Below are 56,573 nucleotides of genomic sequence, written 5' to 3'. Positions count from 1 at the left end.
CGCTCCGCTGCGGACAAGCTCTGCCCGTACCCGCCGCCCAGAGGCCCGGCTCGCGGTGGCGGGCGGCAGGATCAGGACCGCGTGACCGCCGGGTGCGAGGTGGGCGAGGGAGTGCTGGATCCAGGCCAGCTCCGACTCGGCGCGGGCGGGCACGCCGTACGCCCAGCGGGGGTCGTACGCCAGCTCGTCGTGTCCCCAGTCACGGTCGCCGTACGGCGGGTTGCACAGCACGGCATCGGCGACGAGGTCGGGGAAGGCATCGGCGCGGAGACTGTCACCGGTGCGCACGGTGACCGTGGCTTCCAGTGCTGTCAGCAGCAGGTTCACCGCGGTGCGCTGCGCTTGTACAGGCACTGTGTCTTGCCCGTACAGCTTGCTCGCGCCCCGGTCGGCGGCGGCCGCGAGGAGGGTGCCACTGCCGCAGGCCGGGTCGAGGACGCCGGCCGGACCGCCAGGGATCAGGCGTGCGGCGAGGTCCGCGAGCGGGCCGGGCGTCTGATACGTCCCGCTCGTGGCGCTGTCCTCCAACTCCCGCTCCGCGAGCACGCCCAGCGCAGCCCATGGCCCCTCGTCGCGGACGCATGTGAGCAGGGCGCGCAGCACGGCCGCCTCGGCAGCCGTGTAGTGAACGGCTTCCGGGCTCGGTACGACGTCGGCCAGATCAGCTGCCGCGTCGGTCGCCCGAGCGACCAGATCGGCCTCCGGCAGTTCCGTGAGCGCCTTGAGCTCGTCCGCTGAGCGACGCGCTGCCGCCAGGACGAGGAGCAACAGGTCTGCCGTAGCGCCGCCGCTCTGCCCTTGGACGCGAAAGCGGAGCAGTGTGCGCAGCTCCTCCGATGGGCTCGCCGCGGAAGCGTGGCCTCGCGCGGCGAGCCAGGCGCGTACCGCCTTCAGGTCGTACAGAGGGCTGCTGTCCGTGCCGCCGGAGGAGGTCGGGAAGTCGTCGTGCCGACGGCGCCAGTTGCTGACGGTGGCGCGCGTGACTCCGGCGATGCGGGAGATCTCGGCGGCTGTCACCTGTGCGGACGACTGGGGCATGGCGGGCTCCTGGGCCTCTCGGCAGCGAACAGTAAACAACTTACAGCACTCGTCAAATCAGTCAACGTGGTTGACAGTGTTTTCACGGACATGCTTCTCTGGAGTTGCTTCCGGTGGTGAGCTTGGTGCCGTCGCAGAAGTTGCTCGATCGTCATGCCTTGCCGTCGGTGTCATCCACGGGCGCCGCCGAACGGCCCGGACCAGGGCATTCCAACGTGATCAAGAGACCCGGGAGGGGACCCCATGCGCCTCACGATGCCGACCACCGCCATCGAAGGAACCCAGCTCACCGTCATGCCGTTCCGCGAAGACGCGGTCATCGGAACCATGTCCGTTCCGGCCCTCGTCCAGCTCGTGCCGTCGCCGCGGGCCGAGGAGGACCCGAAGAAACTCAAGGCCGCCTCGGGGCTCGTCCGGCGCCACGCCGAGCTGCGATCCACGGTGCAGCGGACCTTGAAGTCCTCGCAGAAGGGAAAGAACGTCGGGCCGTACGCCGAGTACATCGCCGACGGCCTCAAGGGGGAGCTCGGCGCCGCCTGGTCCACTCCGCCGATCACCCTGTGGCACGCCGGACCGCTCGCTGCCGTCAGCGACGAACTCGTACCGGCCAGCGGCCTGCGTACGCTCACTGTCGCTCCCGGCACGATGGTCATCGCCATCGACGGCGAGACCCAGGCCACCGCCTGGCACGACCTCTACGACGATCCCGAGACGTACGGCCTCACTCACGCCGAACTCGCGCAGGTACGGATCCCGTTCGAGCTGTACGTCGACCTCGCCCCGGCCGACGCGCGGCAGATCTTCTACGACCGCAACGTCCAGGGCGTCGCCGTCGCCAAGAACCTCGCCATGTCGATGGACCAGCGGGACTTCGGCACCCGGCTCGCTCATCTCGTCGCCGACTCCGTGAAGTTCGAGATCGACGGGAAGCGCGTACCTTTCGGCCGGCTGGTGAATGCCAGCAAGCGGCAGGTCTCGCGGAGCGACCGCGAGCTCATCACGCTCTCGGCGTTGCGGGCGCTGGTCGTAGCCACCGTTTACGGGCGGGGTGGCCTGTCGCGTTCCGCCGAGACCGTCCACGAGGACGAACTGCCCACGGGTATGCGGCCCGAGCAGGTGGAAGCGGTCGTCGTACCGCTGCTCGCACGGCTGATCTCTGACCGCGAGGAGCACTTCACGGACCGCAGCGCTCTCACGGCGCCCGCTGTCCTCGCCGGCGTGGGGATCGCCGCCCACCAGGTCCTGCCATGGAGCGACCCAGCCTCCGCCCTCGACGCCGACCAGCTCGACGGGCTGCTCGCCGGCATCCGGTGGGAGCGCGAGGCGGCGTACTGGGACGGCGTCGCCGCCAAGGCCGGTGCGTCCGGGCGCCTCAACTTCAGCGGCGGCGTCAAGGACTCCGGCGGCCGGGTGGCCGACGCCATCCTCTACCCGGCCACGGAGGCCGGGCGGAAGATCCGCGGGCTGCGGTCTTGATCGATACGCGAGCAGGCATCTCCGAACCCGATCGAGCCGCACGGAAAGTACTTCGAGACAAACCGCCGTCCAGAATGGGGGAGGGCGGGCTGAGCGGTCGTCGGGTATCGCTCCGCGGAGGCTGCATGCGTAGCCGTCACTCAGTGTTTCTGCCGGTAGTTGATGACGTATCCCTACAGTGGCGGGATTGCCCTGCCTTACGATCAGGACGATCACCGTGAGCGGACTGCCGGGGGGAATCGGCCGTGCACGGACCAAGGGGGGAGGACAGCGCGAATGACGACGGAACCCAAGGCCACAGTGGACCTTGAGGAGCTGAAGCGTGCGGAACTCGAGCGCCGCGAGCAGCGTCGCTTGGCCCGCGAGCGCGGTGCCGTTGCGCCGCTGCACGCACGGCGCCGAGACACCCACAGCCGGACTGCTCCGGGTATCGAAGGAGCGACCCCCGTCACGGGCGCAGTCGCCTCAGAACCACGCGAGGAGCACGTGCCGGTGCAGCTGCCGGCGCGAGTCACCCACGTGCTGCGACGAGTGGCGGACGAGATCGGAGACACCGGCAGCCTCGACGATGCGTTGACGCGAGCTGCTTGGGCCACGGATCCCTTGGCAGCCACTGCTTCCGTTGCCGTCGAAATGCTGTGCCAGGCACCGCCCTTGTCCGCCTTGGGGCATCTCATCGATCTGGCCGCCGGAGGCCTGCCCGTCCTCACCGAGGACGAGCGCCTGCGCGCCGAGGCGGTCTGCTCCGGCCGACTCCCTGCGCCCGAGACGCAGCCCGACGCGATCGACGCCTGGCAACTGCACTTGGAGGCCGTCGAAGCACACGGCCGCGCCGTGCTCTCGACTGCCGCTTGGCAACGGCTTGTTGAACGGGTGCCGCTCCCTGTCGTGGACGATCTCATCGACCGAGGCGCTCTGCAGCGTCACACAGCGCCGCAGACCTGGCCAGAACAGAGCGACCGCGTACGGTACGTGACAGCACGTCTGGACCCCGCCGAACTCAGTGACGCCGACGTCGAAGCTCTGGAGTGGCGCGACGAGCAGTGTCGCCGGATCCTTCGGGCGGGCGGCACCGTGGGCGCCGCCCACGGTCGGTACGAAGAGTGGAGCCTCAGGTCTGCCCTGCTCGGCGGCGACGTCTCGGTCCTGGACCGCATCGAACCGTCCGCGGAACGGGAACTTCCCCTGGACCTGGCCGACCTCGTGCAGTCCCTGCGCGGCGTTCGGCAAGGTGGCCCCGTGGACGGTCGGCTGGGACATGACCGGGCACTGTTCGGTCTGCTGGAGGACTCCGTTCCCGACGACCGTCTGATGTCGGGCAGCACGGCGTTCCACTACTGGGCCGGGACACGGCGCATGTACCGGCTCCTGGACGACCTGCACTGGGCCATGGCCTGCGAGCCCGAGCAGACGGAGGACGTGGGGCGCGCGACCCACCAGCAGGCCGCGGCTCTGCGCAACCCGGGCACCCGGGGGGCAGCCGGAACGGCTGACCGAGAGGCACGAGCCGTGCAGGCGTATCTGTACTTCCTGAACGCTCGTCCCGGCGACCGGGACCGGCTCGATCGGGGCATCGGCCTCTTGGAAGACGTACTGAAGCGGGGCGGTGCCCGGCGTGGCGGTGTGGAGGGGCGACAGCGGCGTCGCATGAAGGACCTGAGCGAACTTCTGCAGTCCCTGAGGCTCAAGTCGAAACCGCGCGACATCCTCAACCCCTATTTCGCCCTCTGTGTCGAACACGGTTCGACGGAGTGGGGGCAGGGGTGGCGCGATCTGCGCAGACAGGTCGCGGTGGAACAACTCGAATACGTCAACGGTGCCAAGGACCGGATCCGACGTATCGAGACGGCGCGACGTCTCGGCGACGACGCGGAGAAGCTGTACGAACTGCCGCTCAACGAGCGGTTCCTGTGGGTGCCGGACGACCGGAGTGAGCTACTCCAGCCTGGCCCACGGCCGTTGGACCGCCGGACCGGTGCCGGCACCGAACAGGAGAAGTCGTGGACCGCCACCGAGGCGGCCCGGGAGATCATCGGCCGCTGTGCCGGAACACTGAGGAACGACCACTGATGCCCCCGAAGAAGAAGTCCCAGAAGCCGCCGGTTGAGCCGCGGATCATCAAAGAGTTCGAGGGGGTGCGCAGCAAGCCACGCAGAGGCGGCAGTCGCCCGACTCGGCCTCGTGGCGAGGAAGCGCAGCCGCAGCGTCGGGACCAGAGCGCTCCGCGTCGCACGAACCGGGGAGGACGGGCTGACAGCGGTGGTCCCGAGAGGACGAACCAGGACAGGCCTCAGGAGTCCGTGGCAGCTGGGCCTTTGGTCGACCCTCGCTCGGATCCGGAAGTCATGTTCCGGATTCTGAGCGACAAGATCGGGGCCAAAGTCGACCGTGCGGCCATGAAGGCTGGTGCGAGTGCGGCTCAGGAAGTCAGCAGGAGACTGACCGCCGAGCTGGACGCGGCCATCGCGGGAGCCCAGTCCACCGCCGGCAAGATGGGCGCCCTCGTGCAGCAGGCCGTACAGGCAGCGGTGGACGAGGCACTGCGTACCGCCGTACTCAACGCGACTCGTGTGCACGAGGAACACCTGGCGCAGCTGGCGTTGATCGACCGCACGGTCCAGACGACACGTGACCTCTCTGCGGTGGAGCTGCGTGTCGAGGAGGAGATGCGGCGCTCCGGACTGACGAGGATCAACGCTGCCGACCCCGATGTCTTCAACCTGGTCAACCCGGCCGAACACGAGGGCAGCACCGCCTACGAGGTCGTGGCCCCGGCGTACGCGGACAGCACCGGGAGGGTCGTCCACCGGGGTGAGATGCGACGGTTGCCGTTGAGGCCCTCCGGGTCGGCTGACGCCGGGGAGGGGAACCGATGACGTTCGGCATCGACTTCGGAACGAGCAACTCCGTTGTGGCCCGGTGGACCGGCAGCGGAACCGAAGTGATCCGGGTGGACAGCGCAGCACTGCCCGCCGATTGGAACAGGCCGGGTTTCGACGAACTCTTTCCGTCTGTCGTAGCCCTGCGGGACATCCAGCGGACCCTTTGCTTCGGCTGGTCGGCCAAGTGCGATACGGCGCAACCCCAGGACGCGGTCAAGCGCATGCTCGCCTCTCGGCCCAGGGCCGCGGACGAAGGCGATGCTCTGCCTGTCGGAGCGATGCCGGAGGAGCACGAAGTCTGGCTGGGTGACGAGCCGTTCCGCAGTACGGCCGTCGCCGCAGCGATCTTCGAGCAGATGAGAACGGGGGTGCGGCGCAACCTCCGTGAGATGAACGAAGCGGTTGTCACCGTGCCGGCCAATGCCACGGGCGCCGCCCGGTACCGCACGAGAGCTGCGGCACGACTCGCCGGTATCAAGGTGAAGGCGCTGATCAATGAACCGACCGCCGCTGCGATCAGCTATGCCCACGACTTTCCCGGGGAGGGACGCTTCCTGGTATTCGACTGGGGTGGCGGCACGATCGACGTCACGATCCTCGAGCACTATGACGGCATCTTCGACGAGATGGCTTCGCGTGGCATCACCGCGTTGGGAGGCCTCGAGTTCGACGAGGAGCTGGTCAAGCTGGCCCTGTCCAAACTCGGCAGTCACCCGGCGAAACTGAGCCGTCTGGAGGCGCGCCGCTGGCGGCGCCATGTCGAGCTGACGAAGATCGTGTTGTCCCAGCCCGGGACGGACCAGGTGCTGTTCGAACCGCTGGGCGGCCACTCTCCCGTCGTCATCCATCGGGAGGAGTTCGAGCGAGCCGTTGCGCCTCTGGTACGACGTGCGCTGGTTCCCTTGGCGGAATGTCTTCAGGATGTAGGCCTGACAGCCGACGATCTGGACGCCGTACTGATGATCGGCGGCACGTCGCAGATCCCTCTGGTACGACGCGAGGTCGAGCGGGTCCTCGGGAGAGAGGTCGTTGACGCGCGCCTGTGCAAACCCATGACCGCCGTAGCCAGGGGCGCCGCCATTACCGCTGCGGAGATCGATGGTCTCGTTCCGGAAACCACGATTTCCGTGGCCACGAGCCACGATCTGGGCCTGTCGTTCGACGCGGGCGGCAGGCGTGGCTTCGCCACCCTGATTCCCCGCTACTCGACTCTGCCGGCTCGAGGTACGCGCAGTGCCATGCCTGCCGTCCGAGGAGCCTCCAAAGTGGTTCTGGAGATCGTCGAGGGTGACGGGAAGCGCGCCGCGGACGACGATCGGACGTTTCCGCTCGCCCGGCTGGAGTTGCCTGTGCTGCAGCCCCAGGCCGATCCGTCGAACAACGTCTTCGACGTCGACTACCACTACGACCGCAGTGGGATTCTGAAGGTACACGCCAAGGCCAGACACACCGGCACGGTCATCCTCGACGAGGAACTGGACTGCTTTGGCCCGGACGGCACGCCCATCGCTCAGGGGCTTGACCGAGAGTTGGAGCGACTGCTCAGGCGTATCGAGGAACCGGCGGCGCAGGCCACGATGCCCTCCCCACCTCCAGCCGAGGTGTCCGCTCATGAGCTGCTGCTTGAGTCCGATGAGCTCGACGACGATGCGACTCCGACCTTGGTGGTCGACGGACGGGGCATCATGACCGCCGGGCGCACGGCTGCTTCCCCTCGCCCTCCCAGCATGCGATTGCTCGGCTCGGCACTCGCGGAGGTCAGGCGTCGATACCCCAATCGTCGCGTCGTGACCGTGATCGGAAACGACCTGGTCGACGCCGTGGATTACGAGGAGCAGCACATCGTGGATCAGGCGGTGGCGGAGGGGCTCATCGTGACTGTTCCTTCGTCCTCGACGCAAGCGGTCCTGATCGTGGCGCAACAGCTGGACGCTGTGGTGGTGTCAATGGAAGATCTGACACGGCTGCGTGCCCCGCATCCTTGGGTGACGGAGAAGGGGCGGTTCGTGAAGCTCGCTCGCGTGGAGCGCAATTGGGTGTTCGTTTAGGCCACCGTTTGTGTACTGAGTCTGTGGGCGCCCCCGATGCCCGCGACTGGAGGCTGGACTGTGGGCATCGGGGGCGTGAGCCGAGTGGAGAACCTTGGGTCCGTTCCTCGCTCAGCAGTCCCGGAACTCCGGCGACTGATTCAGCACCTGCGACCGCACCGACGTGAACCGCCCGTACGTCTCACCGTCGCGGGACTCCGGCCGGAACGCCGCCACCCGGTGGCAGTTCTGGAAGGCGAGCGCCACCCCGAAGTGGCGCTCCAGGCTGCCGCGGATCGCGTCGCTGGCCAGGGCGCGCAGCAGCTGGCCGCGCTCCCGCTCGGACGGGGGAGGGGTCTGGTTGTCGGTGAATTCCGCCTGTCCGCCCTTCAGTTCGGCCGCGAGGGAGGCGACGAGGCCGTAGGCGTACGGCAGGGAGGTGCGGACGGTGTCCACGAAGTCCTCCTCGCGGATGTCACCGTGCTCGGCCTCGGCGAGAAGCTGGGGGGAGACGTCGAGAGACATGTGCTGGGATTCCTGTCCGGTTGTCGTGGGGTGAGGGGGCGGGCGAGGGGTCAGGCGAGGGCGGCGGGGCCCGGTACGAAGTCCGGGTCCACCTGTGCGGCGAGGTCGAGGCCGGTCGCCTTGTCCGCCCAGGCCCGCGCGTTGCGCAGGTGGAACTCGACGGCGTGACGGTGCTGCGTCGCCCAGTCCCTGGGGTGGGCGTCGACGGCCTCCTGCAGGATGGTCAGGGCGTGCCGGTTGTGCGGCTCGAGCGTGTCCAAGCCGCCCTCGGTACGGCCCTGTTCGGCCGAGCGCACCCAGGGGGAGTGCACCAGGTGCGTCAGGAGGTCGTCGCCGACGTGTTCCTTGAGGAACAGCAGGTCGTCCTCGCCGGTCACCTTGTTGCCGACCACGGCGACACGGATCCCGAACTCCCGGGCGTGGTCCCGGTACTGGCGGTACACCGAGACGCCCTTGCGGGTGGGTTCGGCCACCAGGAAGGTCATGTCGAAGCGGGTGAACAGGCCGGAGGCGAACGCGTCCGCGCCGGCCGTCATGTCGACGACGACGTACTCGCCGGGGCCGTCGACCAGGTGGTTGAGGTAGAGCTCCACGCCGCCGAGCTTGGAGTGGTAGCAGGCCACCCCGAGGTCGCTCTCGTCGAACTCGCCGGTCGCCATCATCGGCACCTCGCCCACCCGCCGGACGTGCCGCGCGTGCAGCTCGTCGTCGCCGAGCAGGCGCAGCAGGCGTGAGCCGGTGCCGGGCGGGGTCGTCTTGGTCATGGCCTCGCGGGAGGGGATGCGCGGGTTGGTGCCGCGCAGCAGCTCCTTGATCTTGTCGAGGTGAGCCCCGAGCGGAGGGGCGCCCAGGGGGCCGTCGTCCTGGCCGAGCGCCTCGGCCAGGTGCTGGTTGATGTCACCGTCGATGGCGAGGACCGGCGCGCCGGAGCCTGCCAGATGCCGGGTGAAGAGCGCCGACAGGGTGGTCTTGCCGCTGCCGCCCTTGCCGACGAACGCGATCCGCACTACCGCTCCACCTTTTTGAAAATGGATGTCATGTCGGTAGGTTGTAGGTGCGACTCGGGGGTGTCAAATCACGCCGCCGTCCGGGGCCGGCGGCAGGGGGCGTTGATCACCCTTCCCGCTTAATGCATATGATGTGCAAGTGCGTAACTACAGCATCAGGGCGGCCGGCCCGGACGACCTCGATGGTGCGCGAGCCGTCATGCTCGACACCGTCTACCGCGACTTCGGCACCGGGTACGTGCCCCGCTGGCACGCCGACATCGTCGACCCGGCCGCCGCCTACCTCGCCCCCGCCCGCCACACCCTGCTGGTCGCCGTCGACCCGGGCGACGCGGCCGTCGTGGCCACCGCCGCCCTCGACTCCCGCGGCCCGGCCCACCCGCCGAACCCCCGCCACCTCGCCGAGAGCTACCCCTGCGGCGAGACGGCGCAACTGCGCCGGGTGTACGTGCGCCCCGGGCACCGCAGGCGCGGCCTCGCCCGCCGCCTCGTCGACGACCTGCTCGCCTTCGCGGCCGCCGACGGCGGCTACCGTGCCGTCTACCTGCACACCGACCCGGCAGTGCCGGGCGCCGAGCCCTTCTGGCGGTCCCTCGGCAAGGTCGTCCACGACGAGCGCGAGGATCCCGGCGGCGGCAACGGCGTCGTCCACTTCGAGATCCCGCTGGGGCGGTGACCGCATGCGACGCCGCCACATACTCGGTTCCCTGCTGCTCGCCCCCCTCCTCACCGCCTGCTTCGCCTCCGGCGGCGGCAGCGACTCGCCGGGCGACGCGAAGGAAGGATCCCGGCTGCGGGTCGCCCTCGCCTTCCCGCCCGCCGAGAACCTCTCGCCGTACGGCGCCGACGCCACCATCCTCAGCCGCCTCGGTGTCACCGAGGGCCTCACCGCCCTCGACGCCAACGGCGCCGCCGCCCCCGCGCTCGCCCAGTCCTGGCGCCGCGAGAACGACCGCACCTGGGTGTTCACCCTGCGCGAGGCCACCTTCCAGGACGGCTCCGAGGTGACCCCCTCCGCCGTCGCCGCCGCCCTCACCCACGCCACCGAGGCCAAGCCCGCGCCCGCCGCCCTCTCCGGCGTCACGCTCACCGCCAGGGCCGGGAGCGGTGGCGCCGTACGCGTCACCACCGCCGCCCCCGACCCCGTCCTGCCCCTGCGCCTGGCCGGCCCGGGCCTCGCCGTCCTCTCCCCGAAGGCCTACGACGCCAACGGCCGCGTCGACCCGGTCGGCACCGCCACCGGACCCTTCGAACTGACCAAGGTCACCGGATCCACCTCGGCCGCCCTCGACCGGTACGACGACTACTGGGCCGGCCGCGCCCAGGCCTCCGGCGTCGACGTCCGCTTCATCGCCGACGGCACCGCCCGCGCCGGCGCCCTGCGCACCGGCGAGATCGACATCGCCGAGGCGGTCCCCGTCGCACAGGCCGCCACCCTGGACGAGGCCACCCGCAAGGAGACGGCCACCACCCGCACCACGAGCCTGCTCCTCAACTCCGGGACGGGTCCCTTCGAGGACGCCGGACTGCGCGCCGCCGCCCGCCGGGCCGTCGACACCTCCGCACTCGCCGACGGCGTCTACGAGGGGTACGCCGACCCCGGCGCCGGCATCTACGGACCCGCCGTGACCTGGGCCGAGGGCAAACGGCAGCAGCCCGCCGGACGCGCGAAGGCCGGCGACCCCGACGGCACGAAGATCACCCTCGCCACGTACGACAACCGGCCCGAACTGCCCGAAGTCGCCCAGGTGCTGAAGCAGCAGCTGGAGAAGGCCGGCTTCACCGTCACCCTGGAGGTGCGCGAGTACTCCCGCCTGGAGAGCGACGCGCTGGACGGCAGGTTCGACGCCTTCGTCCTCGCCCGCAACACCCTCGTCGACACCGGCGACCCCCTCGCGGTCCTCGCCGGCGACTACACCTGCGACGGCGGCTACAACATCGCGCAACTCTGCGACAAGGCCGTCGACCGGGCCGTCGCCCAGGCCGAGGGCGTCGCCGACACCGCACAACGCCAGAGCGCCGCCATGGCCGCCGAGGCCGCGGTCCTCGGCACCGACGCCGTCGTCCCGCTGGTCCACCAGCGCGTCATCACCGGTGTCGCCGACTCGGTCGGCGGCGTACTCCTCGACCCGTACGAGCGCACCCTCGTCGGCACCGGAACGCGGCGCTGAACCGTGCGACGCCACGTGGCCGCCCTCGTGTGGCGCGCCGCACTCGCGGCCGTCCTCGTCTGCGGCATCGGCCTGCTGCCCTGGCTGACACGGACCGACCCCGCGCTGACCGTCCTCAAGGCACGCTCGGCCGACCGCGACCCCACACCCCGGGTACTCGCGGACATCCGTTCCCAACTAGGCCTGGAACATGGCCCGTTGAGTCTGCTGGGACAGTGGCTCGGCGGGCTGTGGCGCGGGGACGCCGGACGGTCCTGGCTCTCCGGCGACGAGGTCACCCCCGCCGTGCTCCAGGCCCTGGGCGCATCCCTGCTGCTGATGGCGGTGGCCCTCGCGGTCGCCGCCCTCACCGCCGCCCTGATCTGCGCCCGCACCCTGTGGCTCGGCGCCCACCGACGCCTCGACGGCCGCCGCGCGGGAGGCGGCGGCTCGGCGGCACTCGCCGCGCTGCCCGAGTTCCTCACCGCATCCGTCCTCGCCACCGTCGTCGGCGTACAACTGGGCTGGCTGCCCGCCCTCGGCTGGTACGGACCCCAGTGGACGGTGCTGCCCGCCCTCGCCCTCGGCCTGCCCGCCGGCGCCGTCATCGGGCGGCTCCTCGACGACCTGCTGCCCGGCGCCTTCGCCGAACCCTGGGCCCTGGCGGCCGCCGCCCGCGGACTGCCGGGGCGCGGCATCGCCCGTCAGGCGGTCCGCCGCTGCCTGCCCGGACTGCTCCCCAACCTGGGCCTGTTCGTGGTCGGCCTGACAGGCGGTGCCGTCGCCGTGGAACAGATCTTCGACATCCCCGGCCTCGGCCGCACCACCCTCCAGGCCGCCCTCGCCCAGGACCTGCCCGTCCTGCAGGCCGGCACGCTGGCCATGGTCCTGCTGGCGGCGGCGACGGCCGCCCTCGCCGCCCTCGCGACCCGGCGCCTCGTCGGCCCGGCCCTGCGCGACGGCGCGCTGCCCTCACTCCACCGGCCATCGCCGCCCGTCCGCAGGATCCTGCCTTTTGCATACGGTGGACTGCTGACCGTCGTCATCGCGCTCGGCCTGCCCCGTGACCCGCTCACCCTGGACACCGGCGAACGTCTCCGACCGCCCTCCCGGACCCACCCCTTCGGCACCGACGCCCTCGGCCGGGACGTCCTCGCCCGGGTCGCCCACGGCGCCGTCGACACCCTGCTGCTCACCCTCGCGATCGGCGCGGCCGCGCTGCTCACCGGCGTGCTGCTCGGACTGGTGCCCCGGCTCTCGGGACCGCTCGTCGACACCGTCAACGCCGTCCCGCCCGTCCTCCTCGCGCTCCTGGTCACCGCCATCGCCGGCAGCGGGTCCGCCACACCCGCCCTCGCCGTGGGCGCCGTCGCCTGGGCACCCCTCGCCGCACACACCGCCGCGCTGCTGCGCCAGGAACGCGCCGCCCTCCACGTGACGGCCACCCGCGGCCTCGGCGCCGACCGCTGGTACCTCCTGCGCCACGAACTCCTGCCCGCCGCGCTCCCGCCCGTGACCCGCCACGCCCTGCTCCGCCTGCCCGGCATCGCCCTCGCCCTCGCCTCCCTCGCCTTCCTCGGCCTCGGCGCCCAGCCACCCGCCCCGGAGTGGGGCCTGCTCCTCGCCGAGAACCAGCCCTACGCCGAGCGCGCCCCCTGGGCGGTCCTCGCCCCGGCCGCCGTACTCGCCCTGCTCGGGGCGCTCGCGGTGACCTCGGCCGGCGGAGTGCGGCTGCCGAGGCGCACCCGGCCTCGTCCACCCCAGCCGCCGGCCGAGAAGCCGTCACCCGCGAAGGAATGGGTGGGAACCCGATGACCTCACTGCTGACGGGACGGCGACGCAAGACGCCCGGGGCACCCGGAGGCACCCGCCTCTCGCCCCTGCTGCGCCTGCTGATCCTCACCCAACTCGCCTTCAACGTCGGCTTCTTCGCCGTGCTGCCCTTCCTCTCCGAACACCTCGGACAGGCCATGGGCATGGCCGGCTGGCTCGTCGGCCTGGTGCTGGGCCTGCGGACCTTCAGCCAGCAGGGGCTGTTCGTGGTGGGTGGGGCGCTGGCCGACCGGTACGGCATCAGGCCGGTGGTGCTCGCGGGCTGTGTCCTGCGGATCGCGGGATTCGTCTGGCTCGGACTCGCCGGACAGACCTGGGCCGTCATCGGCGCCGTCCTGCTCATCGGGTTCGCCGCCGCCCTGTTCTCACCGGCGGTGGAGTCCGAGGTCGCCCGGCAGGCGGTGGCCTGGGAGGCGGCGGGCGGCGGCTCCCGTACCCGCGTCCTGGCCCTGTTCACGGTGGCCGGACAGGCGGGCGCGTTCGTCGGCCCGCTCCTGGGCGCACTGCTGCTGTCGGTGGACTTCCGCACGGTGTGCCTGGCCGGAGCCGGAATCTTCGTCCTCGTCCTCGCCGGCCACGCGTGGCTGCTGCCGCAGCACATCCCCGGCCGCGAACGCGTCCACGCCCGGGGCGGACTGGGGGCGTTGCTCCACAACCGCCGCTTCCTCGCGCTGTGCTGCGCGTACGGCGCCTACCTGCTCGCCTACAACCAGCTCTACCTCGCCCTCCCCGACGAGGTGCAGCGCGCGGCCGGCTCCCAGGCCCCGCTCGCCTGGCTGTTCGCCCTGTCGTCCCTGCTGGTCGTGACCGCCCAACTGCCCGTCACCCGCTGGGTGGGAGACCGCCTCGCCCTGCGCCGCTCCATGGCGACCGGACTGCTGCTGATCGCGGCCGGCTTCACGGTGGTGGCGCTCGCCCGGCCGGCGGCCTGGACCGGCACCCCGGGTCTGCTGCCCGCCGCCGGCTTCGTCGTCCTGCTCACCTTCGGGCAGATGCTCGTCGCCCCCGTCGCCCGGGCCTGGGTCCCCGACCTCGCCGGGGAAGGCCGACTCGGCCTGTACACGGGAGCGTTGTCCTCGGTGTCCGGCCTGATCGTCCTCGTCGGCAGCGCGGCGACGGGGATGCTGCTGGACAGCGGACTGCCGGCCGCGGTGCCGTGGCTGGTGCTGGCGGTCGTACCGGCTGCGGCGATCGGGCTGTTGCCGCGCAGATAGGGTCCGCGGGTCCGCGGGTCCGCCGCAGGGAAATCCAGGACATCCGGGTGGTGACGGACGACGTGATCGTCGGCGACCGAACGCCGTCGACGGTATACCGCATGCCGTACGGCTACTGCCGACGGTATACCGGATACCGCAGATTCAGGACGCCACCGGCTCCGGCCGCGCCACCAATTCCAGCATCTCCGCCACGGCGACCGTCTGCGAGCGCGAGGTCCGCCACAGCCACAGGATGTCCCGGCCGAACGACCACACCAGCAGCGCCAGCGCCGTCGCGACGACCGCGAACGTCCCGGCGTACGGCAGGAGGCCGGAGGCGGCGAGCAGGAGGAGGACGCCCTGGAGCGCGGCGACCGTCTTGCGGGCCGTGCTCGGGGGGAGCGGGGCGTTGAGCCAGGGCAGGGCGCGGGCCGCGGCGACGAAGGCGTAGCGCATGACGCCGATCAGGAGGACCCACGGGCCGAGGGCCATCGCGACGTACACGCTGAGCACCAGGATCAGGAACGCGTCGACCTCCATGTCGAAGCGGGCGCCCAGGGGCGTCGAGGTGCCCGTACGGCGGGCGACCTTGCCGTCCACGCCGTCGAGGATCAGTGCCACCGCCGTGAGGCCGACGAACAGCGTCACCGGCGGTGAGCTTTCGAAGGAGTCCGCGACCAGTGCGGTCACCGCGCCGACCAGGGTCGCCCGCCCGAGGGTGACCCGGTTGGCCGGGCCGAACGAGCGCAGGCGGGAGCGGTGCAGGGCTCGGGAGAGGACCGCCCAGGTGGCGATGGCGAAGGCGAGGCCGGTGAGCCAGCCCGCCGGCCCCATGCCGATCGCCGTGCCGAGCAGGGCCAGCAGCAGGATCTGCAGGCCCGCTCCCACCGCGGTCTCCTGCTGGACCAGCCTTGCGTCGTAAGTGTTGTTCAGGGCCACCGCACATTCCTCCGGCCAGGTGACAGAGTGGATCAAGGCCGCGTACTGTGCGCGACCTGTGCACACCTCGGTACGTGAACAGCTTCCCGATCGTTCAGGAGGATGCCGATGAAGCGCGCCGCACGTGCGTTCTGGCTCAGCTCCCCGGGCCGTGGCGAGATACGGGAGACGGCCCTGCCGGACCCCGCCGGGGACGAAGTCGTCGTCCGCTCGCTGTACTCCGGGGTCAGCCGGGGCACGGAGACCCTCGTGTTCCGGGGAGGGGTGCCCGAGAGCCAGTACGCGGCCATGCGGGCACCGTTCCAGGAGGGCGACTTCCCCGGGCCGGTGAAGTACGGCTACCTCAATGTGGGTCTGGTGGAGGAGGGGCCGGCGGACCTCGTCGGGCGGACCGTCTTCTGTCTGTATCCGCATCAGACGCGGTACGTCGTCCCGGTGGACGCGGTGACGGTCGTACCGCCGTCCGTGCCCGCCGAACGGGCTGTCCTCGCCGGCACCGTCGAGACCGCCGTGAACGCCCTGTGGGACGCGGCGCCGCTGGTCGGTGACCGGATCGCGGTGGTCGGCGGCGGCATGGTGGGCAGTTCGGTGGCCGCCCTGCTGGCCCGCTTCCCCGGCGTCCGCGTCCAGTTGGTGGACGCCGATCCGGCCCGCGCCAAGACCGCCGAGGCCCTCGGCGTCGACTTCGCCTCGCCCCAGGACGCGCTCGGCGACTGCGACCTCGTCGTGCACGCCAGTGCCACCGAGCAAGGTCTCGCCCGCTCCCTGGAGTTGCTGACCGCCGAGGGCACCGTCCTCGAACTGAGCTGGTACGGCGACCGGCAGGTCAGCCTCCCGCTCGGCGAGGCCTTCCACTCCCGGCGGCTGGTCATCCGCAGCAGCCAGGTCGGCTCCGTGTCACCCGCCCGCCGCTCCAGCCGGACGTACGCCGACCGGCTCGCCGTCGCCCTGGATCTGCTCGCGGACCCGGCGCTCGACGCCCTCGTCACGGGGGAGAGCGGCTTCGGTCAACTGCCGGACGTGCTGCCGCGCCTGGCCTCCGGCGAGATCCCGGCCCTGTGCCACCGGGTCCGCTACGACGAGGACGAGTGAACGGGCGGCACACGGGTTCCCTCCCGTACGCCCTGCCTCAGGCGCAAGAGCGCCTGACCTGAGAAAAGAGTGGAAGGAGGCTGAACAACGGGGGGTGAGGAGCCGTACTACACGGCATCCCCCGGCAGGGATCAGCGGGGGACAAGACGCGCCGCACCTGGAGGGTCGTCCGTTGTTCAGCATCACCGTCCGCGATCACATCATGATCGCCCACAGCTTCCGCGGCGAGGTCTTCGGACCCGCGCAGCGCCTGCACGGAGCGACGTTCCTGGTGGACGCCACGTTCCGGCGCGAGCAGCTGGACGACGACAACATCGTCGTCGACATCGGACTCGCCACACAGGAACTGGGCGCCGTAGTCAGCGAGCTGAACTACCGGAACCTCGACAACGAGCCCGACTTCGCCGGAGTCAACACCTCCACGGAGTTCCTGGCCAAGGTCATCGCGGACCGGCTCGCCGAGCGGATCCACAAGGGCGCGCTCGGCGAGGGCGCCAAGGGCCTGGCGGGTCTCACCGTCGCGCTGCACGAGTCGCATGTCGCCTGGGCGAGTTACGAGCGTGCCCTGTGACCGACACGACGATGGAGCGGTCGACGGCCGCCACCACGGCGCTCGACTACGTGCCCGTGCAGCACTCCGCTCTCAAGAACGCGGAGATCATTCCGATGTCCCTGCGCTCCGTGCACTTCGTCCTGCCGGGCGGCGTGGACGACCCGACCGCGCCCAGCGGCGGCAACGCCTACGACCGGCGCGTGAGCCTGGACCTGCACGGCTTCGGCTGGCAGGTGCACCAGCACGCGGTGCCCGGCGAGTGGCCCCGCCCGGGAGCGGCGGCCCGTGCGCAACTCGCGCAGACTCTGCGGGACCTGCCGGACGGGGCCGTCGTCCTCCTGGACGGGCTGGTCGCCTGCGGTGTCCCGGAGATCGTCGTCCCCGAGACGGAGCGGCTGAGCCTGGCCGTCCTCGTCCACCTCCCGCTCGGTGACGAGACGGGACTGGACCCGGCGGTGGCGGCGGAACTGGACGCGCGGGAACGCACCGTCCTGCGGGCCGTCCCCGCCGTCATCGCCACCAGCGACTGGGCGGTCCGCCGCCTCGTCTCCCACCACGGCCTGGCCCCCGACCGGGTCCATGTCGCCGCCCCCGGCGCCGACATCGCCCCCCTCGCCTCCGGCACCGACGGCGTGTCCCGGCTGCTGTGCGTCGCCGCCGTGACCCCGCGCAAGGGTCAGCACCGGCTGGTGGAGGCACTGGCAGGGGTGACCGACCTGCCGTGGAGCTGCGTCTGCGTCGGCGGACTCGCGCAGGACCCGCAGTACGTCGCCGGCCTCAGAATGCTGATCCAGAAGTACGGCCTCCAGGACCGCCTGCACCTGGCGGGCCCGCAGTCCGGCGCCGAACTCGACGCCAGCTACAACGCGGCCGACCTCATGGTCCTCACCTCCTACGCCGAGACGTACGGCATGGCGGTCACCGAGGCCCTCGCGCGGGGCATCCCCGTGCTGGCCACGGACGTCGGCGGTCTGCCCGAGGCGGTCGGCCGCGCTCCCGACGGCGGTGTGCCCGGCATCCTCGTCCCGCCGGAGGACCCGGCCGCCCTCGCCTCGGAACTGCGCGGCTGGTTCGGCGAGGCGGACGTACGACGCCGGCTGAAGGCGGCTGCCCGGGGCCGGCGGTCCGCCCTGGGCGGCTGGGCGGCGACGGCCCGCAGCCTGGCCGTCGTTCTGGGACGACTGCCCGGCGAACCCAGGAGGGTGGCATGAGGAGGACGGCAATGACACAGCAGGCGGGGATGATTCCGACGCAGCTCGGCCCCGAGGAGGCCGTCGAGTCGAGGGATTTCGTGGCCGCCGGTCCTGGAGGAACGTCAATGGAAGTCCCTGCCCCTGCCCCTGCCCCTGCCCCTGCCCCCGTCACCGGATCCGGGGAGGGCCCCGGCGAGGCCGGACACGTCATCGCCGGCGCGGGCCCCACCCTGCGCCCCGGTGAGCGTCCCACCGTGCGGCTGCGGGACGCCGGGCCCGACGACCCGCCGCGGTACGCCCCCGAGTGGCTGGAGCTGCGGGAGGGCGCCGACGCCGCCGCGCGGGCGGCCGAGCTGATCGATCCGCTGCGGATCCGGCTCGCGAACCTGCCGGGCAGGGCCGGGACCGTCGTCCACGACCTGGGCTGCGGTACCGGCTCGATGGGCCGCTGGCTGGCCCCGCGCCTGGACGGCGCCCAGCACTGGATCCTGCACGACCGCGACCCCTACCTCCTGCACTTCGCCGCCGTGGCCTCCCCGCGGGCCGGCGCCGACGGCAGCCGCGTCTCGGCCGAGACCCGCCGCGGGGACGTCGGCCTGCTCACCCCGGACGCCCTCGCCGGCGCCTCCCTGGTGACGGCGTCCGCGCTGCTCGACGTCCTCACCCGCGAGGAGATCGACACCCTCGCCGACGCCTGCACCGGAGCGGGCTGCCCGGCCCTGCTGACGCTGTCCGTGGCCGGCCGCGTGGACCTCAGCCCGTCCCACCCGCTCGACGCGGAGATCGCCGACGCGTTCAACGACCACCAGCGCCAGGGCGGCCTGCTCGGCCCGGACGCCGTCACCGCGGCGTGCGAGGCGTTCTCCGAGCGCGGCGCGACGGTACGGCTGCACCCGAGCCCGTGGCGCCTGGGCCCGGCCGAGGCGGAGCTGACCGCCCAGTGGCTGCGCGGCTGGGTCGGCGCGGCCGTGGAACAGCGCCCCGAACTGCGCGAACGCGCCGACCGCTATCTGCAGGAACGCCTGGTGGCCTGCGCGGCGGGCGAGTTGCGGGTCGTGGTCCACCACACCGACCTGCTGGCACTGTCCCGGCCGACGGGCGGAGCGTCATGAGTGTGGAGACGGTACGGACTTGGGCCGGGCTGCCCGGCATCGAGCCGCGGGCGCGGCACACGGACGTGGTCGTGGCGCCCGCCCTGGCCGGCGGCACGCCGGCGGCTCCCACGGGTGCGGCCGTCTCCGAGGACCGTATCGGCGTGATCGTGTCGGCACCCCGGCCCGGCGCCGCCCGCGCCTTGTTCTCCCGGTTCTCCCGGTTCTTCCGCTTCGACTCCCGGGCCCTGCGCACCCACTTCGGGACCGTGGCGGGCGTGGCCATCCTCTCCGTGCTTCTCTGGCGCCTCGGTACCGGCGTCTTCCTGGACGGCCTGCGCCGGATCGACGGCGTGACGCTGCTCGTGGCGCTCGGGATCGGCCTCGTCACCACCGTGTTCAGCGCCTGGCGCTGGCAGTTGGTGGCCCGTGGTCTGCGCATCCGGCTGCCGCTCGGCCCGGCCGTCGCCGACTATTACCGTGCGCTGTTTCTGAACGCCGCCCTGCCCGGCGGCGTCCTGGGGGACGTCCACCGGGCGGTACGGCACGGGCAGAGCACCGGTGACCTGGGCCGCGGGGTCCGCTCGGTCGTCATCGAACGGGCCGCGGGACAGGTCGTCCTGGCCGTCGTCGGCGTCGCCGTGCTGCTGACGATGCCGTCGCCGGTCATGGCAGAGGTCCGGCACTTCGCGCCCCTGATCGCGTTCGCCGCGCTGGGCGCCCTCGCCGTCGTCCTGGCCCTGCGGCCGAACCGGGCCCCCTCACGCCGGGAACGGGCGCTGCGCACGAGCTTCGGCGAGGCCCGCGAAGGGCTGCTGTCGCGCCGCAACGGGCCCGGTGTCGCGCTCTCCTCCGCCGTCGTCCTGGCGGGCCACCTCGGGATGTTCGTCGTCGCCGCCCGCGTCGCCGGATCCGCCGCCTCGGCCGCCGTACTGCTGCCGCTCGCGGTCCTCGCCCTGCTCGCCATGAGCCTCCCGCTCAACGTCGGCGGCTGGGGCCCCCGGGAGGGCGTCACCGCCTGGGCGTTCGGCGCCGCCGGACTGGGCGCGAGCAACGGCCTCGCGGTCGCGGTCGTGTACGGGGTGCTGAGCTTCGTGGCGAGCCTGCCGGGCGTCCTGGTGCTCGTCGTCCGCTGGTACGCCGGCCTGCGTGCCGGGGCGGGAAACGACAGCGGGGCCCAGGCCGTCGCAGCGGACCCGGAACCCCGTCACACGTCCCCGGCCCACTCCGTTCGCTCGCTGCCGGTCAGCATCGAGAAATACGTGCCGAATGATTCCGCGAGGCTCGCGAGGAGCACCTTCCCCTTTTCCGCGGAGCCCAGCGAGGGGCGGCCGATGACACCCGAATCGGTATAGCCGGACATACCGAGGGTCAGGAGATGACGACGGTCGTCCGCGACGAAATCGGAGGTCTCATAGCCGGGTCGGACACATTCGGGATGAGCGTGCAGAAGAATGGAGGTCTCTATTTCTCCCGCGTGCATGTCGGTGAGCAGCGAAGTGGCCACCCCTGCCCGCTCCCGCGCCGCCTCCCAGTCCTCCGCGGCCGGGAAGAGGGCCATCCGCTCACCCCGCGCGGAGGATTCCTGAACGACGTTGCCCAGCACGTAGTTCCCGCCGTGTCCGTTGACCACCACCAGGGTGTCGACGCCGGAGCGGCGAAGCGAAGCCGCTATGTCCCGTACCACCGCGTGAAGGGTGACGGAGGAAATGCTGACGGTTCCCGGCCAGGCCGCGTGCTCGTGCGAACAGGAGATCGTCACCGGAGGCAGGAGGTGCACCGGGTACGCCGCGGCGATCTCCCGGGCGACGGCACAGGCGACCAGCGTGTCGGTCGCCAGCGGAAGGTACGCACCGTGCTGCTCGAAGCTCCCGACCGGAAGGACGGCCACCTGCGTTGAGACGTCCGCGCCTCGCGTCCGTACGTCTTCGGTAGTGTCCGCCGGCACCAGACCGTACGCAGCCGACCGTATTCCCGAACCACTCATCTTTTCCCGGCCTTTCGTCTCTGCTTAGGAACCAGATCATGACAGATAAAATTGGCGTGCTCGGCAAGAAGTCGCCACAGCGCACCGGTGTGGAACGCGTGGTGAATGCCCCGCTGCCCACCGTGTACGGGAAATTCCAGGCGGTCGGCTACCTCGATCACGACCGCGGTGACGAACAAGTGGCCCTGGTCTACGGTGAGATCGGCACGGACGACGTCCTGACCCGCCTGCATTCCGAGTGCCTGACCGGTGACGCCTTCGGTTCCCAGCACTGCGAGTGCGGCGACCAGCTCGCCTCCGCGCTGCGCGCGGTCGTCGCCGAGGGCAGCGGCGTCGTCGTCTACCTCAGAGGGCATGAAGGCCGCGGCATCGGACTGCTCGGCAAACTGCGGGCGATGGCGCTGCAGGCGGAGGGCCTGGACACCGTCGAGGCGAACCTGGCGCTCGGCCTGCCGGTGGACTCCCGCGACTACGGCGTCGCCGCCGGGATCCTGCACGACCTGGGCGTGAACTCGGTCCGCCTGATGTCGAACAACCCGCGCAAGCGCGAGGCGCTGGTGCGGCACGGCATCGAGGTCGCCGAGACGGTGCCGCTCCTGATACCGCCGTGCGAGAACAACATCACCTATCTGCGGACGAAGCGGGAGCGGCTGGACCACCATCTGCCCCATCTGGACGCGGTGGCGCACCTGTCCTGATTCCCGGGCGGCGAGCGGGGACAGGAAGAGGGAATGACCGACGACGTCCTCTTCCTCTCCGGGCGGCAGGTGGCGCGCCTCCTCGGCGCCGACGCGGCGATCGCCTCGCAGCGCGCGGCCTTCACCGCGCTCGGCTCGGGCGGCGCCGACCTGCCCGGGAAGATCATGCATCCCAGCCGCTTCGACGACAGTGTCGTCTTCGCGTACGTCTCCAGGATGTCGGCGGACACCGGGGCGGTCGCGAAGTTCGGCAGTGTCAACCCGGGCAACGCGGCGGCCGGGCTGCCGACCGTGCACGCCGTCGTCACCGTGCTCGACCCGGTGACGGGCCGCCTCGCCGCCGTCATGGACGGCACGGCGGTGACGACCCTGCGCACGGCCGCCGCGAGCGCCGTCGCCGTCGACGCGCTGGCCGGCCCCGACGCCGCCGACCTGGCGGTCCTCGGCTCGGGCACCCAGGCCGTCGCCCATGTGCGGTCGATCGCCCGGGTGCGGGGGCTGAAGTCGGTACGACTGTGGAGCCCGACCCCGCGCCGCCGTACCCGTGCCGCCGAGATCCTTGGCGCCGAGCTGGGGCTGCCCGTCGAACCGGCCGACAGCGCCGAGGCGGCCGTGCGCGGGGCGTCGCTGGTCGCGGCCTGCACGCTCAGCGCCACACCCGTGGTGCGCGGACAGTGGCTGGACGCGGGGTGCACGGTCGTCAGCGTGGGGTCGTTCGAGCCCGGCCGTCGCGAGGTGGACGCCGAGGTCGTACGGCGGGCCATGGAGACCGGAGCCGTCGTGGTGGACGACCCGGAGACCGCGGCCGGGCACGCCGGGCCGGTCGTGGACGCCCTGCGGGAAGGGCTGTTGGCCCGCGGCGACCTGGTCTCGCTGGGCGAGGTGCTCACCGGGCGGCGCACCGCCCGGACGGGGCCCGGGGACGTCGTCTACTACAACAGCGTCGGCCTCGGCATCCAGGACGCGGCCGCCGCCTGGGCCGTCGTCGAGGCGGCGAAGGGGGAACGCCGGTGACGATGCGCGCGGGGGTCGTCGTGGTCGGCGGCGGGGTGATGGGCACGAGCATCGCCTGCCACCTGGCCCGGGCGGGCGTACCGGACGTGGTGCTGGTGGAGCGGGACGGGCGCACTTCGCGTGCTCCAGTTATGTGTCCGACGCGGTCCTGGAGCAGGTGCCCGCGGCCGCGCGGGCCGGTGTCGTCGTCCTCACCGAGGCCGGTCTCGACCCGGGCATCGACCACCTCTTCGCGCACAGCCTCGTCGCCCGCGCCCGGGAGGCGATCGGCGCCGGCACGCCGGCCTCCTACAGCCTTACCTCCTACTGCGGCGGCGTACCCGCCGTCCCGAACGACTTCCGCTACCGGTTCAGCTGGGCCCCCGCGGGGGTGCTCGGTGCCCTGCGCTCGCCCGCGCGTTACGTGGAGGACGGCGCCGAGACCACCGCCGACCGGCCCTGGGAGGCGACCCGGCGGCACATCATCGGCGGCGAGACCTTCGAGGTCTACCCCAACCGCGACAGCGTCCCCTTCGTCGAGCAGTACGGTCTGCCGCCGGCCTGGAAGCCCCGCACCTTCGTCCGCGGCACCCTGCGCCTGGACGGCTGGCTGCGCGCCTGGGACGGCGTCTTCGCCGAGCTGCGGACCGGCGACGACGCCAGGATCGCCGCCCTCGCCCGGGAGCTGGCCGCGACCTACCCGACCACCGACGCGGACCGCGACCGGGTCGTCCTCGCCGTGTCGCTGGACGTGCGCGGCGGCGCTGGACGGGACTGGTCGGGCGGCTACTTCCTGGACCTGGTGGGGGACGAGGAGGAGAGCGCCATGGCCCGCTGCGTCTCCCGCCCCCTCGCCCTCGGCGTCCGGCACATCCTGGACGGCTCCCTGCCCCCCGGCCTCGGCCGCGCCGCCGAGACGGCGGCCCGCTCCGAGCAGTGGCTGGCCGAACTCGCCCGGGAGGGCGTCCACTTCAGCCTTCGGGTCGATCAGTAGAAAACGGGCGCCCCCCGTCCGACCACACCCCCATGACAGCCTCTAGGCGTCGACGGCCTCGTGCACCAGCCGCTTCAGATCCGGGAAGATCGTGTGCGAACTCCTGGGCCGAACCTGCGTCATGAACTGCACGGTCAGATCCCGGCTCGGGTCGACCCAGAACGTCGTGGTCGCGACGCCGCTCCAGCCGTACGTCCCCATTCCCGAGGGCGCCTGCGTGCGGGCCGGGTCGATCACCACGGAGAGACTGAGGCCGAAGCCGACGCCGTCGTTGCCGCGTTCGTCGTGCGCGGGGCGGCTGCCGAAGGCGCGCAGGTCGGCGCCGCCCGGGAGGTGGTTGGACGTCATGAGGTCCACCGTCTCGGGGGCGAGTAGGCGGATGCCGTCGAGCTCGCCGCGGCGGCGCAGCAACTCCATGAAGCGGTGGACGTCGTGGGCGGAGGCCACCATGCCGCCGCTGCCGGACAGGAAACGCGGGCGGCCGCGCAGGGGCAGGCCCGGGATCGGCTCGATGCCGCCGCCGTCGGCGTCGCCGTACAGCTCGGCGAGCCTGCCCGCCTGGTCGTCGGTGACGTGGAAACCCGCGTCGGTCATCCCGAGCGGGCCGAAGACCCGCTCGGCGAAGAACGTGTCGAGCGGCTGCCCGGACACCACCTCGATGACCCGGCCCAGCACGTTGGAGGCGACCGAGTAGTTCCACTGCGTGCCGGGCTCGAACTGCAGCGGCAGGCGCGCGTACACGTCGGTCGTCTGGGCCAGGGTCGTGCCCGGCACCACCGACGACTCCAGGCCGGCCTCGCGGTAGAGGGCGTCGACGGGGTGCGTGTGGTAGAAGGCGAAGGTCAGGCCCGAGGTGTGGGTCATCAGGTGCCGTACTCGTATCGGACCCTCGGCCGGGCGGGTCACGGTGTCGGCGCCGGAGCCGCTCACGTACACCCGTGGTTCCGCGAAGGCCGGAAGGTACCGGTCGACCGGGTCGTCCAGCGACATCCGGCCCTCCTCCACCAGGATCAGCGCGGCGACCGCGGTGACCGGCTTGGTCATGGAGTAGATCCGCCACAGGGTGTCGGCCTCGACGGGCAGTCCGGCCGCGATGTCACGGTGGCCCTGCGCCGTGAGGTGGGCGACGCGTCCGCCGCGGGAGACCGCCACGAGGTAGCCGGGCAGCCGGCCCTCGTCGACATGGTGGGCGAAGTGCTGGTCGAGGCGGTCCAGCGCCTTCCCGTCCAGGCCGACCTCACCCGGGTCCACCTCTTGTCGCAGCAGTGCCATCGTTCTCCTCCGTCGCGTTCGTCGAGGTGCGATCCGGCCTACCCCGCCGCAACGACCTCAGACATCATCGTCGCGCAGGAACGGGCGAATGGTCCCCCCTCATGAGAATGATCGTCGATGGCGGTGAGGGCTTCTCCCACCAGGGCCCGCAGGCCATCGCCCGGGCGACGCCGGGAACCGGCGCGGCGCAGGAATACGAGGCTCGCCCGGACGAGTTGATCCAGGCATGACTCAGGACGCGCTGCTCCAGCTGCTCTCCGAAGGACACGGCGGGGTCCTGGTGACCCTCAAGCACGACGGCCGGCCCCAGCTGTCGAACGTCAGTCACGCCTACTACCCGGACGAGCGGACCATCCGGGTCTCGATCACCGACGACCGTGCCAAGACCCGCAATCTGCGCCGGGACCCGCGGGCGTCGTACCACGTGACCAGCGCCGACCGGTGGGCCTACACGGTCGCCGAGGGCACGGCCGACCTCACGCCGGTGGCGAAGGATCCGTACGACGCGACGGTGGAGGAGCTCGTCCGCCTCTACCGTGACGTCCAGGGAGAGCACCCGGACTGGGACGACTACCGGGCCGCGATGGTCCGCGACCGCCGCCTCGTGCTGCGGCTGCGGGTGGAGCGGGCGTACGGCATTCCCAAGCGGGGCGATCAGGGCTGAGCCCGAAGAGGCCGCCCCGCCGCCCGCCCCTGCCTCGCGGCGGGCCCCTGGCGGTTTCTCGGCCGGCGCCGGGCCCCCTCATCCCCCCGCCGTCTCAGTACCGGCGCTGTCTCCCGCCCCGCCTCACGCTCCGGCCCGCCGCCCCGGGAACCCGTGCGTCCGCGCCCCCGTCACGACGGCGAGTACCGGCACGAGCAGCGCCAGCACGCTCCACGGGAACGCCGTCGCACCGAACAGGCCGAGCAGGATTCCGCCCAGCACGCCGCCGCCCGCCATCGCCGCGTTCCACAGCGTGACCAGCATCGCCTGCGCCGCGTCCGCCTGGTCGCCGCCCGCGTCGGCCACGGCGGTCTGCAGCAGGGTGGGCGCTCCGCCCCAGCCGAGCCCCCACAGCGCGGCCGCCACGTGGACGAGGGCCGGGCTGTCCGCGAAGACGGCGAGCAGAGCCGCCGCCGCCCCGACCAGCAGGACGCTCGCCAGGGTCAGCGCACGCAGCCGGCGGTCGATGCCGGCACCCACGATCCAGATGCTCACCAGGGACGCGGCACCGAACACGAGCAGCACCACGTCGGCCGAGCCGCCCATGCCGATGCGGTCCAGGAACGTGGCGATGTAGGCGTACAGAACGGTGTGTGCCAGCACGAACACCAAGGTCACGGACAGCACGGGTACGACACCGGGGACGGCCGGCGCCCGCACCATCGGGGCCCGGCGGCCCGCCTCCTGCCCGGGCACGTCCGGCACCAGCAGCGCGATCCAGCCCAGCAGGACCACGGCGACCACGGTCATCAGCGCGAACGCGACCCGCCAGCCCAGCGCCCCGCCCAGGAACGTGCCCGCGGGCACCCCCAGCGACAGCGCCACCGGCACCCCCGCCATGACCACCGCGACCGCCCTGCCCTGCAACGGGGCGGGCACCAGCCGCCGGGCGTACCCGGCCAGCAGCGCCCAGGCGAGTCCGGCGGCGACACCCGCCATGAACCGGGCCACCATGGTCAGCGGATAGCTGCCCGACACGGTCGTGACGGTGTTGGCTGCGGCGAACCCCGCCATCGCCGCCAGCAGCAGCCGCTTGCGCCGCCATCCCGCGGTCGCCGCGGACAACGGGATCGCGGTGAGGGCCGTACCGACGGCGTAGACGGTCACTGCCTGCCCCGCCGCCGCTTCACCCACCGCGAGGTCCGCGCTCATCGCGGGCAGCAGGCCAGCGGGGAGGGTCTCGGTGAGGCTGGTGACGAAGACGGCGGTGGCCAGGGCGAGGAGGGCGGGCAGCGGGAGTTCGCGGCTTCGGGCCGTCCCGGCCCGCGGCGACGAGGTGTCGGTTCCGGTGTCAGAGGTCATGCGGGCAGGGTCGGCCTTGACACAGGTGTCAGATTCAAGGGCCTGCACGTCCGCGTGGCGGCTGAGCCTCCGTCATCTCCGCGCGCACCGGCCGCCCCTGAAACCGGCCGGTGCGCGCGGAGGTTCCTCCCCCCTCGGGGCCACGGTGGCCGCAGCGCACGCGGAGCTGTTGTTTTCTGCTCGTTTCGGCCGATGTTCTTGCCGGAAGCGTCGTCTGTCAACGGGGTGGGGGCGGTTGGGGCGGTGGGGGTGGGTCTCGGGCCCGGGGTGCAGCCCGGAAGCCGGCACATGACGTGTCCCCGGAACCAGGCGTGGCTCCGGGGACACGTGGAGGGCGGCGAAATCAGGCAGTCACCTTCTCCGGCTGGTGAGTCTCTGGGAGTGCGCGTTCGCCGAGCCGTTCCGTCGGGATCTTGTGGGTCTCGCGGGCCGTGAGGACGGCGATGACCGGCGGGACGCACAGCGCGGCGGTGAACAGGGCCACCGCCGACCAGTCGTCGCCGTCCGGTCCGGCGATCTGCGCGGCGAAGGTGACCGCGAAGCCGGCCACGGCGAAGCCGATCTGGGTGCCGATGGCCATGCCGGACAGGCGGACGCGGGTGGAGAACATCTCGCCGTAGAAGGAGGGCCAGACGCCGTTCGCGGCGCTGTAGACGACACCGAAGGTGACGATGCCGAGGATCAGGGTCAGCGGGTAGGAGCCCGTCGAGATGGACCACAGGTACAGGAACATCATCACCGCGCTGCCCGCGGCGCCGGCCAGGAAGACCGGGCGGCGGCCGATGCGGTCGGACAGGGTGGCCCACAGCGGGATCGCGGCGAGCGCGACGAGGTTGGCGAGCGCGCCCACCCACAGCATGGAGGAGCGGCTCATGCCGACCGAGTCGCTGGTCGCGTACGACAGTGCCCACACCGTGAAGATCGTGCTGACCGAGGCGATGAGGGCGCCCGCGATGACCCGCAGGACGTCCGCCCAGTGCTCGCGCAGCAGGATCGCCAGCGGCATCCTGACGACGCCCTCCTCGGCGGTCTGCTGGGCGAAGGCCGGGGTCTCGTCCAGCTTGCGGCGGATGACGAAGCCGACCACGGCGACCGCGACGCTCATCCAGAACGGGACCCGCCAGCCCCAGGACAGCAGCTGGTCGTCGGGCAGCGCGGCGACGGGGATGAAGACCAGGGTGGCGAGCAGCTGGCCGCCCTGGGTGCCGCTGAGTGTGAAGCTGGTGAAGAAGCCGCGGCGTTTTGGCGGCGCGTGCTCCAGGGACATGGAGTTGGCGCTGGCCTGCTCGCCGGCCGCCGAGATGCCCTGCAGGACGCGGCACAGGACCAGCAGGACGGGGGCGAGGGTGCCGACCTGGTCGCGGGTGGGCAGGCAGCCGATGAGGAACGTCGACACGCCCATCAGGATCAGCGTGAAGACCATGATCTTCTTGCGGCCGAGCTTGTCGCCGAAGTGCCCGAGGAAGAGCGCGCCGACCGGGCGGGCCGCGTAGGCGACGCCGAACGTGGCCAGTGACAGCAGGGTCGCGGTGGCCGGGTCGGACTCGTCGAAGAACACCTCGGGGAAGATCAGCGCTGCCGCGCTGCCGTAGATGAAGAAGTCGTAGTACTCCAGGGCGCTGCCGATCCAGGCCGCCGTGGCGGCTTTCTTCGGCTGGCCGGGCGGTGCGGCGGCGGGGACGGACACGGCGTGCTCCTTCGGGGGAACTCCGGCGCAGGCGGAGTGAGCGGAGGGGAGAGGGGCGGGGCCGGATCTTCGGCTAATTAACCCACTGGATAGTTAGTGCCGGTGGGTGGGATGTTGCGCCGACGTTTCCCGGGTGTCAAGAGGCCGTACCGAAGGATCTTCGTGCTCGGCGGCATCGTCGGGCCGGGGTGGCCTCAGTCCGCCGCGCGCTCCGCCGTCAGGTAGGCGATGACCATGTCGCCCAGCATCGCGCGGTAGTGCTCGCGCTGGGCGGGGTCGACCAGGTCGCGGCCGAACAGGGCGCCGAAGGTGTGCCGGTTGGCGACCCGGAAGAAGCAGAACGCGCTGATCATCGCGTGCAGGTCGACGGCGTCCACGTCGGCCGTGAACAGCCCCGACTTCTGCCCCTGCTCCAGGATCCGGCGGATCACGTCGAGGGCCGGCGAGCTGATCTTGCCGAGCTTCTCGGAGGCGGCGATGTGCACGGCCTCGTGGATGTTCTCGATGCTCACCAGGCGGATGAAGTCGGGGTGCTGCTCATGGTGGTCGAAGGTGACCTCCGCCAGGCGCCGGATGGCGGCGACCGGGTCCAGGTGTTCGACGTCCAGGCCCTGCTCGGCCTCGCGGATGACGGCGTAGGCCCGCTCGAGAACCGTTGTGAACAGCTGTTCCTTGCCGCCGAAGTAGTAGTAGATCATTCGCTTGGTGGTGCGGGTGCGGGCCGCGATCTCGTCCACGCGGGCTCCCGCGAAGCCGGCTCGGGCGAACTCCTGGGTCGCCACGTCGAGAATCTCGGCCTGGGTGCGCGCGGCGTCACGGATGCGCCCGCCTGTTCGTGCCGGTTCTTCGACGCTGGTCATCGTGTTCCTTCGGGCTACGGGGCAGTGCCGCAGATTGTAGAAGGAGGCCATCGCGAAGGGCGCCGATCACCGGGCGAGGGCTTCCCGCCGACCCGCGATGCTGATATAGCTAACGTACTAGTTCGTACATTGGTGAGCCGCTCAGGAGGTCCCGCGTGGTGCCCAAGGACTCGTATCTCGTCGGTCTGATCGGCTCCGGTATCGGTCCGTCGCTCAGTCCCGCGCTGCACGAGCGGGAGGCCGACCGTCAGGGTCTGCGCTATCTGTACCGGCTCATCGACATCGACGCCCTCGGTGTGCCGCCCGAGGGGGTGGGCGACCTGGTGCGGGCGGCCCGCGACCTGGGCTTCGACGGGCTCAACATCACGCACCCATGCAAGCAGCAGGTCATCCGGCACCTGGATGCCCTCGCCCCGCAGGCCGAAGCGCTGGGCGCGGTCAACACCGTCGTCTTCGGCGAGGACGGGCGGGCCGTCGGCCACAACACCGACGTCACCGGCTTCGCCGCCTCCTTCGCGCGCGGTCTGCCCGACGCGCCGCTGGAGCGGGTCGTGCAGCTGGGCGCGGGCGGTGCGGGCGCGGCCGTGGCCCATGCCACGCTCACGCTGGGCGCCGAGCGGGTCACGGTCGTGGACGCGATGCCCGAGCGGGCGGCCGCTCTCGCCGACTCCCTGAACCGCCACTTCGGCGAGGGCCGTGCGCTGGCAGCGGCCCCCGGCCGGCTGGCGGACCTGCTCGCACGGGCCGACGGCCTCGTCCACGCCACTCCCACCGGCATGGCCGCCCACCCCGGCCTGCCCTTCCCCGCCGGATTCCTCCACCCGGGCCTGTGGGTCGCGGAGGTGGTCTACCGCCCGCTGGAGACCGAACTGCTGCGTGGTGCCCGCGCGCTCGGCTGCGCCACGCTCGACGGCGGCGGGATGGCCGTCTTCCAGGCCGTGGACGCGTTCCGCCTGTTCACCGGAAGGGAACCCGACGCCGCGCGCATGCTCGCGGACATCGCGGAGCTGGCCGGCGCCGTCCCGGCACCGAAGTAGTCCGGGCGTTTCGCGGGACTTCGCGGGACTTCGCGGGACTTCGCGGGACATCGCAAACATCGGAAAGCATCGGGAAGACAGAGGTACCGACATGCGTACGTCCATCGCCACCGTCTCCCTCAGCGGATCCCTCACCGAGAAGCTGACGGCCGCCTCCCGGGCCGGCTTCGACGGCGTCGAGATCTTCGAGAACGACCTGCTGGCCAGCCCTCTCACCCCCGAGGAGATCCGCGCCCGCTGCGCCGACCTCGGCCTCACCATCGACCTCTACCAGCCGATGCGCGACATCGAGGCGGTGCCCGAGGACGAGTTCGCCCGCAACCTGCGCCGCGCCCGGCACAAGTTCGAGCTGATGAGCAGGCTCGGCGCCGACACCGTCCTCGTCTGCTCCAGCGTCTGTCCGCGCGCGGTGGACGACGACGCCCTCGCCGCCGCACACCTGTCCCAACTGGCCGCCCTCGCCCAGGACTTCGGCATCCGCGTCGCCTACGAAGCGCTCGCGTGGGGCCGGCACGTCAGCACGTACGACCACGCCTGGCACATCGTCGAAACGGCCGGCCACCCAACGCTCGGCACCTGTCTGGACAGCTTCCACATCCTCTCCCGCGGCTCCGACCCCAAGGGAATCGAGGACATCCCCGGCGAGAAGATCTTCTTCCTCCAACTGGCCGACGCCCCGCTGCTCGCGATGGACGTCCTGCAGTGGAGCCGCCACTACCGGTGCTTCCCCGGGCAGGGCGGCTTCGACGTCGCCGGGCTGGTACGCAGTGTCCTGCACACGGGATACGACGGTCCGCTCTCCCTCGAAGTCTTCAACGACGTCTTCCGCCAGGCCGAGGCCGGCCCCACGGCCGTGGACGCCCGGCGCTCCCTCCTGGTCCTCCAGGAGACGGTGGGCATTCAGGCGCCGCCCGCCTCGGTCGCGCCGACGGGTGTCGCCTTCGCCGAACTCGTGACCCTCGACGCCGAACCGCTGTCGGCACTGCTCAAAGCGCTGGGCTTCGCCCGCACGGCACGGCACCGCAGCAAGCCGGTCGACCTGTGGGAGCAGGGCGAGGCCCGTCTCCTGGTCAACACCGGGACGGCCGTGCGGCGGGACGGCACCCGGCTCGCCGCGATCGGGCTCAGGTCACCGGACCCGACGGCCGCCGCCCGCCGCGCCGAGGCCCTGCTGGCACCGGTCCTGCCCCGCCGCCGCGCCCTGGAGGACGCCCAGCTCGACGCGGTGCTCGCCCCCGACGGCACGGAGGTGTTCTTCTGCGCCTCGGACCGCCCCGAACATCCCGACTGGCGGGCGGACTTCGCGGACACCGAGGCCGTTCCCGCCGTACCGCGGCACGCCGCCCGCATCGACCATCTCGCCCTCACGCAGCCCTGGCACCACTTCGACGAGGCGACCCTCTTCCACCGCGGCGTCCTCGGCCTGCAGGCGCAGGAGAGCGTGGACGTCGCCGACCCCTACGGGCTGATGCGCAGCCGCGCCGTCACCAACGACGACGGCAGCGTCCGGATCGCCCTCACCGTCGGCGCGGCACCCACCGACGACACGGTCCACGCCCAGCACATCGCCCTGGCCACCGACGACGTGGTGGCGGCCGCCCGCCGCCTCGTCGAGGCCGGCGGCCGGCTGCTGCCGATCCCCGCGAACTACTACGACGACCTGGCGGCCCGGTACGAGTTCGCCGACGGCGAGCTGGAGACGTACCGCGAACTCGGCATCCTCTACGACCGTGACCCGCACGGCGAGTTCCGCCACTGCTACACGCCCACCATCGGCCGCGTCTTCTTCGAACTGGTCCAGCGCGACGGCGGCTACCGCGGCTACGGCGCCCAGAACGCCCCCGTCCGGCTCGCCGCCCAGCACGCGGTGCGGCGGTTCACTGGCGGCTGACGGTCCGGGACACGCCGGCGAAGACCGTCGTGGCCAGGATCCAGCCGGCGATCACCAGGGCGTACGACAGCGTCTGGTACGGGCCCTCGGGGGCGAAGGCGCTTTCCTGGCCGAAGGAGATCACCGGCAGCAGCAGGTCGAGCGTGTAGAACACCGGGTTGAAGTCCGGGGCCTCGGACGGCTTGAGCGGGCGCGGATGGTGCAGGGCGTACGTGACCGAGCCGATCGCCAGCAGGGACAGCAGCCACACGCAGGCGCGCAGCGGACGGAAGCCGTAGCCGACGGTGGCGTCCTGGACGTGGCCCCACAGGCGGCCGTACCAGGGGAGCGTGGTGCGGTGCCGGCGCTGCTTGGCGAGCTGGACGAGCCGGGCGGCCCGGTCGTCGCCGATGCGCAGATAGGCGGCGGTCAACTGTTCGTAGGCGTGCGGGACGTAGCCCTCGTCGTCGCGGTCCAGCATCGCCAGGCGGCGCGCGGCGGGTTCGTGGGGGGAGAGGGAGGCGTAGACGAGGCCGTTGAGGAGGACTCGTGCGGGCACCGCGTCCGCCTCCAGGAACAGTTCCTCGATCTGGGCACGGCGCAGGTTGAGGATGCCGTCCACGGGCGGGCCCTTGCGCAGCCACAGCTCCCCGATGGTGGCGCTGCTCGCCCGCAGCACCCCGTCTCCCGGGTTCGACAGATGGGCGTACGACAGGTCGAGGCGGCCCGAGATCCGAACGCCCCGCAGGCCGATCCAGCCGAGTGTGCGCACGCCCCGCAGGTGGACGTCGCCCTCCACGGCGAGGGTCTGCGCGTCGAGGACGATCTCGCCGGGGTGGCTGAGCCGGGCGTCGGTGAGGTTGATCGACCCGGCGACCGTGGCACCGTTGAGACGTACCTCCCCCTGCGCCCGCAGTCCGGGAGCCCACAGGTCGTCGCCGAGGGTCACCTGATTGAGCTGGAGGGCCGGCTCGTCGGTGTCCGACGCGGTGAACTCCCCGCGGTCCATGAACAGCGCCCCGGCGATCTCCGCCCCGCCGAGCCGCACCGGCCCGTGGAAACGGCAGTCCGTCATCCGCAGCACGCCTTCCACCCGCATCGTGGCGGCGGTCAGCCCCGGCAGCACGGACCAGGAGAGGTTCAACTGGCGCAGCCGGGAGCCGTACAACAGCGGGGTGTCCTCGAAGGAGCAGTGGCTCAGTCGTACGGCGTGGTCACTCGTCCCGTACCGCAGGTCGAGTACGCCGGTGATGCGGGCGCCCGACAGTTTCAGGGCGGGTATCTCCCCGTCCTCGCGCGGGCCGTTGAGCAGCAGCGACCGCAACACGACTGCCCGGACGCTGCGTTCTCGGCCCCACTCGGCCCCGTGCGCCACGTCCTCGTCGTCCGCCGTGCGGAAGTTCACGGACTCGCCCCGGGGAAACGCCCGCCACACGCGCAGTTCGGCCGGCGTCAAGTTGTCGATCTCCATCAGCGGGGACTCTGACGTGCCGTCCCGCGGGTGTCAACTCCCCACGGCCGCAGGGACACACGGCGCGCGAAGCCACCCGCCGACGACCAGGGCCCGGGACCACCACGTGGGCGCCCTCGCCGCGTCGGAGGTCCGCGCGAGTTCGTGTGGTGGCCCGGGCCGCCGTACGGCGTCGTTATGGCCTGGTGTTCCACTCCGCGATCACCGGTCGGCCGTGTTCTGTGGACAGTCGGCTGAATGTCGCCGTCGCCAGCTGGAACAGCCGGCCGTCCGCGGGATCCAGTCCCAGCCGGCGTGCCGTCAGTACGCGCAGGAAGTGGGAGTGCGCCACGAGGATCACCTCCCCGTCGGGGAGGGCGGCGTCCACCCGGGCGAGCACCCGGTCGGCACGCAGTCCCACCTCGGCGGGCGACTCGCCCGGCCGCCCGTCGGCACCGGGCGGCACGCCGTCGGTCCACAGGTCCCAGTCGGGCCGGGTGCGGTGGATGTCGACGGTGGTGACGCCCTCGTAGCCGCCGTAGTCCCATTCGTGCAGGTCGGGGTCGGACACGACCCCGTTGATGCCCGCCAGTTCGGCGGTGCGTATCGCGCGGGCGAGCGGGCTCGTCAGCGCGAGTGCGAAGGTCCGCGACGAGAGGAGCGGAGCGAGCAACTTGGCCTGTTCCTCGCCGTGCTGGGTGAGGGGCAGGTCGGTCCGGCTGGTGTGCCGGCCCGACAGGCTCCACTCCGTCTCACCGTGGCGGACCAGAAGGAGATCCCCCACGGCCGGACCTACTTCGCCGACTCGACGGCGTGGCCGCCGAACTGGTTGCGCAGGGCGGCGACCATCTTCATCTGCGGGGAGTCGTCCTGGCGGGACGCGAACCGGGCGAACAACGACGCCGTGATCGCGGGCAGCGGCACCGCGTTGTCGATGGCGGCCTCGACGGTCCAGCGGCCCTCGCCGGAGTCCTGCGCGAAGCCCTTCAGCTTCTCCAGGTGCTCGTCGTCGTCCAGGGCGTTGACGGCGAGGTCGAGGAGCCAGGAGCGGATGACCGTGCCCTCCTGCCAGGAGCGGAAGACCTCGCGCACGTCGGTGACGGAGTCCACCGCCTCCAAAAGCTCCCAGCCCTCGGCGTAGGCCTGCATCATGGCGTACTCGATGCCGTTGTGGACCATCTTGGAGAAGTGCCCGGCGCCGACCTTGCCGGCGTGGACGAACCCGGCGTCACCCTCGGGCTTGAGCGCGTCGAAGATCGGCTGGATCCGGTCGACGTGCTCCTTGTCGCCGCCGACCATCAGGGCGTAGCCGTTCTCGAGGCCCCAGACGCCGCCCGAGACGCCGGCGTCGACGAAGCCGATGCCCTTGGCGCCGAGCTCGAAGGCGTGCTTCTCGTCGTCGGTCCAGCGGGAGTTGCCGCCGTCGACCACCGTGTCACCGGCGGACAGCAGGTCGCCGAGTTCGTCGACGACGGACTGGGTGGCGGCGCCGGCCGGGACCATCACCCAGACCGTGCGGGGGGCTTCGAGCTTGTCGACCAGTTCGGCCAGGCCGCTCACGTCGGAGAGTTCGGGGTTGCGGTCGTAGCCGATGACGGTGTGGCCGGCGCGGCGGATCCGCTCGCGCATGTTGCCGCCCATCTTGCCGAGGCCGATGAGTCCCAGCTGCATGTCAGTTCACTTCCTGAGGTCGCGGTAGGTGGCCACGAGAGCGGCGGTGGACGGGTCGAGACCGGGGACGTCCGCGCCCTCGGTCAGAGCGGGCTCGACGCGCTTGGCGAGGACCTTGCCGAGCTCGACGCCCCACTGGTCGAAGGAGTCGATGTTCCAGATCGCGCCCTGGACGAACACCTTGTGCTCGTAGAGGGCGATGAGCTGGCCGAGGACGGACGGCGTGAGTTCCTTCGCCAGGATCGTGGTGGTGGGGTGGTTGCCCTGGAAGGTGCGGTGCGGCACCTGCTCCTCGGCCACGCCCTCCCCGCGCACCTCGTCCGCGGTCTTGCCGAAGGCGAGCGCCTGGCCCTGGGCGAACAGGTTGGCCATCAAGAGGTCGTGCTGCGCCTTGAGATCGTCGCTCAGCTCGCCGACCGGGCGGGCGAAGCCGATCAGGTCGGCCGGGATGACCTTGGTGCCCTGGTGGATCAACTGGTAGTAGGCGTGCTGCCCGTTGGTGCCGGGCGTGCCCCACACCACGGGGCCGGTCTGCCACTGGACCGGGTGGCCGTCGCGGTCCACGGACTTGCCGTTGGACTCCATGTCCAGCTGCTGGAGGTAGGCGGTGAACTTGGACAGGTAGTGACTGTAGGGCAGTACCGCGTGCGACTGGGCGTCGAAGAAGTTGCCGTACCAGACGCCCAACAGGCCCAGGATCAGCGGGGCGTTGTCCTCGGCGGGCTCGTTGCGGAAGTGTTCGTCGACGATGCGGAAACCGTCGAGCATCTCCAGGAAGTGGTCCGAACCGATGGCGATCATCAGCGAGAGGCCGATGGCCGAGTCGAAGGAGTAGCGGCCGCCGACCCAGTCCCAGAACCGGAACATGTTGTCCGGGTCGATGCCGAACTCGGTGACCTTCTCCGCGTTCGTCGACAGGGCGACGAAGTGCTTCGCGACGGCCTTGTCCTCGCCGAGGCCGCCCGGGCCGTGCAGCAGCCAGGAGCGGGCCGCGGTGGCGTTGGTGATCGTCTCGATGGTGGTGAACGTCTTGGACGCGACGATGAACAGGGTCTCCGCCGGGTCCAGGTCGCGCAGCGCCTCGTGCAGGTCGGCGCCGTCCACGTTCGACACGAAACGGAAGGTCAACTCCCGTGCCGTGTAGGCGCGCAGGGCCTCGTAGGCCATCGCGGGGCCCAGGTCGGAGCCGCCGATGCCGATGTTGACGACGTTCTTGATCCGCTTGCCGGTGTGGCCGGTCCACTCGCCGGAGCGGACGCGGTGCGCGAAGGAGGCCATCTGGTCGAGGACCGTGTGCACCTCGGGCACGACGTTCTCGCCGTCGACCTCGATCACCGCGTTCGCGGGGGCGCGCAGGGCGCTGTGCAGGACGGCGCGGTCCTCGGTGACGTTGATCTTGTCGCCGCGGAACATGGCGTCGCGCAGCCCGAACACGTCGGTGGCGGCGGCGAGTTCCCGCAGCAGGGCGAGGGTCTCGTCGGTGACCAGGTGCTTGGAGTAGTCGATGCGCAGGTCGCCGACGCGCACGACGTACCGCTCCGCGCGCCCGGGGTCCGTCGCGAACAGCTCACGCAGGTGCGCGTGCCACTGGGCGCGATGGTCCTCGAGGGCCGCCCACTGCGGCCGCCGGGTGAGGGTGGGGGAGTCGGAAGGGGAGCCGGTGGGGGAGTCAGACATGTGCGGGGATCTCCTTGGTGGCCTCGCCCCGCAGGGCGACGGCGTACATCTCGTCCGCGTCGAGGCGCCTGAGCTCCTCGGCGATGAGTTCGGAGGTGGTGCGCACCTTCAGCGCGAGGGTGCGGGAGGGCTGGCCCGGCAGGGACAGCGTGGCCAGCGGGCCCTCGGGGCGGTCGATGACGATCTCGCCGTTCGCGGTGCCCAGGCGTACGGCCGTGACGACCGGACCGGCGGTGACGATCCGGTCGGCGGTGACGCCGAGGCGGGCCTCCAGCCAGCGGGCCAGCAGTTCGGCGGCCGGGTTCTCCTCCTCGGCCTCCACGGCCGCCGAGGTCACCTTCACCCGGGCCTGGTCCAGGGCCGCGGCCAGCATCGAGCGCCACGGGGTGAGCCGGGTCCAGGCGAGGTCGGTGTCGCCGGGGGCGTAGGTGCGGATCCGTGCGTCCAGCACCTGGAGCGGGTTCTCCACCGCGTACAGGTCGGTGATCCGGCGCTGGGCGAGCGCGCCCAGCGGGTCCTTCGCCGGGTTCTCCGGGGCGTTCACCGGCCACCACACCACGACCGGCGCGTCCGGCAGCAGCAGCGGCAGGACGACGGAGTCGGCGTGGTCGGACACCTCGCCGTACGTCCTGAGGACGACCGTCTCGCCGGTGCCGGCGTCGGCGCCCACCCGCACCTCGGCGTCGAGGTGGGAGTTGGTGCGGTCGCGCGGGGTGCGCGCGTGGCGCTTGATGACGACCAGGGTGCGCGAGGGGTGCTCGTGCGAGGCCTCCTCGGCCGCCTTGATCGCGTCGTAGGCGTTCTCCTCGTCCGTGACGATCACCATCGTCAGGACCATGCCCACGGCGGGTGTGCCGATGGCGCGGCGGCCCTTCACCAACGCCTTGTTGATCTTGCTTGCCGTGGTGTCGGTCAGGTCGATCTTCATGGCCTGCGCCAGCTCCGTCCGTCTCGTGCGAGCATCTCGTCGGCTTCCTCGGGTCCCCAGCTGCCCGACGCGTAGCGCGCCGGCCTGCCGTGGTTCGCCCAGTGCTCCTCGATCGGGTCGAGGATCTTCCAGGACTCTTCCACTTCCTGGTGACGGGGGAACAGGTTGGCGTCGCCCAGCAGGACATCCAGGATGAGCCGCTCGTACGCCTCCGGGCTGGACTCCGTGAACGACTCGCCGTACGCGAAGTCCATCGTCACGTCCCGGATCTCCATCGAGGTGCCCGGCACCTTCGACCCGAAGCGGACCGTCATGCCCTCGTCGGGCTGGACGCGGATCACGATCGCGTTCTGGCCCAGCTCCTCGGTGGCCGTGGAGTCGAAGGGGGAGTGCGGGGCCCGCTGGAAGACGACGGCGATCTCGGTGACGCGGCGGCCGAGCCGCTTGCCGGTGCGCAGGTAGAAGGGCACACCCGCCCAGCGCCGGTTGTCGACGTTCAGCTTGATGGCGGCGTACGTGTCCGTCGTGGAGGCCTGGTCGATGCCGTCCTCGTCGAGGTAGCCGCGCACCTGCTCGCCGCCCTGCCAGGCGGCCGCGTACTGCCCGCGCACCGTGTGGGCGCCGATGTCCTGCGGCACCTTCACGGCCTTGAGCACCTTCAGCTTCTCCATGAGCAGCGACTCGGCGTCGAAGGCGGCCGGCTCCTCCATGGCGGTCAGCGCCATGAGCTGCAGGAGGTGGTTCTGGATGACGTCACGGGCGGCGCCGATGCCGTCGTAGTAGCCGGCCCGGCCGCCGATGCCGATGTCCTCGGCCATGGTGATCTGCACGTGGTCCACGAAGGACCGGTTCCAGATCGGCTCGTACATCTGGTTGGCGAAGCGGAGCGCCAGGATGTTCTGGACGGTCTCCTTGCCGAGGTAGTGGTCGATGCGGAAGACCTGGTCCGGCTCGAACACGTCGTGCACGAGCGCGTTCAGCTCACGCGCGCTCTTCAGGTCGCGGCCGAACGGCTTCTCGATGACCGCGCGCCGCCAGGAACCCTCGGGGGCGTCGGCCAGCCCGTGCTTCTTCAGCTGGCGGACGACCTTGGGGAAGAACTTCGGCGGTACGGAGAGGTAGAAGGCGTAGTTGCCGCTGGTCCCGCGGGAGGCGTCCAACTCGTCGACGGACGACCGCAGCTGCTTGAACGCCATGTCGTCGTCGAAGTCGCCCGGGATGAACCGCATGCCCTCGGCGAGCTGCTGCCAGACCTCCTCGCGGAACGGGGTGCGCGCGTGCTCGCGGACCGCGTCGTGCACGACCTGCGCGAAGTCCTGGTCCTCCCAGTCCCGGCGGGCGAACCCGAGGAGCGAGAAGCCCGGCGGCAGCAGACCGCGGTTGGCGAGGTCGTAGACCGCCGGCATCAGCTTCTTGCGGGACAGGTCGCCGGTGACACCGAAGATGACGAGACCGGACGGGCCCGCGATCCGGGGGAGTCGGCGGTCCTGTGGGTGGCGCAGGGGATTGGACCAGTCGGCCGCGGGGAGGACCGGGACGGTCACCTCCGGCTCGCTCTCCTCGGTCTTCGCCGTCTCCTGAGCCGTCGTCTCGGGAAGTTCCTCGCTCATTCCCCGTCAACCCCCTTGCTGTTCAGGGAGACGCCCTCTTCGGACAGGCGCCTGAGTGCTCCCGCGGTCGCGGTCGCTTCGGTCACTTTGATCATCTTCTTTCGGGCGATCGGATCAGCCACGCGCGGCAGCGAGCGAGGCGCGGGCCTCTGCGGCGACGTGCTCGGCGGTGAAGCCGTATGCGGCGAACAGGGTCTTCGCGTCGGCGGAGGCGCCGAAGTGTTCGAGGGAGACGATGCGTCCTGCGTCACCCACGAACCGGTACCACGTCAGGCCGATGCCGGCCTCGACCGCAACGCGGGCCTTCACGGACGGCGGCAGGACGCTCTCGCGGTACTCGGCGGGTTGCTCCTCGAACCACTCCACCGAGGGCATCGAGACGACCCGTGTGCCGACTCCCTCGGCCTCCAGCCGCTCCCGCGCGGCGACGGCGAGCTGGACCTCGGAGCCGGTGCCGATCAGGATCACCTCGGGTGTTCCCGTGGAGGCCTCGAACAGCACGTAACCGCCGCGAGCGGCATCCGGGTTCGGCGCGTACGTCGGCACGCCCTGGCGGGTGAGCGCGAGGCCGTGCGGGGCGGGGTCGGTGGCGTGCCGCTTGAGGATCTCGGCCCACGCGGTCGCGGTCTCGTTGGCGTCGGCGGGCCGCACGATGTTCAGGCCCGGGATGGCGCGCAGGGACGCGAGGTGTTCGACCGGCTGGTGGGTGGGCCCGTCCTCGCCCAGGCCGATGGAGTCGTGCGTCCACACGTAGGTGACCGGCAGCTGCATCAGCGCGGACAGGCGTACCGCGTTGCGCATGTAGTCGGAGAAGACGAGGAAGGTGCCCCCGTAGATGCGGGTGTTGCCGTGCAGGGCGATGCCGTTCATCTCCGCGGCCATGGAGTGCTCGCGGATACCGAAGTGGATCGTGCGGCCGTACGGGTCGGCCTCCGGCAGCGGATTGTCCGCCGGGAGGAACGACGACGTCTTGTCGATGGTGGTGTTGTTGGAGCCGGCCAGGTCGGCCGAGCCGCCCCACAGCTCCGGGACGACCGCACCCAGCGCCTGCAGCACCGTGCCGGAGGCGGCGCGGGTCGCGAGGGACTGGCCCGCCTCGAAGACCGGAAGGGCGTCCTCCCAGCCCTCGGGCAGCTGACCGGCGACGACCCGGTCGAAGAGCCTCGCGCGCTCGGGCTGGGCGCCGCGCCACTTGTCGATCCGCTTGTCCCAGGCGGCGTGCGCCTCGGCGCCCCGGTCCAGGGCCCGGCGGGAGTGGGCGAGGACCTCGTCCGCCACCTCGAAGGACCGCTCCGGGTCGAAGCCCAGCAGCCGCTTGGTGGCCGCGACCTCGTCGTCACCCAGCGCCGAGCCGTGCGCGGCCTCGGTGTTCCGCGCGTTCGGCGCCGGCCAGGCGATGATCGTGCGCATCGCGATGATCGAGGGCCGCCCGGTCTCGGCCTGGGCGGACCTCAGGGCCGCGTGCAGCGCGTGCACGTCGATGTCGCCGTCGGCGCCGGGCTCGATCCGCTGCACGTGCCAGCCGTACGCCTCGTACCGCCCGAGCACGTCCTCGGAGAACGCGGTCGCCGTGTCGCCCTCGATGGAGATGTGGTTGTCGTCGTAGAGGAAGACGAGGTTGCCGAGCTTCTGGTGGCCGGCCAGCGAGGAGGCCTCGGCGGAGATGCCCTCCTCCAGGTCGCCGTCGGAGACGATCGCCCAGATGGTGTGGTCGAACGGGGACTCGCCCTCGAGGGCCTCCGGGTCGAACAGGCCGCGCTCGTAGCGGGCGGCCATCGCCATGCCCACCGCGTTGGCCACACCCTGACCGAGCGGACCGGTGGTGGTCTCGACGCCGGCGGTGTGGCCGTACTCGGGGTGACCCGGCGTCTTCGAACCGTGGGTCCGGAAGGCCAAGAGGTCGTCGAGCTCCAGCTCGTACCCGGCGAGGAAGAGCTGGGTGTAGAGGGTGAGCGAGGTGTGTCCGGGGGACAGAACGAAGCGGTCGCGGCCCGTCCACTCCGGGTCCGCCGGATCGTGACGCATCACCTTCTGAAAGATCGTGTACGCCGCCGGAGCCAGGCTCATCGCGGTGCCCGGGTGCCCGTTCCCGACCCGCTGCACGGCATCGGCCGCCAGGAGACGGGCGGTGTCGACGGCACGCCGGTCGAGTTCGGTCCATTCGAAGCGGTCCGTTGTCTGCGTGCTCATCTTCAAGAAATCCTCGATCGGAGCGATTCGGCTGGTCGGTCGCGTTCAAACTTAAAAGTCTGACTTTTACGAGGGAAGGTCGCCGTGTGCCAGCCTGTGGTGAAAGTGGGACACGGACGGCTCGACCGAGGCGGCACGAGAAGGACATGGCGGACAGAACCATCCAAGGCGGAGACGGCGCCGGTGGCGTGGACGGGATCAGAACCTTCCCCTTCCCGGTCGAACGGAGCGTCGGCGGTGTCGGCATGCAGGTCGGACCGATGGGCACCGGCCGCACCTGGCACGCGGACGCGCCACTGGAACGCGTCCACCGCATCGACTTCCACGTCGTCATGCTCTTCGGTGACGGCCCCGTACGCCACATGATCGACTTCGCGGAGTACGAGGCGACGGCCGGCGACCTGCTGTGGATCCGCCCGGGGCAGGTCCACCGCTTCCCGCCGAGCAGCGAGTACCGCGGAACCGTCCTGACCATGCAGCCCGGCTTCCTGCCCCGCGCCACCGTCGAGGCCACCGGCCTGTACCGCTACGATCTGCCGCCCCTGCTGCGCCCCGACGAACCCCAGCTCGCCGCCCTCAGGGCCGCCCTCGCCCAGCTGCAACGCGAGTACGAGGACACCGGCACCCTCCCGGCCGGCCTGCACACCTCGATACTGCGCCACTCGCTGACCGCGTTCCTGCTGCGCCTTGCCCACCTCGCGACGAGCTCCGCGGAGGCGTCCCGGCGGCAGGACGACACGACCTTCACCCTCTTCCGGAACGCCGTGGAGCAGGGCTTCGCCACCAACCACAGCGTCAGCGCCTACGCCGACGCCCTCGGCTACTCCCGCCGCACCCTCGTACGCGCGGTCCGCGCCGCCACCGGCCAGACCCCCAAGGGCTTCATCGACAAACGCGTGATCCTGGAGGCCAAACGGCTCCTGGCGCACACCGAGCTGCCGATCGGCCGGGTCGGGGCGGCGGTCGGTTTCCCGGACGCGGCGAACTTCTCCAAGTTCTTCCAGCAGCACACGGAGATGACGCCGGCGGCGTTCCGGGCGGAGCTGCGCTGACACCGCGACACGGCAACGGGGCCCCACGCGCGCGTGGGGCCCCGTTGCCGGAAGCGGACCGCGGATCAGCGGCCGAAGGTGAACCAGTTCACGTTCACGAAGTCCGCCGGCTGGCCGCTCGTGAACGTCAGGTAGACGTCGTGGGTGCCGGTGACCGCGCTCATGTTCGCGGGGACCGTCCGCCACGACTGCCAGCCGCCCGTGTTGGCCAGCGCGAAGCTGCCGACGGGTGTGCTGGTACGGCTGTCCAGTCGGACCTCGACCAGACCGCTGACCCCGCCCGCCGCGCCGCTCGCCACGCGGGCGACGAACTGGGTGGCCGCCGTGGAGCCGAAGTCGACGCCCCGGTAGAGCGCCCAGTCGCCGCCTGCGAGGGAGCCGATGTTCTGGCCGCCGCCGGTGTCGGAGGTGGCCTCGGTGAAGGTGCCGGACTGACCGTCGTGGGACTCGGCCTGGATGGCGCCGTAGGCGTCACGGTTGCCGGTCGGCGGGGGAGTGGTGGAACCGCCCCCGGCGGCCGACAGCACCTGGACGTAGTCGACGACCATGGGGACGCCGGAGCGGGTGTCGCCGTCCAGGCCGCCGCCGAACGCGTCGGGGAAGGCGCCGCCCATCGCCACGTTCAGGATGATGAAGAAGCCGTGGTCGGTGGCGTTGGTCCAGGTCGCCGCGTCGACCTGGTTCGCGGTGACGGTGTGGAAGTTGACGCCGTCGACGAAGAAGCGGATGGCTTCCGGGCTCGCCGAGCGGTCCCACTCCATGGTGTAGGTGTGGAAGCCGGACTGGCAGGTGCTGCCGGGACACGCGGTCGAGTTGCCTAGGCCGGTCGTCTCGTTGCAGGGGCCGCCCGGATTGGTGCCGCAGTGCATCGTGGCCCACACCGTGTTGCGGCCCTGGACGTTCTCCATGATGTCCAGCTCGCCGACGCTCGGCCAGTTCTGGTAGTTGCCCCGGTAGGGCGCGCCCAGCATCCAGAACGCGGGCCAGTAGCCCTCCGCGGCGGTGCCGGTGACGTTCGGCATCTGGATGCGGGCCTCGACGCGCAGTTTGCCGCCCGACGGGGGCTGGAAGTCGGTGCGGTTGGTCTCGATGCGGCCCGAGGTCCAGGCGCCGGCCCCGTTGCGCAGCGGGGTGATGCGCAGGTTGCCGCTGCCGTCGAGCGAGACGTTGCTGGTGCTGTTCGTCATCGTCTCGACCTCGCCGGTGCCCCAGTTGGCGGGCCCGCCGGGGTACGAGGTGCCGGTGGCGTACTGCCAGTCGGAGGTGTTGACGCCGGTGCCCGCGGCACCGGTGAAGTCGTCGAGGAAGACCTGCGACCAGCCCGCCGGGGGCGTGGGCGCGGAGGCGCTCGCGGAGGGGGAGGCGGCCGTGGCGGCGGCCGCCGCGAGACCCAGCGTGCTGACGACGGCGACGAGACCGCGGCGCAGGGGGCGCCGTCTGCGGGACATGCCGGAGGGTTCACTCATGGTGGGGGTGCCTCTCGCGGTACGGAGTGGGGTGCGCGGGTGCCTTGGAGACACTTCGAGAGCCCTCTGAGAGCGCTCTCAAAGTGCGCCCAATGTGCTCTCGGCCACTGCGGTCGTCAAGAGGTGTAACAGTGAAAGTCCTTTTGCCCCAGGTGAGTTAACCCGATGAAGTCTCGAACGGGCTGAAGCGCGCCCCGGGGCGGCGCCGACCGGACCACGCCGTGGCCGGGCACCGGCTGCCGTGCAGAGGCCTCCGTGCCAGAATGGCTGCGCTGTCAGTCCCTGCGCCAGTGCGCCCGTACCCGCTCTTCCGTGCCTGTCGCGCCCGTACCGTTCGCCCCGTACTGATCAGACCGAGGTTGTCGCCGTGACCAAGTCCGCCGCCCGCGAGCCGCTGCGACGCAACGCGCGGTCCAACAGGGCGCGGATCCTGGCCACGGCCCGCCAGGAGCTCGGGCGGAACCCGGACATCACCCTGGAGGAGCTGGCGCGCGCCTCCGGTGTCGTACGGCGCACCCTCTTCGGACACTTCCCCGGCCGCGCGGCGCTGCTGGAGGCCCTCGCCGAGGAGGCGTGCGAGACCCTCAGGGACGCGGTCGCAAGCGGCGCGAGGCCGGCCGAGCCGGCCGAGCGGGCCCTCGCGTACTTCGTGTTCGCGATGTGGCCCGTGGGCGACCGCTACCGGATGCTCCTGGCCCTCGCCCGGCACGATCTGGGCGCGGAGCACGTCGCGGAGATCCTGACCCCGGCCCGCGCGGAGGTCACCGCCATCCTCGGCCGGGGCCAGCGGGACGGCGTCTTCCACACCCACCTGCCGCCCGCCGTGCTGAGCGCCGGCCTGGAGGCGATGACCCTCGCCCTGCTGGAGGAGGTCAACACCGGGGCGCTGGAGGACGACGGCACCCGGGTCGCCGTCGCCACGCTCATCGCGGCCGGCGTGGCCCGGGAGCGGGCGCGTGCGGTGGTCGACGGCGTCGCGTCGGCCAAGGACGCGCAGCCCGCTGCCGACGCCTGACCGGGCGCCCGCGGCCGTACCGCCGTCGGCCCGGCGAGGGTGGGGCCCGGTTGGGGCGACGACCTCGTGAAGAAGACCTGGCCGGTGACACCGGAGGCCGGCGAGGCCGGTCAGGTCTGGTGAGGCCGATGAGCTGATGCGGCCGGTGGCGGCGAGGTGGCGGTCGCCGGGCGGGCCCGAGGTGAGGACGAAGCGCGGCAGGGTACTCGCGGCCCCCGGGAGCCGCTTACGGGTGAGGGCGAGCGACGGTCGTGTCGCCCCGCGAGCCTGCGCGGCCTCGCGGTGAGCCCTCGGCCTCCGCGGCGGCCTCCGCGGTGAGTACTCCTCCTCCGTGATCTCCGCGGTGAGTACTCGACAAGCGCTGCCCGGTCCGCGAAGTGGAGGTAGACGGTGCGTCATGCCCCTCCGGCCTCGGTGATCGCCACGAGGTCTGCAGCTGGCGCAGAGCCCCTCGGCCGGCCCTCAGCAGGCGCAGGCCCTGATCGACGCCGTCCACGAGTCCTTCGCGCAGGCCGTCGCCCGGACCAGCCTCGTCGGCGGCATCATCATGGCCGCCGGAACCATGATCGTCCTCGCCGTCCTCCCCGGTCTCCGATCCGCCGGACAGCCCCGGTCGCAGGAGGCGCCGGCACCGCGGACGACGGCAGCGGAGTCGGCCCGCGACGAGGAACATGCCCACTCCCGCTGACGGTTGTCCTGCCCAGTGGTGCCGGCGTGCACCGCGTGACGGTCCGGCGGCAGGGGACCGGCCGCCGCGGCGGGGGGACCCGGGCCGCGCGGGACCGTACGCGGGAAGCGGGACAGCAGCGCCGACCGTCGCCCACCGACCGTCCGCCACCGTCGGCCTACGGCCGGCTCCCCTCCGGCTGCCACCCCAGCGCCCGCGAGATCCCCCGCGCCGCCAGCCGCACCGCCGGAATCAGCGTCGGGACCTGCGCGCCGTCCTGAGGCACGACGACCGACACGGCCGCGACCAGCGTCCCGTCGGGGCCGCGTACCGGGGCGGCCACCGACAGGGCGTCCTCGGTGACCTGGCGGTCGCTCACCGCGACGCCCGAGCGGCGCACTTCGGCCAGAACGCGGCGCAGACGGCTCGGGTCGGTGATCGTGTGCGGAGTGTAGGAGGCGAGCGGGCGGGCGCAGTACTCCTCCTGGAGGTCCGGATCGCCGTAGGCCAGCAGGGCGAGCCCGACGCCGGTGACGTGCAGGGGCCAGCGGGCTCCGACGCGGATGTGGACGCCGACCGCCGAGCGGCCGGAGATCCACTCGATGTAGACGACCTCCGAGCCGTCGCGCACCGCCAACTGCACGTTCTCGTGCGTGGCTTCGTACAGGTCCTCCAGGTACGGCAGCGCGACCTGCCGCAGTGCGAGGGCGCGGGGGGCGAGCGCCGCGACCTCCCACAGGCGCAGGCCGACGTGGTACGTGCCGGACTCGTCGCGCTCCAGGGCGCCCCACGCGGTCAGCGCGCCGACGAGCCGGTGGGCGGTGGTCAGGGTCAGCCCGGCCCGCCGGCTGATGTCCGTCAGGCTCAGCGCCGGGTGTTCGTGGTCGAACGCGGCGAGGACGGACAGCAGCCGGTCGGGCGCGGAGCGGGTGGTCATGGCCGGGCGTCTCCGGGGTGCGCGAGGTCGTAGGGGCGGGGGTAGGCGGTCGGCCGGTACGCGAGGTAGCGGCCCGGGGTGGCCGGGTCCGCCTGCTCGGCGCGGGAGTTGAGGGTGGCCGGCGAGGTGTCCCAGCGGCCGGTGTCCAGTCGGTGCTCCAGGGTGTGCAGGGCGCCGACCATCTCGCCGGTGGTGAAGGTGCAGTGGCCGGGGCCGTCGACGTAGGCCTGGCGGAGCAGCGGGCCCGCGCCGGCCGCGGTGGCCGCCCGCCGGTAGGCGCTCTCGGACTGTACGGGGATCAGCGCGTCGCCGGTGGTGTGGATGTTGAGCTGGGGGTCGGTGAGACGGCCCGTGAAGGTGCTGGTCTGTCGCATCCAGCGTACGGCGGCGGGGTCGGCGGAGACACGCGGTGCCCGGGCGAGGGCCGTGAGGTCGTCCCGCAGTGACGCGCCCGCCTTCTTGTAGAGCTCCGTCACCTCCTTGTACAGCGGGGAGCGCCCGAGCATGGCGGTGTAGTCGACGCCGGTGTTCCACGACGGGTTGCCGCCGGCGCGGCTCTCCGCCTCCTGCCGCCAGGAGAAGGCGGGAAGCTGGAGGAGGCCGGCGACGGCCGGGTACTGGTTGGCCTGCTGCCCGTCCCAGTCGGACGGGCCGGGCTCGGTCTGTGCGGGGTCGTTGTGGCCGGGGATGTTGTGCAGGGCGGCGGCCAGCGCGATCCGGGCGCGGCCCGCCGGTGTCTGCTGGGCCGCGGCCACCTTCGCGGTGAGGGCCTTCGACGCGTCGACCGCGGACGCCTGGTCGGCGAAGTCGGTGAGCGGGATGCCGGCGTCCGGCGCGAGCAGGGTCTTCAGTGCGAACACCGGATCCAGGGTGCTGTTCCAGTTGGCGACGCCGCCCTGGACCAGCCCGCACATCGACAGCGATCCGTCGAAGCGGTCGGCGTGCCGCTCGGCCAGGGCCGTCGTCACGAGGCCGCCGTACGACCGGCCCCAGGCGAGGGTCCGCCGGGCCGGGCCGAACTTCTGCGTGAACAGGTCCAGCGTGGCGAGCTGGTCGGGCACCGCGTCGGTGACGGCCCAGCCGTTCGTCGCGTACGAGGAGCCGATGAGGGCGTAGCCCTCGGCCAGAAGGTGGGCGGTCGTGCCCCCGCCGGAGCCCGGATCGGGCGAGTTCTGGCCCGGGTTGGGCGAGCCGGCGGGGCGGTAGCCGTGGCTGAAGAGGAGGACCGTGCCGTTCCAGTCGGCGGGTACGTCCATCAAGTAGGCGGCTCCCGATGGGAGTTGGCCTTCGATGTGGGTGTCCGTCGGAGCCTGTGCCTGCGCGGGCAGTGAGGTCGTGGCGCACAGGGCGACGGTCAGTAAGGCGACGCGGGTGGGGGTCCTCATCGGGCTGACCTTTCCGGTGTGGGGGTGGTGGTGCGGGTGGGGGAGGAGTCGAGCGTGTCGGTGTGGGTCTCGCGCATTCGCCAGACGGTGAGCGCGGTGATCGCCGCGCCGCCGCACAGCAGCAGGGACACGGGGGTGCTGCCGCCGCCGTACGAGGCGAGCAGACTGCTCGCGATCAGCGGCGAGAAGCCGGCGCCGACGAGGGTGGCCGCCTGGTAGCCGAGGGAGGCGCCGGTGTAGCGCACGCGGGTGCCGAACATCTCGGTGAGCAGGGCGCCGAGCGGGCCGTACATCGTGGACTGGGCGATGCCGTGGCCGAGGACGAGGGCGAGGATCAGCAGGCCGGGGGAGCCGGAGTCGACCAGGGCCAGCACCGGGAAGGCGAGTGCGGCGGAGGCGAGGGCGCCGGCCAGGACCACCGGGCGGCGGCCGACCCGGTCGGACAGCGCGGACGCGACGGGCAGCACCAGCAGGGCCACACAGGAGGCGATGGTCACGGCGGCGAGCACCTGTGGACGGCTGTACCCGTGGTCGACCGCATACGAAATCGTGAATCCTGTCAGCAGCGACTGCGCGGTGAACGCGCCGATCCCGACACAGGCGGCCAGCAGCACCGGCTTGGGGCGCCGCAGCACCTCCAGGATCGGGGGCTTCGCCGACGGCTCCGGCTTCACCTCGGCGAACAGCGGGCTCTCCGCGACCTTGAGGCGGACGAACATGCCGACGGCCAGCAGCAGGATGCTCAGCAGGAACGGCACCCGCCAGCCCCAGGAGCGGAAATCGTCGTCGGGAAGGGCGGCGACCAGGGTGACCACACCGGCCGACAGCACGGAGCCCAGCGGGGCGCCGAGCTGGGTGAAGCTGGACCACAGGCCGCGCCGGGAGCCCTGGACGCGTTCGGCGTGCTCGACGACCATCAGGGTCGCGCCGCCCCACTCGCCGCCGATCGCGAGGCCCTGCACCACGCGCAGGGTGACGAGGAGGACGGGGGCCCAGACGCCGATCGTGTCGTACGTCGGCAGCACGCCGATCAGGAAGCTGCCGCAGCCCATCAGGGCCATGGTCAGCAGCATCATCGACTTGCGGCCGAGGCGGTCGCCGAAGTGGCCGAAGACGATGCCGCCGAGCGGGCGGGCCACATAGCCCGCGGCGAAGGTGCCGAAGGCCGCGATCGTGCCGACCGCGGGGTCGGCGCCGGGGAAGAACAGGTCGCCGAAGACCAGCGCGGCGACCGTGCCGTAGACGAGGAAGTCGTAGAACTCCACTGCCGTGCCGAGCAGGCCGGACAGGGCGACGCGGCGCAACTGCCGCTGCTGTGGGGACGGTTGGCGGGCAGACGTGTGGGGTGGCTGCACGATGAGCTCCCTGATGCCGATGGTGTGGGGGTGTCACCGGTGTGGGGACTTCACCGGTGCCCCGGTGAAGTTAGGCATCCCTCGTGCGGCCGTCAATCATTTGCACAACATTAATTGAGTCCGTCCTCCGTGATCCGCAGGAGCAGTGCGTGCAGTGCGTCCCGCTCCGCCGCGTCGAGCGGGCCGAGCAGTTCGTTGGTCACCCGCAGGCCGGCCTCGTCGGTGTCGCGCAGGAAGTCGCGGCCGGCCTCGGTGAGGACGACGATCCGGCTGCGACGGTCGTCCGGGGAGGGCCGGCGCTCGGCGAAGCCCAGCTTCTCCAGGTCGTCGACCAGGCCGACGATCGCGCTCGGGTCGTAGCCGAGGGTCGTGCTCAGTTCGCGCTGCAGGGCACCGCCGGAGGTGGCCAGGAGGCGGAGCAGCGCGTAGTGGCGCAGGCGCAGGCCGGACTCCTGGAGGAAGCCGTTGAACAGCTGCCCGGAGCGCAGGCCCAGCCGGTACAGCAGGTAGCCGGTGTCCGCGTGCAGTCCGCGCATCCACGGCTCGTCGGCGTCGATCGGGGCAGGGCCTTCGGCGTGGTCGGTGGCACGTGGCTGGCGAGCGATGACGGGCTCCCTGGGAGAGGCCCCGGGGCGGGGCGGTTCGGCTTGCTGTGCGGTGGCTGAGCGGGGGGCTGAGCCGTCGTTGAGGTGTTGCCGCATCCAGTCTGACGCACCGGCCGGGCGGCAACAACTATTGACGTCACCAATTATTGCTCTTAGCTTCGATCTGTACGCCGCACAGCCGCGGCCGCATCACCCGTGTCACCTTGTGAAGGGACCCGCCCGTGCCCAGCATCGATCTCACCGGCAAGGCCGCCGTCGTCACCGGCAGCGGCCGGGGCCTCGGCCTCGCCTACGCGCACGCCCTGGCCGCCCGCGGCGCCTCCGTGGTCGTCAACGACATCGACGAGGCGGTGGCCGAGCAGGCCGTGAAGTCCATCACCGCGGCGGGCGGCACCGCCGTCGCCGAGGTCGTCCCGGTCGGCACGACCGAGGCCGCCGACCGGCTCGTCGGCCGCGCCGTCGAGGAGTTCGGGCGGCTCGACATCCTGGTCACCAACGCGGGCATCCTGCGCGACAAGGTGCTGTGGAAGATGACCGACGAGGACTTCGACGCGGTGATCACCACCCACCTCAAGGGCACCTTCACCTGCGCCCGCGCCGCCGCCGTGCGGATGCGCGAGCAGGGCGAGGGCGGCAGCCTGATCCTGGTCGGCTCCCCGGCCGGACAGCGCGGCAACTTCGGGCAGACCAACTACGCCGCCGCCAAGGCCGGTATCGCCGCCATGGCCCGCACCTGGTCCATGGAGCTCGGCCGCGCCGGCATCACCGTCAACGCGATCGTGCCGGTCGCCGCCACCGCGATGACCGAGACCATCCCCGCCTTCGCCCCGTACATCGAGGCCATGAAGAACGGCGAGCCGCTGCCGGACTTCCTCCGCAAGGGCGAGGGCTTCGGTACGCCCGAGGACTGCGCGGCCCTCGTGCCCTTCCTCGCCTCCGAGGCCGCCCGCTCGATCACCGGCCAGGCCATCGGCATCGGCGGCGACAAGGTGGCACTCTGGTCACATCCGCAGGAGATCAGCGCGGCCTACGCCGACGGCGGCTGGACCCCCGAGACCCTGGCCGACGCCTTCCCCACGTCGGTCGGCGCCGAGCTCCAGACGGTCGGCATCCCGGCCCCCAAGTTCCCGGAGGCCTGACCATGACGACCCTCAATGTCGAGGATCTCGTCGCGATCGACGTCCACACCCACGCGGAGGTGTCCTCCAAGGGCCACTCCTCCCTGGACGACGACCTGCACGACGCCTCCTCCGCCTACTTCAAGGTCGAGGGCAAGCGGAAGCCCACCCTGGAGGAGACCGCCGCGTACTACCGGGAGCGGAAGATGGCCGCCGTGATCTTCACGGTGGACGCCGAGTCCGCGACCGGCACGGCTCCCGTGCCCAACGAGGAGGTCGCCGAGGCCGCCGCGGCCAACGCGGACGTCCTCATCCCCTTCGCGTCCATCGACCCGTTCCGGGGTAAGGCGGGCGTGAAGCAGGCCCGGCGCCTGGTCGAGGAGTACGGGGTGCGGGGCTTCAAGTTCCACCCCAGCGTCCAGGGCTTCTTCCCCGACGACCGCTCGGTGGCGTACGACCTCTACGAGGTGATCGAGGAGACCGGCACCATCGCCCTCTTCCACACCGGCCAGACCGGTATCGGCGCCGGCGTGCCCGGCGGGGGCGGGATCCGGCTCAAGTACTCCAACCCGCTGCACGTGGACGACGTGGCGGCCGATTTCCCGCATATGAAGATCATCCTGGCGCACCCGTCCTTCCCCTGGCAGGACGAGGCCCTGGCGGTCGCCACCCACAAGCCGGGCGTGCACATCGACCTGTCCGGCTGGTCGCCGAAGTACTTTCCGCCGCAGCTGGTGCAGTACGCCAACACGCTGCTCAAGGACAAGGTGCTCTTCGGCTCGGACTTCCCGCTCCTGACCCCCGACCGCTGGCTCGCCGACTTCGCGAAGCTGCCGATCAAGGACGAGGTCAGGCCGAAGATCCTCAAGGAGAACGCCGCCCGCCTGCTCGGGCTGACCAAACCGTAAGGGGCGTGACATGCGCAACGAGGGACTGGGGTCGTGGCCCGCACGCCGGGCCCGCAAGACCCCGCACCGCACCGCCCTGGTCCACGGTGGGCAGTCGACGGACTACCGCACATTGCATACACGCACGACCCGTCTCGCCCACGCCCTGCGCGCCCGGGGCATCCGACGCGGCGACCGCATCGCCTACCTCGGCCCCAATCACCCCTCCTATCTGGAGACCCTGTTCGCGGCGGGCATCCTCGGCGCGGTCTTCGTCCCTCTCAACACCCGCCTCGCCGGCCCCGAGATCGCCTACCAGCTGGCCGACTCCGGTGCCAAGGCCCTCGTCTACGGCCCGTCGTTCCAGGGGCTGGTCGCCGGCCTGCCGGGCAACTCGGACGTGCGGACGTACGTCGAGGTCGGCGCCGAATACGAACAAGCGCTCTCCGGCGCCCTCGCCGACCCCATCGACGAGCCGGTCGCGGCCGACGACACCTGCATCATCATGTACACCTCGGGCACGACCGGCCGCCCCAAGGGCGCGATGCTCACCCACGGCAACCTCACCTGGAACGCGATCAACGTCCTCGTCGACACCGACCTGATCGCCGACGAACGCGCCCTGGTCTCCGCCCCGTTGTTCCACACGGCCGGCCTGAACATGCTCACCCTGCCGGTCCTCCTCAAGGGCGGCACCTGCGTCCTGGTCGAGGCCTTCGACCCGGACGCCACCTTCGACCTGGTCGAGCGGCAGCGGATCACCTTCATGTTCGGCGTGCCGACGATGTTCGACCAGATGGCCCGGCATCCGCGCTGGAAGGACGCCGACCTGTCCTCCCTGCGCATCCTCACCTGCGGCGGCTCCCCGGTGCCGTCGCCGCTGATCGCCGCCTACCAGGAGCGGGGCCTGACCTTCCTCCAGGGCTACGGCATGACGGAGGCGGCTCCCGGGACGCTCTTCCTGGACGCCGAACACGCGGCGAGCAAGGCCGGTTCGGCCGGGGTGCCGCACTTCTTCAGCGACGTACGGGTGGTACGGCCCGACCTGGCCCCCGTCGACATCGACGAGACCGGCGAGATCGTGGTCCGCGGACCGCACGTCATGCCCGGCTACTGGGGGCTGCCCGAGGAGACGGCCGCCTCCTTCGCGGACGGCTGGTTCCGCAGCGGGGACGCCGCCCGCGTCGACGAGGACGGCTACGTCTTCATCGTCGACCGCATCAAGGACATGATCATCTCCGGTGGCGAGAACATCTACCCCGCCGAGATCGAGGACCTCCTCCTCGCCCACCCGGACATCGTCGAATGCGCGGTCATCGGCGTGCCCGACGACAAGTGGGGCGAGGTGCCGCGCGCGGTCGTCGTGCCGCGCGAGGGTGTCTCGCCGGATCCCGACGAGGTACTGGCCTCGCTCGCCGGCCGGCTGGCCAAGTACAAGATCCCGAAGTCGGTGGTCGTCGCGGACGAACTCCCGCGCACCGCCTCCGGCAAGCTCCTCAAGTCCCGGGTGCGCAAGCGCTTCGGCACCCCCTCCTGACGTTCAACTCCCAGCTAAGGAAAGCCATATGGGCATCACCGTCAACGGCCTCGACGAACTCAAGAAGCTGGCCGGCAGCGACCTCGGCACGAGCGAGTGGATCGAGGTCACCCAGGAACGCATCAACACCTTCGCCGACGCGACCGGCGACCACCAGTGGATCCACGTGGACCCTCAGAAGGCCGCGGCCGGCCCCTTCGGCGCCCCCATCGCGCACGGATACCTCACCCTCTCCCTCTTCATCCCGCTGTTCACCGAGCTGCTGGACGTCCAGGGCGTGACCACGAAGGTCAACTACGGCCTGAACAAGGTGCGTTTCCCCGCGCCGGTGAAGGTGGGCTCGCGCATCCGGCTGGTGGCGAAGCTGACGGAGGTCGAGGACGTGCCGGGCGGTGTGCAGGTCGCCGTCGACGGGGCGATCGAGATCGAGGGCGGAGCCAAGCCGGCGGCGGTGCTGCAGAGCCTGTCGCGGTTCTACGCCTGAGGCGGGGCGCTGGTCGCCGGGTGGTTCGCCGAACCGACGCGACCGAGCCCGCGCCCGCCGGGCCCCCTGGCGGCCTCGCCGACTCGCGGGCTCAGTCGCCCTCCCGCACCGGGACCAGGTCGAGCAGCCGTTCCGCACACTCCCGGGCGAGCGGGGTGAGCCGGTCGTGGACCGTCCGGAACGTCTTCTCGGCCTCCTCCGCCGGCCAGTCGTCCGGCAGGTGCATGACCGGCAGGCGGGGGTCGCGGCGAATCACCCGGAGCCACTCGGTGGACAGCCGCAGCCGCAGCGCGAACGAAGCGAGAGCGGGATCCCCCCGCCCGGAGGCCGGGGAGACGTCGTCGGGGGTGGGCAACCGGGCCTCCCACGGCTGCCAGCGCCGCACGAACTCCTCGTAACGCGCCGCCAGTTCGGCCAGCTCCCAGGTCTCCTCGATCATCGCGCCGATGTCCATGCCGGCGTCGGCGTGTGCGCGGAAGACCTTCACATGGGCGGACAGGCCCAGCTCGTCGACCAGCGACGACACGTCGACCTCGCCGGGCGCGATCCACAGGCCGCTGAACAGCGGCCCGAAGCCGCTCCAGGTGAGCTGGGAGCGCAGGTCGTGCCGCTGCCGCTGCCACGACTCGGGCAGGGAGAAGCCGAGCAGGGTCCAGGTGCCGTCCCAGTGCCGGTTGACGGCGCCGGTCTGCCAGATGCGCCGGCCGCCGTCCCGCAGGACCGCCGCCGAGCGCTCGGTCAGGCCGAAGTACATGCGGCGGCCCTCGCGCTGCCGGCGCAGCAGACCGCGGTTCACCATACGGGTCAGCGTCGACCGTGTCGCCTGCTCACCGACGCCGGCGCGCGCGAACACGTCGATGACACTGCCCGAGTACACACAGACGTCCCGGCCGAGCACCTGGTCGCCCAGGAACGTCAGCATGAGGGACTGGGGCCGCAGCGACTCTTCCGTGGTCACGCGGCCCACGTTACCTCCCGCCGATCAGTCCGTGACCTGCTGGTACGAGTACACGGCCGTCGCCACCGCGCACACTCCGGGCGGGATCATCTCCACCCGCAGAGTGCCGCTGTTCGCGTCGTGATCGACGCCCTCCGCCTCGAACGCGCCCGTGCACACGCTGCGCTGCGGCAGCGCGAACAGGCTCCTCACCGAGCCGGTGACCGCCTGTCCGTCCAGCTTGTGGGGGAGATCGACCTGGAGCAGCGGCCGGATCTCGGGGAACAGCGTGCCGGTGGCGTCGTTGGAGGCGCACACCAGCCGGGTCTGAGTCACGAAGTCGCAGCCCTGGATGTCGCGCACCGGCTTGTCGAGCGTGATCTGCCCGGCCTCCGACAGGTCGCCTCCCGTGGGGGCAGTGGCGGGGTTGAGCAGGGGAGCGGGGAAGACCTGGAGTCTGTTCTGGTCGCCCCACTCGCCCGACACCAGCCACTGCCCGTCGGGCGAGACGGTGGCGAAGGAGTTGTTCAGCTTCTCGCCCGGGTTGAGCCGGTGGACGTACTCGTAGCGCTTCTTGGCGGGTGTGGTGACCGCGAACATCTTCGACGTGGCGGTGTCGGGACCCTGGTAGGCGTCGAAGACGTACCCGCCCGCGATGTCCGGGTCACCGATGTGGTTCCAGCCCTTGACGCGGAGGTCGAGGGGGATGGACGCCAGCCCGCGGTACAGCAGTGAGCCGTCCGCGCGACTGGCGAGTCCCTGGCCGCCGCCGAGGGTGTCGGTGTACGCCGTGCCGGTCTCCTTCCAGGACGGGGCACCGGCGGCCGACGCCGTGCCCACGCCCAGCGCGCACGCGCCTAATAAGCCTGCCAGGGCGACGAGTTGACGTTTCATCGTGACTCCTTCGTGGATACCCCGGCCTTCAGCCGGGGAGGAAACGAAGCTCCTGCGGAGCAGGGCAGGGAAAGGCGAATCGCCTCCAGGGCGATTCGGCGTCTGCGGCCACCGGCCGACAGCAGCTGCTTACACGGAATCTGATAGAATGTGAGGTATGACGCAGCAGGTCAAGCGGGCGTTCAAGTACCGCTTTTACCCCACGGATGGGCAGGCAGCTGAGCTGTCGCGCACGTTCGGCTGTGTCCGCCTCGTGTACAACAAGGCGCTGGAGGAGCGCACACGGGCCTGGTACGGCGAGCA

The 56,573-nt window shown here is 71.6% G+C and carries 49 protein-coding genes and 2 pseudogenes (1 of these 51 running past the window's edge); 27 read left to right on the top strand and 24 right to left on the bottom strand.

All coding sequences use genetic code 11. The annotated features are described in order from the left end of the window. Window positions 1-1,038: the start of an N-6 DNA methylase gene (locus ACZ5XS_RS14180; RefSeq protein WP_468651013.1), read on the bottom strand. The gene continues 1,122 nt to the left of window position 1, outside the view; 1,038 of the gene's 2,160 nt are visible here — the first part of the coding sequence; its start codon is at window positions 1,036-1,038; the stop codon falls past the left edge of the window. Between the two features lie 243 nt (window positions 1,039-1,281). Between ACZ5XS_RS14180 and ACZ5XS_RS14175 the strand changes: the two genes are divergently transcribed. Next, a complete protein-coding gene (locus tag ACZ5XS_RS14175) occupies window positions 1,282-2,514 on the top strand; it encodes a DNA sulfur modification protein DndB (protein WP_468651011.1) in 1,233 nt (410 codons plus the stop codon). A 465-nt stretch (window positions 2,515-2,979) separates the two neighbouring features. Here ACZ5XS_RS14175 and ACZ5XS_RS14170 read toward each other — a convergent pair whose 3' ends face one another. Then, on the bottom strand, window positions 2,980-3,441 hold the full coding sequence (locus ACZ5XS_RS14170) for a hypothetical protein (protein ID WP_468651009.1): 462 nt from the start codon (window positions 3,439-3,441) through the stop codon (window positions 2,980-2,982). Window positions 3,442-3,486: 45 nt separating this feature from the next. Here ACZ5XS_RS14170 and ACZ5XS_RS14165 point away from each other — a divergent pair, with 45 nt between their 5' ends. From ACZ5XS_RS14165 to ACZ5XS_RS14155, 3 genes are all read left to right on the top strand, one after another. Further along, a complete protein-coding gene (locus ACZ5XS_RS14165) occupies window positions 3,487-4,584 on the top strand; it encodes a hypothetical protein (RefSeq protein ID WP_468651007.1) in 1,098 nt (365 codons plus the stop codon). A 275-nt stretch (window positions 4,585-4,859) separates the two neighbouring features. Further along, window positions 4,860-5,390 carry a hypothetical protein gene (locus ACZ5XS_RS14160; protein WP_468651005.1) on the top strand — a complete coding sequence of 177 codons (531 nt, stop codon included), beginning with the start codon at window positions 4,860-4,862 and terminating at the stop codon, window positions 5,388-5,390. Beyond that, window positions 5,387-7,444: an Hsp70 family protein gene (locus tag ACZ5XS_RS14155; RefSeq protein WP_468651003.1), complete on the top strand. Its 2,058-nt coding sequence runs from the start codon at window positions 5,387-5,389 to the stop codon at window positions 7,442-7,444. The genes ACZ5XS_RS14160 and ACZ5XS_RS14155 overlap by 4 nt, the downstream gene beginning before the upstream one ends. 111 nt (window positions 7,445-7,555) lie before the next feature. On the opposite strand, the gene ACZ5XS_RS14150 is transcribed toward ACZ5XS_RS14155, so the two are convergent. After that, a complete protein-coding gene (locus tag ACZ5XS_RS14150; RefSeq protein WP_468651001.1) occupies window positions 7,556-7,948 on the bottom strand; it encodes an SCO5389 family protein in 393 nt (130 codons plus the stop codon). Between the two features lie 50 nt (window positions 7,949-7,998). Continuing rightward, entirely contained in the window at window positions 7,999-8,955 is a 957-nt protein-coding gene (locus tag ACZ5XS_RS14145) for an ATP-binding protein (protein ID WP_468651000.1), read from the bottom strand. 139 nt (window positions 8,956-9,094) lie between these two features. On the opposite strand from ACZ5XS_RS14145, the gene ACZ5XS_RS14140 reads away from it, so the two are divergent. Genes ACZ5XS_RS14140 through ACZ5XS_RS14125 form a run of 4 tightly spaced genes read left to right on the top strand, consistent with a single transcriptional unit; the run spans window position 9,095 to window position 14,152 of the window. Beyond that, window positions 9,095-9,631, top strand: coding sequence for a GNAT family N-acetyltransferase (locus ACZ5XS_RS14140; protein WP_468650998.1), 537 nt, complete (start codon window positions 9,095-9,097; stop codon window positions 9,629-9,631). Between the two features lie 4 nt (window positions 9,632-9,635). Then, window positions 9,636-11,126 (top strand): ABC transporter substrate-binding protein, encoded by a 1,491-nt coding sequence (locus ACZ5XS_RS14135; protein ID WP_468650996.1) that lies wholly within the window; start codon window positions 9,636-9,638, stop codon window positions 11,124-11,126. A 3-nt stretch (window positions 11,127-11,129) separates the two neighbouring features. Continuing rightward, the gene (locus tag ACZ5XS_RS14130; RefSeq protein WP_468650994.1) at window positions 11,130-12,920 is read left to right on the top strand and encodes an ABC transporter permease subunit; all 1,791 of its coding nucleotides are present in this window, start codon (window positions 11,130-11,132) and stop codon (window positions 12,918-12,920) included. Beyond that, entirely contained in the window at window positions 12,917-14,152 is a 1,236-nt protein-coding gene (locus tag ACZ5XS_RS14125; RefSeq protein WP_468650992.1) for an MDR family MFS transporter, read from the top strand. Before ACZ5XS_RS14130 ends, ACZ5XS_RS14125 begins: the two co-directional genes overlap by 4 nt. Before the next feature lie 144 nt (window positions 14,153-14,296). Here the strand turns inward: ACZ5XS_RS14125 and ACZ5XS_RS14120 are convergent, their stop codons facing one another. Then, a complete protein-coding gene (locus tag ACZ5XS_RS14120; RefSeq protein ID WP_468650990.1) occupies window positions 14,297-15,073 on the bottom strand; it encodes a CDP-alcohol phosphatidyltransferase family protein in 777 nt (258 codons plus the stop codon). 108 nt (window positions 15,074-15,181) lie between these two features. Between ACZ5XS_RS14120 and ACZ5XS_RS14115 the strand changes: the two genes are divergently transcribed. From ACZ5XS_RS14115 to ACZ5XS_RS14095, 5 genes and pseudogenes are all read left to right on the top strand, one after another. Next, complete coding sequence (locus ACZ5XS_RS14115) at window positions 15,182-16,165, top strand: zinc-dependent alcohol dehydrogenase (RefSeq protein ID WP_468650988.1); 984 nt, start codon at window positions 15,182-15,184, stop codon at window positions 16,163-16,165. Between the two features lie 172 nt (window positions 16,166-16,337). After that, window positions 16,338-16,736 (top strand): 6-pyruvoyl trahydropterin synthase family protein, encoded by a 399-nt coding sequence (locus ACZ5XS_RS14110; protein ID WP_468650987.1) that lies wholly within the window; start codon window positions 16,338-16,340, stop codon window positions 16,734-16,736. 11 nt (window positions 16,737-16,747) lie between these two features. Further along, a complete protein-coding gene (locus ACZ5XS_RS14105) occupies window positions 16,748-17,929 on the top strand; it encodes a glycosyltransferase family 4 protein (protein ID WP_468651269.1) in 1,182 nt (393 codons plus the stop codon). After that, window positions 17,926-19,023, top strand: a complete 1,098-nt coding sequence (locus tag ACZ5XS_RS14100; RefSeq protein ID WP_468650985.1) for a class I SAM-dependent methyltransferase — start codon at window positions 17,926-17,928, stop codon at window positions 19,021-19,023. Before ACZ5XS_RS14105 ends, ACZ5XS_RS14100 begins: the two co-directional genes overlap by 4 nt. Further along, window positions 19,020-20,054 (top strand): annotated as a pseudogene (locus ACZ5XS_RS14095) (lysylphosphatidylglycerol synthase transmembrane domain-containing protein); the annotation flags it as partial. The gene ACZ5XS_RS14100 and the pseudogene ACZ5XS_RS14095, both read left to right, overlap by 4 nt. A 155-nt stretch (window positions 20,055-20,209) precedes the next feature. On the opposite strand, the gene ACZ5XS_RS14090 reads toward ACZ5XS_RS14095, so the two are convergent. Further along, window positions 20,210-20,989 (bottom strand): creatininase family protein, encoded by a 780-nt coding sequence (locus ACZ5XS_RS14090; protein WP_468650983.1) that lies wholly within the window; start codon window positions 20,987-20,989, stop codon window positions 20,210-20,212. A gap of 38 nt (window positions 20,990-21,027) precedes the next feature. Between ACZ5XS_RS14090 and ribA the strand changes: the two genes are divergently transcribed. The 3 genes and pseudogenes from ribA to ACZ5XS_RS14075 form a co-directional block, all read left to right on the top strand. Continuing rightward, window positions 21,028-21,687, top strand: a complete 660-nt coding sequence (gene ribA, locus ACZ5XS_RS14085) for a GTP cyclohydrolase II (protein WP_217239186.1) — start codon at window positions 21,028-21,030, stop codon at window positions 21,685-21,687. A 33-nt stretch (window positions 21,688-21,720) separates the two neighbouring features. Next, on the top strand, window positions 21,721-22,701 hold the full coding sequence (locus ACZ5XS_RS14080) for an ornithine cyclodeaminase family protein (RefSeq protein ID WP_468650981.1): 981 nt from the start codon (window positions 21,721-21,723) through the stop codon (window positions 22,699-22,701). A gap of 106 nt (window positions 22,702-22,807) precedes the next feature. Next, window positions 22,808-23,674: pseudogene (locus ACZ5XS_RS14075) on the top strand (saccharopine dehydrogenase C-terminal domain-containing protein); the annotation flags it as partial. Between the two features lie 42 nt (window positions 23,675-23,716). Here ACZ5XS_RS14075 and ACZ5XS_RS14070 read toward each other — a convergent pair. After that, window positions 23,717-24,946 (bottom strand): serine hydrolase domain-containing protein, encoded by a 1,230-nt coding sequence (locus tag ACZ5XS_RS14070; protein ID WP_468650979.1) that lies wholly within the window; start codon window positions 24,944-24,946, stop codon window positions 23,717-23,719. A 101-nt stretch (window positions 24,947-25,047) separates the two neighbouring features. Between ACZ5XS_RS14070 and ACZ5XS_RS14065 the strand changes: the two genes are divergently transcribed. Both ACZ5XS_RS14065 and ACZ5XS_RS14060 read left to right on the top strand, forming a co-directional pair. Next, window positions 25,048-25,176: a hypothetical protein gene (locus ACZ5XS_RS14065; protein WP_468650978.1), complete on the top strand. Its 129-nt coding sequence runs from the start codon at window positions 25,048-25,050 to the stop codon at window positions 25,174-25,176. Further along, the gene (locus ACZ5XS_RS14060) at window positions 25,173-25,610 is read left to right on the top strand and encodes a PPOX class F420-dependent oxidoreductase (protein ID WP_468650976.1); all 438 of its coding nucleotides are present in this window, start codon (window positions 25,173-25,175) and stop codon (window positions 25,608-25,610) included. The genes ACZ5XS_RS14065 and ACZ5XS_RS14060 overlap by 4 nt, the downstream gene beginning before the upstream one ends. A gap of 123 nt (window positions 25,611-25,733) precedes the next feature. Here the strand turns inward: ACZ5XS_RS14060 and ACZ5XS_RS14055 are convergent, their stop codons facing one another. From ACZ5XS_RS14055 to ACZ5XS_RS14045, 3 genes are all read right to left on the bottom strand, one after another. After that, window positions 25,734-26,951 (bottom strand): MFS transporter, encoded by a 1,218-nt coding sequence (locus tag ACZ5XS_RS14055; RefSeq protein ID WP_468650974.1) that lies wholly within the window; start codon window positions 26,949-26,951, stop codon window positions 25,734-25,736. Window positions 26,952-27,294: 343 nt separating this feature from the next. Further along, entirely contained in the window at window positions 27,295-28,638 is a 1,344-nt protein-coding gene (locus tag ACZ5XS_RS14050) for an MFS transporter (protein ID WP_468650972.1), read from the bottom strand. A 194-nt stretch (window positions 28,639-28,832) separates the two neighbouring features. After that, window positions 28,833-29,498 carry a TetR/AcrR family transcriptional regulator gene (locus ACZ5XS_RS14045; protein ID WP_468650970.1) on the bottom strand — a complete coding sequence of 222 codons (666 nt, stop codon included), beginning with the start codon at window positions 29,496-29,498 and terminating at the stop codon, window positions 28,833-28,835. A gap of 158 nt (window positions 29,499-29,656) precedes the next feature. On the opposite strand from ACZ5XS_RS14045, the gene ACZ5XS_RS14040 reads away from it, so the two are divergent. Further along, entirely contained in the window at window positions 29,657-30,535 is an 879-nt protein-coding gene (locus ACZ5XS_RS14040; protein WP_468651267.1) for a shikimate dehydrogenase, read from the top strand. Window positions 30,536-30,626: 91 nt separating this feature from the next. Continuing rightward, window positions 30,627-32,426, top strand: coding sequence for a bifunctional sugar phosphate isomerase/epimerase/4-hydroxyphenylpyruvate dioxygenase family protein (locus tag ACZ5XS_RS14035; protein WP_468650968.1), 1,800 nt, complete (start codon window positions 30,627-30,629; stop codon window positions 32,424-32,426). Here the strand turns inward: ACZ5XS_RS14035 and ACZ5XS_RS14030 are convergent. The 7 genes from ACZ5XS_RS14030 to tkt form a co-directional block, all read right to left on the bottom strand. Further along, window positions 32,413-33,876, bottom strand: a complete 1,464-nt coding sequence (locus tag ACZ5XS_RS14030; protein WP_468650966.1) for a membrane-associated oxidoreductase — start codon at window positions 33,874-33,876, stop codon at window positions 32,413-32,415. The genes ACZ5XS_RS14035 and ACZ5XS_RS14030 overlap by 14 nt on opposite strands. A gap of 175 nt (window positions 33,877-34,051) precedes the next feature. Beyond that, a complete protein-coding gene (locus ACZ5XS_RS14025; protein WP_468650964.1) occupies window positions 34,052-34,639 on the bottom strand; it encodes a histidine phosphatase family protein in 588 nt (195 codons plus the stop codon). Window positions 34,640-34,647: 8 nt separating this feature from the next. Then, window positions 34,648-35,526, bottom strand: coding sequence for a phosphogluconate dehydrogenase (NAD(+)-dependent, decarboxylating) (gnd, locus tag ACZ5XS_RS14020; protein ID WP_468650962.1), 879 nt, complete (start codon window positions 35,524-35,526; stop codon window positions 34,648-34,650). 6 nt (window positions 35,527-35,532) lie between these two features. After that, window positions 35,533-37,203, bottom strand: a complete 1,671-nt coding sequence (gene pgi / locus ACZ5XS_RS14015; protein ID WP_468650960.1) for a glucose-6-phosphate isomerase — start codon at window positions 37,201-37,203, stop codon at window positions 35,533-35,535. Further along, window positions 37,196-38,131, bottom strand: coding sequence for a glucose-6-phosphate dehydrogenase assembly protein OpcA (opcA, locus tag ACZ5XS_RS14010; RefSeq protein WP_468650958.1), 936 nt, complete (start codon window positions 38,129-38,131; stop codon window positions 37,196-37,198). The genes pgi and opcA overlap by 8 nt, the downstream gene beginning before the upstream one ends. Beyond that, a complete protein-coding gene (zwf, locus tag ACZ5XS_RS14005; RefSeq protein ID WP_468650956.1) occupies window positions 38,128-39,741 on the bottom strand; it encodes a glucose-6-phosphate dehydrogenase in 1,614 nt (537 codons plus the stop codon). The genes opcA and zwf overlap by 4 nt, the downstream gene beginning before the upstream one ends. A gap of 114 nt (window positions 39,742-39,855) precedes the next feature. Beyond that, entirely contained in the window at window positions 39,856-41,931 is a 2,076-nt protein-coding gene (gene tkt, locus ACZ5XS_RS14000) for a transketolase (protein WP_468650954.1), read from the bottom strand. A 146-nt stretch (window positions 41,932-42,077) separates the two neighbouring features. On the opposite strand from tkt, the gene ACZ5XS_RS13995 reads away from it, so the two are divergent. Next, window positions 42,078-42,983, top strand: a complete 906-nt coding sequence (locus ACZ5XS_RS13995; protein WP_468650952.1) for a helix-turn-helix domain-containing protein — start codon at window positions 42,078-42,080, stop codon at window positions 42,981-42,983. Between the two features lie 65 nt (window positions 42,984-43,048). Here ACZ5XS_RS13995 and ACZ5XS_RS13990 read toward each other — a convergent pair whose 3' ends face one another. Then, complete coding sequence (locus ACZ5XS_RS13990; protein ID WP_468650950.1) at window positions 43,049-44,449, bottom strand: glycoside hydrolase family 16 protein; 1,401 nt, start codon at window positions 44,447-44,449, stop codon at window positions 43,049-43,051. Between the two features lie 367 nt (window positions 44,450-44,816). Between ACZ5XS_RS13990 and ACZ5XS_RS13985 the strand changes: the two genes are divergently transcribed. After that, on the top strand, window positions 44,817-45,464 hold the full coding sequence (locus tag ACZ5XS_RS13985) for a TetR/AcrR family transcriptional regulator (protein WP_468650948.1): 648 nt from the start codon (window positions 44,817-44,819) through the stop codon (window positions 45,462-45,464). Between the two features lie 845 nt (window positions 45,465-46,309). Here the strand turns inward: ACZ5XS_RS13985 and ACZ5XS_RS13980 are convergent. From ACZ5XS_RS13980 to ACZ5XS_RS13965, 4 genes are all read right to left on the bottom strand, one after another. Continuing rightward, window positions 46,310-47,068, bottom strand: coding sequence for an IclR family transcriptional regulator (locus ACZ5XS_RS13980; protein ID WP_217239207.1), 759 nt, complete (start codon window positions 47,066-47,068; stop codon window positions 46,310-46,312). Continuing rightward, window positions 47,065-48,453 carry an alpha/beta hydrolase family protein gene (locus ACZ5XS_RS13975; RefSeq protein WP_468650946.1) on the bottom strand — a complete coding sequence of 463 codons (1,389 nt, stop codon included), beginning with the start codon at window positions 48,451-48,453 and terminating at the stop codon, window positions 47,065-47,067. Before ACZ5XS_RS13975 ends, ACZ5XS_RS13980 begins: the two co-directional genes overlap by 4 nt. After that, window positions 48,450-49,808 carry an MFS transporter gene (locus ACZ5XS_RS13970; protein WP_468650944.1) on the bottom strand — a complete coding sequence of 453 codons (1,359 nt, stop codon included), beginning with the start codon at window positions 49,806-49,808 and terminating at the stop codon, window positions 48,450-48,452. Before ACZ5XS_RS13970 ends, ACZ5XS_RS13975 begins: the two co-directional genes overlap by 4 nt. 110 nt (window positions 49,809-49,918) lie before the next feature. Further along, the gene (locus ACZ5XS_RS13965; protein WP_468650942.1) at window positions 49,919-50,344 is read right to left on the bottom strand and encodes a MarR family winged helix-turn-helix transcriptional regulator; all 426 of its coding nucleotides are present in this window, start codon (window positions 50,342-50,344) and stop codon (window positions 49,919-49,921) included. Window positions 50,345-50,634: 290 nt separating this feature from the next. Here ACZ5XS_RS13965 and ACZ5XS_RS13960 point away from each other — a divergent pair, with 290 nt between their 5' ends. The 4 genes from ACZ5XS_RS13960 to ACZ5XS_RS13945 are packed head-to-tail and all read left to right on the top strand — an operon-like array spanning window position 50,635 to window position 54,439. Further along, on the top strand, window positions 50,635-51,552 hold the full coding sequence (locus ACZ5XS_RS13960) for an SDR family NAD(P)-dependent oxidoreductase (RefSeq protein WP_308406729.1): 918 nt from the start codon (window positions 50,635-50,637) through the stop codon (window positions 51,550-51,552). A 2-nt stretch (window positions 51,553-51,554) separates the two neighbouring features. Further along, window positions 51,555-52,439 carry an amidohydrolase family protein gene (locus ACZ5XS_RS13955; RefSeq protein ID WP_468650940.1) on the top strand — a complete coding sequence of 295 codons (885 nt, stop codon included), beginning with the start codon at window positions 51,555-51,557 and terminating at the stop codon, window positions 52,437-52,439. A 10-nt stretch (window positions 52,440-52,449) separates the two neighbouring features. Beyond that, complete coding sequence (menE, locus tag ACZ5XS_RS13950; RefSeq protein ID WP_468650939.1) at window positions 52,450-53,955, top strand: o-succinylbenzoate--CoA ligase; 1,506 nt, start codon at window positions 52,450-52,452, stop codon at window positions 53,953-53,955. Between the two features lie 28 nt (window positions 53,956-53,983). Further along, entirely contained in the window at window positions 53,984-54,439 is a 456-nt protein-coding gene (locus ACZ5XS_RS13945; RefSeq protein WP_468650937.1) for a MaoC family dehydratase, read from the top strand. A 91-nt stretch (window positions 54,440-54,530) separates the two neighbouring features. On the opposite strand, the gene ACZ5XS_RS13940 is transcribed toward ACZ5XS_RS13945, so the two are convergent. Then, window positions 54,531-55,397: a PaaX family transcriptional regulator gene (locus ACZ5XS_RS13940; RefSeq protein WP_468650935.1), complete on the bottom strand. Its 867-nt coding sequence runs from the start codon at window positions 55,395-55,397 to the stop codon at window positions 54,531-54,533. A 24-nt stretch (window positions 55,398-55,421) separates the two neighbouring features. Then, window positions 55,422-56,270, bottom strand: a complete 849-nt coding sequence (locus tag ACZ5XS_RS13935; protein WP_468650933.1) for a hypothetical protein — start codon at window positions 56,268-56,270, stop codon at window positions 55,422-55,424. Between the two features lie 157 nt (window positions 56,271-56,427). On the opposite strand from ACZ5XS_RS13935, the gene ACZ5XS_RS13930 reads away from it, so the two are divergent. Beyond that, window positions 56,428-56,573 (top strand): helix-turn-helix domain-containing protein (locus ACZ5XS_RS13930; protein WP_468651265.1); only part of this gene is annotated, 146 nt, incomplete at its 3' end.

This window comes from Streptomyces sp. NPDC033131, from assembly GCF_055578365.1.
The sequence above is the reverse complement of the archived record's forward strand: the minus strand, read 5'-3'. Positions and strand labels throughout refer to the sequence as shown.

Bases quoted from the DNA above. Each gene is read 5' to 3' on its own strand.
- ACZ5XS_RS14035 (WP_468650968.1), top strand. From the start codon at position 30,627: ATGCGTACGTCCATCGCCACCGTCTCCCTCAGCGGATCCCTCACCGAG.
- ACZ5XS_RS13990 (WP_468650950.1), bottom strand. From the start codon at position 44,449: ATGAGTGAACCCTCCGGCATGTCCCGCAGACGGCGCCCCCTGCGCCGC.
- ACZ5XS_RS14030 (WP_468650966.1), bottom strand. From the start codon at position 33,876: ATGGAGATCGACAACTTGACGCCGGCCGAACTGCGCGTGTGGCGGGCG.
- ACZ5XS_RS13975 (WP_468650946.1), bottom strand. From the start codon at position 48,453: ATGAGGACCCCCACCCGCGTCGCCTTACTGACCGTCGCCCTGTGCGCC.
- pgi (WP_468650960.1), bottom strand. From the start codon at position 37,203: ATGTCTGACTCCCCCACCGGCTCCCCTTCCGACTCCCCCACCCTCACC.
- opcA (WP_468650958.1), bottom strand. From the start codon at position 38,131: ATGAAGATCGACCTGACCGACACCACGGCAAGCAAGATCAACAAGGCG.
- ACZ5XS_RS14105 (WP_468651269.1), top strand. From the start codon at position 16,748: ATGGAGCGGTCGACGGCCGCCACCACGGCGCTCGACTACGTGCCCGTG.
- ACZ5XS_RS14080 (WP_468650981.1), top strand. From the start codon at position 21,721: ATGACCGACGACGTCCTCTTCCTCTCCGGGCGGCAGGTGGCGCGCCTC.
- ACZ5XS_RS14125 (WP_468650992.1), top strand. From the start codon at position 12,917: ATGACCTCACTGCTGACGGGACGGCGACGCAAGACGCCCGGGGCACCC.
- tkt (WP_468650954.1), bottom strand. From the start codon at position 41,931: ATGAGCACGCAGACAACGGACCGCTTCGAATGGACCGAACTCGACCGG.
- ACZ5XS_RS14055 (WP_468650974.1), bottom strand. From the start codon at position 26,951: ATGACCTCTGACACCGGAACCGACACCTCGTCGCCGCGGGCCGGGACG.
- ACZ5XS_RS14115 (WP_468650988.1), top strand. From the start codon at position 15,182: ATGAAGCGCGCCGCACGTGCGTTCTGGCTCAGCTCCCCGGGCCGTGGC.
- ACZ5XS_RS14175 (WP_468651011.1), top strand. From the start codon at position 1,282: ATGCGCCTCACGATGCCGACCACCGCCATCGAAGGAACCCAGCTCACC.
- ACZ5XS_RS14150 (WP_468651001.1), bottom strand. From the start codon at position 7,948: ATGTCTCTCGACGTCTCCCCCCAGCTTCTCGCCGAGGCCGAGCACGGT.
- menE (WP_468650939.1), top strand. From the start codon at position 52,450: ATGCGCAACGAGGGACTGGGGTCGTGGCCCGCACGCCGGGCCCGCAAG.
- ACZ5XS_RS14060 (WP_468650976.1), top strand. From the start codon at position 25,173: ATGACTCAGGACGCGCTGCTCCAGCTGCTCTCCGAAGGACACGGCGGG.
- ACZ5XS_RS14090 (WP_468650983.1), bottom strand. From the start codon at position 20,989: ATGAGTGGTTCGGGAATACGGTCGGCTGCGTACGGTCTGGTGCCGGCG.
- ribA (WP_217239186.1), top strand. From the start codon at position 21,028: ATGACAGATAAAATTGGCGTGCTCGGCAAGAAGTCGCCACAGCGCACC.
- ACZ5XS_RS14155 (WP_468651003.1), top strand. From the start codon at position 5,387: ATGACGTTCGGCATCGACTTCGGAACGAGCAACTCCGTTGTGGCCCGG.
- ACZ5XS_RS13945 (WP_468650937.1), top strand. From the start codon at position 53,984: ATGGGCATCACCGTCAACGGCCTCGACGAACTCAAGAAGCTGGCCGGC.
- gnd (WP_468650962.1), bottom strand. From the start codon at position 35,526: ATGCAGCTGGGACTCATCGGCCTCGGCAAGATGGGCGGCAACATGCGC.
- ACZ5XS_RS13935 (WP_468650933.1), bottom strand. From the start codon at position 56,270: ATGAAACGTCAACTCGTCGCCCTGGCAGGCTTATTAGGCGCGTGCGCG.
- ACZ5XS_RS14065 (WP_468650978.1), top strand. From the start codon at position 25,048: ATGAGAATGATCGTCGATGGCGGTGAGGGCTTCTCCCACCAGGGCCCG.
- ACZ5XS_RS14070 (WP_468650979.1), bottom strand. From the start codon at position 24,946: ATGGCACTGCTGCGACAAGAGGTGGACCCGGGTGAGGTCGGCCTGGAC.
- ACZ5XS_RS14100 (WP_468650985.1), top strand. From the start codon at position 17,926: ATGAGGAGGACGGCAATGACACAGCAGGCGGGGATGATTCCGACGCAG.
- ACZ5XS_RS13955 (WP_468650940.1), top strand. From the start codon at position 51,555: ATGACGACCCTCAATGTCGAGGATCTCGTCGCGATCGACGTCCACACC.
- ACZ5XS_RS13995 (WP_468650952.1), top strand. From the start codon at position 42,078: ATGGCGGACAGAACCATCCAAGGCGGAGACGGCGCCGGTGGCGTGGAC.
- ACZ5XS_RS13965 (WP_468650942.1), bottom strand. From the start codon at position 50,344: ATGCGCGGACTGCACGCGGACACCGGCTACCTGCTGTACCGGCTGGGC.
- ACZ5XS_RS13980 (WP_217239207.1), bottom strand. From the start codon at position 47,068: ATGACCACCCGCTCCGCGCCCGACCGGCTGCTGTCCGTCCTCGCCGCG.
- ACZ5XS_RS14135 (WP_468650996.1), top strand. From the start codon at position 9,636: ATGCGACGCCGCCACATACTCGGTTCCCTGCTGCTCGCCCCCCTCCTC.
- zwf (WP_468650956.1), bottom strand. From the start codon at position 39,741: ATGAGCGAGGAACTTCCCGAGACGACGGCTCAGGAGACGGCGAAGACC.
- ACZ5XS_RS14045 (WP_468650970.1), bottom strand. From the start codon at position 29,498: ATGACCAGCGTCGAAGAACCGGCACGAACAGGCGGGCGCATCCGTGAC.
- ACZ5XS_RS14160 (WP_468651005.1), top strand. From the start codon at position 4,860: ATGTTCCGGATTCTGAGCGACAAGATCGGGGCCAAAGTCGACCGTGCG.